The sequence below is a fragment of the Anaerofustis sp. NSJ-163 genome (genome assembly GCF_024135845.1).
Taxonomy (GTDB): Bacteria; Bacillota; Clostridia; order Eubacteriales; family Anaerofustaceae; genus Anaerofustis; species Anaerofustis butyriciformans.
The window spans coordinates 57,672-115,342 of record NZ_JAMYJV010000004.1 but is presented as its reverse complement, the minus strand read 5'-3'; the positions used below and the strand labels follow the sequence as shown (position 1 = coordinate 115,342).

General features: G+C 28.6%; 64 protein-coding genes, 1 tRNA gene, 1 riboswitch and 1 other annotated feature (2 of these 67 cut by a window edge). Of the genes, 53 read left to right on the top strand and 12 right to left on the bottom strand.

Annotated features, from left to right (window positions below):
- The 14 genes from purN to M6G78_RS06780 form a co-directional block, all read left to right on the top strand.
- Positions 1-75: the 3' portion of a phosphoribosylglycinamide formyltransferase gene (gene purN, locus M6G78_RS06845; RefSeq protein ID WP_138269129.1), read on the top strand. 546 nt of this gene lie to the left of the window's left edge; the window shows 75 of its 621 coding nt (coding positions 547-621); its start codon lies off the left edge, out of view; it ends in the stop codon at positions 73-75.
- A gap of 14 nt (positions 76-89) precedes the next feature.
- Positions 90-1,631 carry a bifunctional phosphoribosylaminoimidazolecarboxamide formyltransferase/IMP cyclohydrolase gene (gene purH / locus M6G78_RS06840; protein WP_138269128.1) on the top strand — a complete coding sequence of 514 codons (1,542 nt, stop codon included), beginning with the start codon at positions 90-92 and terminating at the stop codon, positions 1,629-1,631.
- Positions 1,632-1,645: 14 nt separating this feature from the next.
- Positions 1,646-2,896, top strand: a complete 1,251-nt coding sequence (gene purD, locus M6G78_RS06835) for a phosphoribosylamine--glycine ligase (protein WP_138269127.1) — start codon at positions 1,646-1,648, stop codon at positions 2,894-2,896.
- Positions 2,897-2,901: 5 nt separating this feature from the next.
- Positions 2,902-3,792 (top strand): ComEC/Rec2 family competence protein, encoded by an 891-nt coding sequence (locus M6G78_RS06830; RefSeq protein WP_138269126.1) that lies wholly within the window; start codon positions 2,902-2,904, stop codon positions 3,790-3,792.
- 2 nt (positions 3,793-3,794) lie between these two features.
- Positions 3,795-3,977: a DUF3006 family protein gene (locus tag M6G78_RS06825; protein ID WP_138269125.1), complete on the top strand. Its 183-nt coding sequence runs from the start codon at positions 3,795-3,797 to the stop codon at positions 3,975-3,977.
- A gap of 17 nt (positions 3,978-3,994) precedes the next feature.
- Entirely contained in the window at positions 3,995-4,795 is an 801-nt protein-coding gene (locus M6G78_RS06820; protein WP_253229980.1) for a hypothetical protein, read from the top strand.
- A gap of 14 nt (positions 4,796-4,809) precedes the next feature.
- Complete coding sequence (locus M6G78_RS06815; RefSeq protein ID WP_171020628.1) at positions 4,810-5,886, top strand: DNA repair exonuclease; 1,077 nt, start codon at positions 4,810-4,812, stop codon at positions 5,884-5,886.
- On the top strand, positions 5,887-8,337 hold the full coding sequence (locus tag M6G78_RS06810) for an ATP-binding protein (RefSeq protein WP_253229979.1): 2,451 nt from the start codon (positions 5,887-5,889) through the stop codon (positions 8,335-8,337).
- 14 nt (positions 8,338-8,351) lie between these two features.
- Positions 8,352-9,437 (top strand): tRNA 2-thiouridine(34) synthase MnmA, encoded by a 1,086-nt coding sequence (mnmA, locus tag M6G78_RS06805; protein WP_279222120.1) that lies wholly within the window; start codon positions 8,352-8,354, stop codon positions 9,435-9,437.
- 69 nt (positions 9,438-9,506) lie between these two features.
- Entirely contained in the window at positions 9,507-10,007 is a 501-nt protein-coding gene (locus M6G78_RS06800) for a hypothetical protein (protein WP_253229978.1), read from the top strand.
- A gap of 20 nt (positions 10,008-10,027) precedes the next feature.
- Positions 10,028-11,176, top strand: coding sequence for a M20 family metallopeptidase (locus tag M6G78_RS06795; protein ID WP_253229977.1), 1,149 nt, complete (start codon positions 10,028-10,030; stop codon positions 11,174-11,176).
- 96 nt (positions 11,177-11,272) lie between these two features.
- On the top strand, positions 11,273-12,766 hold the full coding sequence (locus tag M6G78_RS06790; RefSeq protein ID WP_253229976.1) for a ComEC/Rec2 family competence protein: 1,494 nt from the start codon (positions 11,273-11,275) through the stop codon (positions 12,764-12,766).
- A 35-nt stretch (positions 12,767-12,801) separates the two neighbouring features.
- Positions 12,802-13,812: a DNA polymerase III subunit delta gene (gene holA / locus M6G78_RS06785; protein ID WP_253229975.1), complete on the top strand. Its 1,011-nt coding sequence runs from the start codon at positions 12,802-12,804 to the stop codon at positions 13,810-13,812.
- Positions 13,813-13,824: 12 nt separating this feature from the next.
- Complete coding sequence (locus tag M6G78_RS06780; protein WP_253229974.1) at positions 13,825-14,670, top strand: histidinol-phosphatase HisJ family protein; 846 nt, start codon at positions 13,825-13,827, stop codon at positions 14,668-14,670.
- 24 nt (positions 14,671-14,694) lie between these two features.
- Here the strand turns inward: M6G78_RS06780 and M6G78_RS06775 are convergent, their stop codons facing one another.
- The gene (locus tag M6G78_RS06775) at positions 14,695-15,324 is read right to left on the bottom strand and encodes an N-acetyltransferase (RefSeq protein ID WP_253229973.1); all 630 of its coding nucleotides are present in this window, start codon (positions 15,322-15,324) and stop codon (positions 14,695-14,697) included.
- A gap of 114 nt (positions 15,325-15,438) precedes the next feature.
- Here M6G78_RS06775 and M6G78_RS06770 point away from each other — a divergent pair, with 114 nt between their 5' ends.
- The 10 genes from M6G78_RS06770 to M6G78_RS06725 all read left to right on the top strand — a co-directional run bounded on the left by M6G78_RS06770 (position 15,439) and on the right by M6G78_RS06725 (position 24,060).
- Entirely contained in the window at positions 15,439-15,627 is a 189-nt protein-coding gene (locus tag M6G78_RS06770) for a TetR/AcrR family transcriptional regulator (RefSeq protein WP_253229972.1), read from the top strand.
- A 77-nt stretch (positions 15,628-15,704) separates the two neighbouring features.
- On the top strand, positions 15,705-16,022 hold the full coding sequence (locus tag M6G78_RS06765; RefSeq protein ID WP_253229971.1) for a hypothetical protein: 318 nt from the start codon (positions 15,705-15,707) through the stop codon (positions 16,020-16,022).
- A 47-nt stretch (positions 16,023-16,069) separates the two neighbouring features.
- Positions 16,070-16,957 (top strand): ABC transporter ATP-binding protein, encoded by an 888-nt coding sequence (locus tag M6G78_RS06760; protein ID WP_253229970.1) that lies wholly within the window; start codon positions 16,070-16,072, stop codon positions 16,955-16,957.
- A complete protein-coding gene (locus M6G78_RS06755) occupies positions 16,950-17,750 on the top strand; it encodes an ABC transporter permease subunit (protein WP_253229969.1) in 801 nt (266 codons plus the stop codon). Before M6G78_RS06760 ends, M6G78_RS06755 begins: the two co-directional genes overlap by 8 nt.
- Before the next feature lie 104 nt (positions 17,751-17,854).
- A complete protein-coding gene (locus M6G78_RS06750) occupies positions 17,855-18,184 on the top strand; it encodes a hypothetical protein (RefSeq protein ID WP_138269730.1) in 330 nt (109 codons plus the stop codon).
- On the top strand, positions 18,159-20,219 hold the full coding sequence (locus M6G78_RS06745) for a hypothetical protein (RefSeq protein WP_253229968.1): 2,061 nt from the start codon (positions 18,159-18,161) through the stop codon (positions 20,217-20,219). The genes M6G78_RS06750 and M6G78_RS06745 overlap by 26 nt, the downstream gene beginning before the upstream one ends.
- Before the next feature lie 165 nt (positions 20,220-20,384).
- Positions 20,385-20,753, top strand: coding sequence for a hypothetical protein (locus M6G78_RS06740; protein WP_253229967.1), 369 nt, complete (start codon positions 20,385-20,387; stop codon positions 20,751-20,753).
- Positions 20,754-20,891: 138 nt separating this feature from the next.
- On the top strand, positions 20,892-22,256 hold the full coding sequence (locus M6G78_RS06735; protein WP_253229966.1) for an MATE family efflux transporter: 1,365 nt from the start codon (positions 20,892-20,894) through the stop codon (positions 22,254-22,256).
- 84 nt (positions 22,257-22,340) lie between these two features.
- A complete protein-coding gene (locus M6G78_RS06730; RefSeq protein WP_253229965.1) occupies positions 22,341-23,102 on the top strand; it encodes a hypothetical protein in 762 nt (253 codons plus the stop codon).
- A 64-nt stretch (positions 23,103-23,166) separates the two neighbouring features.
- Positions 23,167-24,060 carry a YihY/virulence factor BrkB family protein gene (locus M6G78_RS06725; protein WP_253229964.1) on the top strand — a complete coding sequence of 298 codons (894 nt, stop codon included), beginning with the start codon at positions 23,167-23,169 and terminating at the stop codon, positions 24,058-24,060.
- Positions 24,061-24,070: 10 nt separating this feature from the next.
- Here M6G78_RS06725 and M6G78_RS06720 read toward each other — a convergent pair whose 3' ends face one another.
- The gene (locus M6G78_RS06720) at positions 24,071-24,598 is read right to left on the bottom strand and encodes an SGNH/GDSL hydrolase family protein (RefSeq protein ID WP_253229963.1); all 528 of its coding nucleotides are present in this window, start codon (positions 24,596-24,598) and stop codon (positions 24,071-24,073) included.
- Positions 24,599-24,779: 181 nt separating this feature from the next.
- Positions 24,780-24,855: transfer RNA gene (locus M6G78_RS06715), tRNA-Thr, on the bottom strand.
- Between the two features lie 102 nt (positions 24,856-24,957).
- Between M6G78_RS06715 and M6G78_RS06710 the strand changes: the two genes are divergently transcribed.
- A complete protein-coding gene (locus M6G78_RS06710) occupies positions 24,958-25,803 on the top strand; it encodes a patatin-like phospholipase family protein (RefSeq protein ID WP_138269558.1) in 846 nt (281 codons plus the stop codon).
- Positions 25,804-25,826: 23 nt separating this feature from the next.
- On the opposite strand, the gene M6G78_RS06705 is transcribed toward M6G78_RS06710, so the two are convergent.
- Positions 25,827-26,798: a sugar-binding transcriptional regulator gene (locus tag M6G78_RS06705; RefSeq protein ID WP_138269557.1), complete on the bottom strand. Its 972-nt coding sequence runs from the start codon at positions 26,796-26,798 to the stop codon at positions 25,827-25,829.
- Between the two features lie 187 nt (positions 26,799-26,985).
- Between M6G78_RS06705 and M6G78_RS06700 the strand changes: the two genes are divergently transcribed.
- Positions 26,986-28,317, top strand: a complete 1,332-nt coding sequence (locus tag M6G78_RS06700; protein ID WP_138269556.1) for a RuBisCO large subunit C-terminal-like domain-containing protein — start codon at positions 26,986-26,988, stop codon at positions 28,315-28,317.
- 179 nt (positions 28,318-28,496) lie between these two features.
- On the opposite strand, the gene deoC is transcribed toward M6G78_RS06700, so the two are convergent.
- Positions 28,497-29,189, bottom strand: a complete 693-nt coding sequence (gene deoC, locus M6G78_RS06695; RefSeq protein ID WP_138269555.1) for a deoxyribose-phosphate aldolase — start codon at positions 29,187-29,189, stop codon at positions 28,497-28,499.
- Positions 29,190-29,341: 152 nt separating this feature from the next.
- On the opposite strand from deoC, the gene M6G78_RS06690 reads away from it, so the two are divergent.
- Positions 29,342-29,677: a hypothetical protein gene (locus M6G78_RS06690; protein WP_138269554.1), complete on the top strand. Its 336-nt coding sequence runs from the start codon at positions 29,342-29,344 to the stop codon at positions 29,675-29,677.
- Between the two features lie 26 nt (positions 29,678-29,703).
- Here M6G78_RS06690 and M6G78_RS06685 read toward each other — a convergent pair whose 3' ends face one another.
- Complete coding sequence (locus M6G78_RS06685) at positions 29,704-30,192, bottom strand: prolyl-tRNA synthetase associated domain-containing protein (RefSeq protein WP_138269553.1); 489 nt, start codon at positions 30,190-30,192, stop codon at positions 29,704-29,706.
- Between the two features lie 242 nt (positions 30,193-30,434).
- Here M6G78_RS06685 and hydE point away from each other — a divergent pair, with 242 nt between their 5' ends.
- From hydE to gatB, 10 genes are all read left to right on the top strand, one after another.
- Positions 30,435-31,481, top strand: a complete 1,047-nt coding sequence (gene hydE / locus M6G78_RS06680; protein WP_138269552.1) for a [FeFe] hydrogenase H-cluster radical SAM maturase HydE — start codon at positions 30,435-30,437, stop codon at positions 31,479-31,481.
- 73 nt (positions 31,482-31,554) lie between these two features.
- A complete protein-coding gene (hydG, locus tag M6G78_RS06675) occupies positions 31,555-32,982 on the top strand; it encodes a [FeFe] hydrogenase H-cluster radical SAM maturase HydG (protein ID WP_138269551.1) in 1,428 nt (475 codons plus the stop codon).
- Between the two features lie 8 nt (positions 32,983-32,990).
- A complete protein-coding gene (hydF, locus tag M6G78_RS06670) occupies positions 32,991-34,175 on the top strand; it encodes a [FeFe] hydrogenase H-cluster maturation GTPase HydF (protein WP_138269550.1) in 1,185 nt (394 codons plus the stop codon).
- Positions 34,176-34,323: 148 nt separating this feature from the next.
- Positions 34,324-35,514 (top strand): Xaa-Pro peptidase family protein, encoded by a 1,191-nt coding sequence (locus tag M6G78_RS06665; protein WP_253229962.1) that lies wholly within the window; start codon positions 34,324-34,326, stop codon positions 35,512-35,514.
- Between the two features lie 214 nt (positions 35,515-35,728).
- Positions 35,729-36,976 carry a serine hydroxymethyltransferase gene (gene glyA / locus M6G78_RS06660; protein WP_253229961.1) on the top strand — a complete coding sequence of 416 codons (1,248 nt, stop codon included), beginning with the start codon at positions 35,729-35,731 and terminating at the stop codon, positions 36,974-36,976.
- A gap of 18 nt (positions 36,977-36,994) precedes the next feature.
- Positions 36,995-37,474 (top strand): hypothetical protein, encoded by a 480-nt coding sequence (locus M6G78_RS06655; RefSeq protein WP_138269547.1) that lies wholly within the window; start codon positions 36,995-36,997, stop codon positions 37,472-37,474.
- A 70-nt stretch (positions 37,475-37,544) separates the two neighbouring features.
- Entirely contained in the window at positions 37,545-37,964 is a 420-nt protein-coding gene (locus tag M6G78_RS06650) for a hypothetical protein (RefSeq protein WP_253229960.1), read from the top strand.
- A 174-nt stretch (positions 37,965-38,138) separates the two neighbouring features.
- A complete protein-coding gene (locus M6G78_RS06645) occupies positions 38,139-38,741 on the top strand; it encodes a hypothetical protein (protein WP_138269414.1) in 603 nt (200 codons plus the stop codon).
- A 171-nt stretch (positions 38,742-38,912) separates the two neighbouring features.
- Positions 38,913-40,373, top strand: a complete 1,461-nt coding sequence (gatA, locus tag M6G78_RS06640; protein WP_138269415.1) for an Asp-tRNA(Asn)/Glu-tRNA(Gln) amidotransferase subunit GatA — start codon at positions 38,913-38,915, stop codon at positions 40,371-40,373.
- A gap of 10 nt (positions 40,374-40,383) precedes the next feature.
- Positions 40,384-41,814, top strand: a complete 1,431-nt coding sequence (gatB, locus tag M6G78_RS06635; RefSeq protein ID WP_253229959.1) for an Asp-tRNA(Asn)/Glu-tRNA(Gln) amidotransferase subunit GatB — start codon at positions 40,384-40,386, stop codon at positions 41,812-41,814.
- A 24-nt stretch (positions 41,815-41,838) separates the two neighbouring features.
- Here gatB and M6G78_RS06630 read toward each other — a convergent pair whose 3' ends face one another.
- Complete coding sequence (locus tag M6G78_RS06630; protein WP_253229958.1) at positions 41,839-42,432, bottom strand: SIS domain-containing protein; 594 nt, start codon at positions 42,430-42,432, stop codon at positions 41,839-41,841.
- A 168-nt stretch (positions 42,433-42,600) separates the two neighbouring features.
- Between M6G78_RS06630 and M6G78_RS06625 the strand changes: the two genes are divergently transcribed.
- The 9 genes from M6G78_RS06625 (at position 42,601) to rplL (ending at position 48,333) form a co-directional block, all read left to right on the top strand.
- Positions 42,601-43,647 carry an alcohol dehydrogenase catalytic domain-containing protein gene (locus tag M6G78_RS06625; RefSeq protein WP_253229957.1) on the top strand — a complete coding sequence of 349 codons (1,047 nt, stop codon included), beginning with the start codon at positions 42,601-42,603 and terminating at the stop codon, positions 43,645-43,647.
- 202 nt (positions 43,648-43,849) lie between these two features.
- Complete coding sequence (locus M6G78_RS06620) at positions 43,850-44,734, top strand: cation diffusion facilitator family transporter (RefSeq protein ID WP_253229956.1); 885 nt, start codon at positions 43,850-43,852, stop codon at positions 44,732-44,734.
- Positions 44,735-45,003: 269 nt separating this feature from the next.
- On the top strand, positions 45,004-45,153 hold the full coding sequence (rpmG, locus tag M6G78_RS06615; protein ID WP_007049596.1) for a 50S ribosomal protein L33: 150 nt from the start codon (positions 45,004-45,006) through the stop codon (positions 45,151-45,153).
- 11 nt (positions 45,154-45,164) lie between these two features.
- Positions 45,165-45,404, top strand: a complete 240-nt coding sequence (gene secE / locus M6G78_RS06610) for a preprotein translocase subunit SecE (RefSeq protein WP_253229955.1) — start codon at positions 45,165-45,167, stop codon at positions 45,402-45,404.
- 12 nt (positions 45,405-45,416) lie between these two features.
- A complete protein-coding gene (nusG, locus tag M6G78_RS06605) occupies positions 45,417-45,968 on the top strand; it encodes a transcription termination/antitermination protein NusG (RefSeq protein WP_138269421.1) in 552 nt (183 codons plus the stop codon).
- 26 nt (positions 45,969-45,994) lie between these two features.
- The gene (rplK, locus tag M6G78_RS06600) at positions 45,995-46,420 is read left to right on the top strand and encodes a 50S ribosomal protein L11 (protein WP_138269422.1); all 426 of its coding nucleotides are present in this window, start codon (positions 45,995-45,997) and stop codon (positions 46,418-46,420) included.
- A gap of 80 nt (positions 46,421-46,500) precedes the next feature.
- Positions 46,501-47,190, top strand: coding sequence for a 50S ribosomal protein L1 (gene rplA / locus M6G78_RS06595; RefSeq protein ID WP_138269423.1), 690 nt, complete (start codon positions 46,501-46,503; stop codon positions 47,188-47,190).
- A 63-nt stretch (positions 47,191-47,253) separates the two neighbouring features.
- Positions 47,254-47,378, top strand: a sequence feature (ribosomal protein L10 leader region).
- A gap of 11 nt (positions 47,379-47,389) precedes the next feature.
- Entirely contained in the window at positions 47,390-47,911 is a 522-nt protein-coding gene (gene rplJ / locus M6G78_RS06590) for a 50S ribosomal protein L10 (protein ID WP_253229954.1), read from the top strand.
- 47 nt (positions 47,912-47,958) lie between these two features.
- Positions 47,959-48,333: a 50S ribosomal protein L7/L12 gene (gene rplL / locus M6G78_RS06585; protein WP_138269425.1), complete on the top strand. Its 375-nt coding sequence runs from the start codon at positions 47,959-47,961 to the stop codon at positions 48,331-48,333.
- Positions 48,334-48,439: 106 nt separating this feature from the next.
- Here the strand turns inward: rplL and dapD are convergent, their stop codons facing one another.
- Genes dapD through M6G78_RS06565 form a run of 4 tightly spaced genes read right to left on the bottom strand, consistent with a single transcriptional unit; the run spans position 48,440 to position 51,837 of the window.
- Positions 48,440-49,171 (bottom strand): 2,3,4,5-tetrahydropyridine-2,6-dicarboxylate N-acetyltransferase, encoded by a 732-nt coding sequence (gene dapD, locus M6G78_RS06580; RefSeq protein WP_138269426.1) that lies wholly within the window; start codon positions 49,169-49,171, stop codon positions 48,440-48,442.
- Positions 49,172-49,181: 10 nt separating this feature from the next.
- Complete coding sequence (dapB, locus tag M6G78_RS06575) at positions 49,182-49,931, bottom strand: 4-hydroxy-tetrahydrodipicolinate reductase (protein WP_253229953.1); 750 nt, start codon at positions 49,929-49,931, stop codon at positions 49,182-49,184.
- Between the two features lie 9 nt (positions 49,932-49,940).
- Positions 49,941-50,822, bottom strand: coding sequence for a 4-hydroxy-tetrahydrodipicolinate synthase (gene dapA / locus M6G78_RS06570; protein ID WP_253229952.1), 882 nt, complete (start codon positions 50,820-50,822; stop codon positions 49,941-49,943).
- A 1-nt stretch (position 50,823) separates the two neighbouring features.
- Positions 50,824-51,837: an aspartate-semialdehyde dehydrogenase gene (locus M6G78_RS06565; protein WP_253229951.1), complete on the bottom strand. Its 1,014-nt coding sequence runs from the start codon at positions 51,835-51,837 to the stop codon at positions 50,824-50,826.
- Between the two features lie 82 nt (positions 51,838-51,919).
- Positions 51,920-52,094, bottom strand: a riboswitch (Lysine riboswitch).
- A gap of 280 nt (positions 52,095-52,374) precedes the next feature.
- Here M6G78_RS06565 and minD point away from each other — a divergent pair.
- From minD to M6G78_RS06535, 6 genes are all read left to right on the top strand, one after another.
- Complete coding sequence (gene minD / locus M6G78_RS06560) at positions 52,375-53,166, top strand: septum site-determining protein MinD (RefSeq protein ID WP_138269430.1); 792 nt, start codon at positions 52,375-52,377, stop codon at positions 53,164-53,166.
- Positions 53,167-53,174: 8 nt separating this feature from the next.
- Complete coding sequence (locus M6G78_RS06555) at positions 53,175-53,438, top strand: cell division topological specificity factor MinE (protein ID WP_138269431.1); 264 nt, start codon at positions 53,175-53,177, stop codon at positions 53,436-53,438.
- Between the two features lie 95 nt (positions 53,439-53,533).
- Positions 53,534-55,048 carry a 4Fe-4S dicluster domain-containing protein gene (locus tag M6G78_RS06550; protein ID WP_253229950.1) on the top strand — a complete coding sequence of 505 codons (1,515 nt, stop codon included), beginning with the start codon at positions 53,534-53,536 and terminating at the stop codon, positions 55,046-55,048.
- A complete protein-coding gene (locus M6G78_RS06545) occupies positions 55,029-55,547 on the top strand; it encodes an O-acetyl-ADP-ribose deacetylase (protein ID WP_253229949.1) in 519 nt (172 codons plus the stop codon). The genes M6G78_RS06550 and M6G78_RS06545 overlap by 20 nt, the downstream gene beginning before the upstream one ends.
- Positions 55,547-55,921 carry a fluoride efflux transporter CrcB gene (gene crcB, locus M6G78_RS06540; RefSeq protein WP_138269434.1) on the top strand — a complete coding sequence of 125 codons (375 nt, stop codon included), beginning with the start codon at positions 55,547-55,549 and terminating at the stop codon, positions 55,919-55,921. The genes M6G78_RS06545 and crcB overlap by 1 nt, the downstream gene beginning before the upstream one ends.
- A gap of 102 nt (positions 55,922-56,023) precedes the next feature.
- Positions 56,024-56,839, top strand: coding sequence for a DUF1002 domain-containing protein (locus M6G78_RS06535; RefSeq protein ID WP_253229948.1), 816 nt, complete (start codon positions 56,024-56,026; stop codon positions 56,837-56,839).
- A gap of 61 nt (positions 56,840-56,900) precedes the next feature.
- On the opposite strand, the gene M6G78_RS06530 is transcribed toward M6G78_RS06535, so the two are convergent.
- Complete coding sequence (locus M6G78_RS06530; protein WP_138269436.1) at positions 56,901-57,404, bottom strand: ECF transporter S component; 504 nt, start codon at positions 57,402-57,404, stop codon at positions 56,901-56,903.
- 146 nt (positions 57,405-57,550) lie between these two features.
- Here M6G78_RS06530 and M6G78_RS06525 point away from each other — a divergent pair, with 146 nt between their 5' ends.
- Positions 57,551-57,671: the start of a DUF6512 family protein gene (locus M6G78_RS06525; RefSeq protein WP_253229947.1), read on the top strand. It continues 380 nt past the right edge of the window; 121 of the gene's 501 nt are visible here — the first part of the coding sequence; it begins with the start codon at positions 57,551-57,553; its stop codon lies beyond the right edge, outside the window.

The following is a 57,671-nucleotide window of genomic DNA, read 5'->3' as shown; positions in this document are numbered from 1 at the left end:
TTACCTAAAGCTGTAAGTTTATTTTGCTTAGATAAACTTGAAGTTAGAGGCAGAATAGTTTATATTAAAGAGTAATACGGAGGAATATAATGATAAAAAGAGCACTTATAAGCGTTTCTGATAAAACAGGTATTGTAGAAGTTGCCAGAAAATTAGAAGAAATGGGTGTAGAAATTATATCTACAGGCGGTACAAAAAAAGCACTTGAAGATGAAGGTGTAAAAGTTATTTCTGTTGAAGAAGTTACAGGTTTCCCTGAATGTTTAAACGGAAGAGTTAAAACTCTTCATCCTGGAATCATGGCTGGTCTTCTTGCAAAAAGAGATAATGAAGAACATATGCAGCATCTTTTCGATTTATCAATACAACCAATTGATATGATTATCGTAAATTTATATCCTTTCAAAAATACAATTTTAAAAGAAGGATGTACTTTTGAAGATGCTATTGAAAATATAGATATCGGCGGACCAACAATGCTTAGAGCTGCTGCAAAGAATTTCCAAGACGTTGCGGTTGTTATTGACCCTAAAGATTATGATGTTGTATTAAAGGAACTTGAAGAAAATGGAGAAGTTTCTTATGATACAAAATTAAATTTAGCTAAAAAAGTCTTTATGTCTACAAGTTATTATGATACATTAATAGCAAACTATTTAAGAGAAAAAGTTGGAGATGATTCATATCCTGAAACTCTTACTCTTTGTTATGATAAAGCACAGGATTTAAGATATGGTGAAAACCCTCATCAAGATGCTGTATTCTATAAAGAAGTACAACCTATGAAAGGTTCTCTTCCATTAGCAAAACAACTTCATGGTAAAGAACTTTCATATAACAACATAAATGATACAAACGGTGCTTTGGAAATCTTAAAAGAATACAATGACGAACCAACAGTAGTTGCCGTTAAACATTCTAATCCTTGCGGAATAGCAAGTGATGCTTCTATTTCTAATGCATTTAAAAAATGTTATGAAGCAGATCCTCAATCTATCTTTGGTGGAATTATTGCTGCAAACGAAGAAATTGATAAAGAAACTGCAACACAAATCAGTAATATATTTATTGAAGTTGTTGTTGCTCCAAGTTTCAGCGACGATGCAATTGAAATTTTAACAAAGAAGAAAAATATCAGATTATTGGAACTTGCAGATATTAAGTTCAATCAAGATGGTAAAGATATTAAGAAAGTAATGGGTGGACTTTTGATGCAATCAAGAGATACAAAACTTCTTAGTGATGAACTTAAAGTTGTAACAAACAGAAAACCAACGGATAAAGAAATGCAAGATTTAATATTTGCATGGAAAGCCGTAAAACATACAAAATCAAATGCTATTTCTTTAGCAAAAGATAAAATATTAGTAGCAAACGGCCCTGGACAAGTAAGCAGAATTTGGGCACTTGAAAACGCAATAAAACAAGGCGGAGAAAGTGTAAAGGGTTCTGTTTTGGCGTCTGATGCATTCTTCCCATTTGATGATTGTGTAAAAGCGGCTCATGAAGCGGGAATAACTGCAATTATTCAACCCGGTGGTTCAATAAGAGATGAAGATTCAATAAAAGCTTGTAATGAATATGGCATTGCCATGGTATTTACAGGTATGAGACATTTTAAACATTCGTAAAAGGAGAATTAAGAATGAAAGTATTAGTAGTAGGTTCCGGTGGTAGGGAACACGCATTAGTTTACAAATTAAAGGAGAGTCCTCTTGTAACAGAAGTGTTCTGTGCTCCTGGCAATGCCGGTATTGAAAGCATTGCTGAGTGTGTAGATATAAAAGTTGATGATATTGAAGGACTTAAAGAATTTGCAAAAACAAATGAAATTGGACTTACTGTTGTAGGTCCGGAACTACCATTAGTCATGGGTATCGTTGATGAATTTGAAAAGGAAGGTCTAAAAGTGTTTGGACCTAACAAACAATGTGCTGCTTTTGAAGGAAGCAAAGGTTTAACAAAGAGATTCCTTGAAAAATATAAGATACCGACAGCTAAATATTTAGAAGTAACAACATATGAAGAGGGTGTTAAAAATCTTGAAAAATTCGGATATCCGGTTGTTGTAAAAGCAGATGGTCTTGCTGCTGGAAAAGGTGTAATTATTTGCGAAAATAAAGAAATGGCAATTAATGCACTAAAAGAAATTATGATAGATAAGGTTTTCGGTGAATCAGGAAACAGTGTTGTTATTGAAGAATTCTTGACAGGTACGGAACTTTCTACTTTATGCTTTGTTGACGGGAATAAAATTATTCCTATGGAAAGTGCCAGAGACTATAAACCTGCATACGATAATGATGAAGGTTTAAATACAGGTGGAATGGGTAACTATTCACCAAATAAAATTTTTGATGATAAACTTAACACAAAAATAAGAACTAAGATTTTAGATCCTATTATTAATGGATTTAAGAAAGAAGAACTTGATTATAAAGGTGTTTTGTTTATTGGTTTAATGGTTGATAACGGAGAACCAAAAGTTCTTGAATTTAATGTACGTTTTGGAGACCCTGAAACACAAGCAGTTATGCTTAGACTTGAAAGCGACCTTGCAAATATCATGTTAAATACTGCAGATGGTATTTTGGAAGAAGAAGACATTGTATGGTCAGAAAATCCTTCTGTTTGTGTTGTTATGGTATCAGGAGGATATCCTGAAAGTTATGAAAACGGAAAAGTTATAAAAGGACTTGAAAATGTAAGTAATGATGTTATTGTTTTCCATGCAGGAACAAAAAAAGACGGTGATGACATTGTTACAAACGGAGGAAGAGTTCTAAATATCTGTGCCGTTGGAGAAACTTTAGACGAAGCAAGAGAAAAAGTATATAACGAAGTAAATAAAATTACTTTTGACGGTGCTTATTTCAGAAACGATATAGCAAGGTAATAGAAGTGTCAAAAATAAAAAAACTTTTAAGTGTAGTTGTGCTGCTTATAGTGATATTTGTATCATTTCTTACGGGTGGATTTGAACATCTATCAAACTTTATGGGAAATGATTATATAACAGATATTGAACCTGGCAGTACTTTGGTTGAAGCTATTGATGTTGGACAAGGGGATGCTTTTTTAATAAGTAACGAAGAATATGGAAATATCTTAGTAGATACAGGTGAGACAGATCATGCACAAGATTTGGTTTCCCATTTGAAAGAAAGAGATATTGAAAAGATAGATTATATTATCATTACTCATCCACATGCTGATCATATTGGAGGGATGTGTGATGTTTTGGATAATTTTGAAGTAGGAAAAGTTTATATGCCAAAAATGTCTCATACTACTACTTCATTTAAAAATATGGTATCTAAAATGGAAGAAAAAAATCTTTATTTTGCTGAAGCAAAAAGTGGAGTGGAGATAAAATTAAGTGATACTGATAATATAAAATTTATTTCTCCTACAAAAGATATGGATCTTGATGATTTAGATAACTCCGATGCCGTTTGTGTATTAAATACAAACGGAAGAAAAGTTTTATTTACGGGAGATATTTTTGAAGAAGCAGAACTAAAAATAATGAATAAGATCGGTAAAGTTGATATCTTAAAAGTTGCTCATCATGGCAGTTATAAATCTACCAGTGATGAATTTTTAGAAAAGATACAACCTACATATGCAATGATAGGAGTGGGAGAAGATAATAAATATTCTCATCCTTCAACTGAAACATTAAATAGGCTTGAACAGCATGGTGTTAAAGTATATAGAACCGATTTAAACGGTAATATTGCATTTATTATAGATAAAAACGGAAGTATTGAAGTTTATTCGAGTAAGTGATTATGATAAAGGGAATAATTGATAGATTTGAAAATGATAAAGTTGTAATAGAATTTGAAAATTTACAAATAGGTGTTTTGCCTATAAGTCTTTTTCATGAAAAAGTGAAAGAAGGCGACGAAGTGCTTTTAAATATTGATATAAAGCATTGTAAGAAAATTGATATAGATAAACTATTTAAATAGTTTTAAGAGGAGAATTTATGAGCGAATATTATATGAAAATGAAAGAGCTTATCCAAAGATTAAAAACTGACGGATACAGCATAACAGGAAGAATGATAAAGCATTATATTGATATAGGAATTTTGCAAAAACCTTATTATATTTGTGCAAACCAAGCTTTGTATGCCGATTTTCATTATATTAGATTAAAAAGAATTTTATCAAATAAAAAATCAGGTAAGAGTATTGCCAAAATAAAAGAAGAAATTTTTAAAGAAAATGAAGAACTACTTTTAAAAGCTTCCGAACAAAATATGGATACTTCCGATATGAATGAGATTTGTAAGAGGTTTGGTGCAGTTGAACAAGAAGAAGCCATGCTTACAAAATCAGAAAGAAAACTTGGAAAAACTTTTTCAAAGGTTGATATACTTGAAAAATTAGACAGTGATGGAAGTATATTGGATCTTGCAGTTGATACGGGAGTTTTACAAGATAAAGATTTTTATGATAGTTATGAGTTATATATTTTAACTTGTGTAAAAAATTTAATTAAGGTAAAAAAACAAAACAAACGTGTCAGTGGTCAGCTTATTGAAAGAATAAGCGAAATTTCAAAGATAAATACAATTGCAAATGATTTAGCATATTTAATAAATTCAGATAAAGATAATTCATGGCTTTACACATATCTTATGGAAGCTATTCTTTTAAGTAAAACAGAAAAAGAAACACAAAAGGAAAACAAGATAAAATCTTTAAAAGAAGAGAATGATTATAAGTACAAAGAAGCATTGGCTGCTTTGGAAAGCATGGAATATGATAAAAATTTTGAATGATAGGACTATATAATATGAAATTTATACACACAGCAGATTTGCATATCGGAACCTCTTTTCTTTCATCTTCTTTTGATAAAAGCATTGCAAGAGAAAGAAGAGAGGATCTGTTTAAAGCATTTAATAAAGTTATTAAAGCCTGCAAAAAAAGAGAAGCTGACATTCTCTTGATTGCAGGTGATTTGTTTGAAGATGAACTTGTAAGAGCAAGTGATGTAAATAGAATAATAGATGGATTTAAAATGATTCCAGAAGTAAGAGTTTTTATTGTTGCGGGTAATCATGATTTTATGCATGAAAAATCTTTTTATAATTTACTTCCTTTCCCAAATAACGTTACTATTTTTAATAGTGATAAATTGGAAAAAGTTGAATTAGAAGACTTAAATACTTGTATTTATGGGTTAAGTTTTTTAAAGAAATATTATAATAAAGATATTTTAGAAATACCTAAACTTGATAAAACAAAAACTAATATATTACTACTTCATTGTGACTTACTAAATCCAAATGGGAATTATTTACCTGTAAGTAAATCAAAATTAGAAAAATCAGGTTTTGATTATTGCGCTCTTGGACATATTCATAAATCTGTTAAATTATCAAATAATTCTGTTTATCCTGGTAGCCTTGAACCTCATGATTTTTCAGAAAAAGGGTATCATGGATATATTTTTGGCCAAATAGAGGATAAAAAAGTTTCTGTAAAATTAATAAAGAACAATGTTAAACAATTTGAAGTTTTAAATGTTGATATAACAGGAATTGACTCTTTAGAAGAAATCGTAAATTTAGTTAAAGAAAAAGCAAATGGAAACATTGATAATTTCTTATATAGAATAAATTTAAAGGGAACATTAAGTGAACTTGTAACCATAGATGACATTAAAACCAGATTAAATGAAGAATTGTATTATGCAGAAATAATAGACAATACTTCAGCAGATTATTTCTTACCTAAAATTTATACCGAAAATAAGGATAATATTATAGGTTTATATATTGACGCATTAAAAGGAAGAGAAAATGAAATAGATATTGAAGCTTTGTATCTTGGTCTAGATGCACTTCTGAATGAGGGGTCCAAATAGATGAAAATAAGAAAATTAGGCATTAAAAGTTTTGGTAAATTTAAAGATAAAGAAATAAAATTTGAAGATGGTTTAAATGTAATATATGGTAACAATGAAGCAGGTAAATCAACTGCGCATAAATTTATTCAAGGGGTATTTTTCGGTTTCTTTAAGCCTTACAGTAAAAATAAAATTTATTCTTATGAATATAAAAAATATAAACCATGGAATAGTGATTTATATAAAGGCAGCTTAGAGTTTAATATTGGTAAAAGAGAATATAGGATTGAAAGAAATTTTGATAAACAAAATGAAGAATTTAAGTTATTTGATAATATAACAGGTGAAGATTTAACAGATAAACTTCCTTATGACGCATCTACAAAACAAAGAATTATTTCTCCTGTTATAAAATTAAACAGCGTATTATATAATAATACAATCTCAATTTCTCAACTTGGTAACAAAACAGAAAAAGATTTTAAAAGAGAAATAAGCGAAGCATTGGCGAATTATGAAAAAGGAAATAATAATAAAATTTCTGTTAATAAAGCCATTGATTATTTAGAAAAACAAAAAGCTTTAATAGGAACAAGAAAGCAATCTAAATCAGAATATGGAAGCAGTGTCATTAAACTTGAACAACTAAAAAAATCAAGAGAAGACGCCATTAAGGCAATGGAAGAAAACAGAGAATATTATTTAGAAGCAAATAAACTTGAAAAAAGATTAAATGAACTTTTAAATAAGAAAAAAGATATTCTAAGAAACATAAATGATATTGCAAGAAATAAAGAAAAAATAACATATTTTAAATATAAATCTGTTGAAGCTGATAATGAAAAGATAAGACAAAAAATTGAGGAATTAAAAAAATATAAAGATATAAATAATGATTTATATACAAAGTTTTTGAATTTATATAGTGAAAACAAATCTTTACAAGAACAAATTGACGATTTAAGAAAAAAACAAGAATATGTGAATAATGCTTTAAAAAGTTTAGATGATGAAAATAAAGAAGTAAATAAAGAAACAAAAGGTAAAGATTACAATAAAATTATTTCAGATATAGAAATATTAAAAGACAGGCTTGGTAATATTGAAAGACTTCAAGGCAGACTTTCAGAAAAAAAAGATGTTAAAGTTGAAAAAGATTATTCTGCTAAATCTACTACAAATAAAGTTATAAATATAGTTTGTGTAGTTATGGCAATAATATCTGCATTTATGCTTGCATTTAGCTTTACAATAAGCAAATCTTTATTACTTTATTTCTATATAGCACTTGGTGCAACCGTAATATGCTTAATTATGAAGCTTGTAATACTTAGTGTATATAAAGAAACATCAAAGAAATTTGAAAAATATGATACATCTTTAATTAGAACTCAAAATATGATTGAGTTAAATGAAGTTGAAATTAACAAAATTCTTAATGATTACGGTGAAGAAGATCCTCATAAATTAATTAAAATATTGGAAGAAAAAAGTGTTATTGCTAAAGAATTTTCTTTTAATCAAAATAAGCTTGAAAAATATAAAATGGACTTAGAAGATTTTGACGGAACAAATAAAATATTAGAAGAAAAAATAAGCAACAATACTTATAAGATGAATGAAATATTAATAGAAAATAATATTTCAAATGTTGAAGAGTTTAAAGAAGCTTTAGAAAAAAGAGAAGAATATGACAGACTAATAGATAGATATGAAAGTAACAACAAATTACTTTTAAATATCATTGACGGAAATGATATCGATGCTTTAGCTAAAAAATTTGAAGGTGAAGATATTGATGAAAATACTCTAAACTTAGTTAAATCTAATAATGGAAACATTATAGATGATGATGTTGATGTGATCAATGATGAAATAACAAATGTATCTGCAAAACTATCTAGAATAAACGGAATACTTGAAGAATCAAATTCTTTCAATGAAATTTTATGTGTAATTAATGAAGACATAAATAAATATGAAAAAAGAATTAAAGAATTTGAATTTAAACTTCTTGCAATTGAAAAGGCTATTGATACAATTAATAGTATTTCAAAAGATATCCATACAAATGTTGCACCTAAAATTAACGAAACATTAGGACAGATTATGTCTAAAATCACAAATGGTAAATATTCTACTGTAAAAGTTGATGATAATATGGACGTTATGGTGCTTGATGAAGAAAGCGGGCAGATGGTTGATGCTGAAACATTAAGTTATGGAACAATTGACCAAATATATCTTGCTCTTCGTTTTAGTATCATAGATAATTTACTTATTAATAGTACAATGCCTATTATATTGGATGACTGCTTTATTCAATATGATGATTACAGGTTAAAAGAAGTATTGTCATACTTGGCATCAGTATCAGATGAAAAACAAATTATTATGTTTACATGTCATACAAGAGAAGAAAGAGCTTTAAAAGAATTAGGTATAAACTATAATAGAATAGTTTTATAAAAGGAGAAGTATAAGTGGAAAAAGTTGTAATTGGTATGAGCGGGGGAGTTGACAGTGCCGTAAGTGCATATCTTTTAAAAAGACAAGGATATGATGTAATTGGTTTATTCATGAAAAATTGGGATGAAACTGATGAAAATGGTGAATGTAGTGCTGAAGAAGATTATGATGACGCAAGAGCCGTATGTTTAAATATTGGCATACCTTGTTATACCGTTAACTTTACAAAAGAATATTGGGATAATGTATTTACTTACTTTTTAGATGAATATAAAAAAGGCAGAACACCTAATCCCGATGTATTATGTAATAAAGAAATTAAATTTAAGTGTTTTTTAGATTATGCAATGAATGTTCTTGATGCAGATTATATTGCAACGGGACATTATGCTAAGGTTGAACATACAGAAAACGGAACAAAACTTTTAAAAGCAAAAGACCTACATAAAGACCAAACGTATTTCCTTTCTTTATTAAGTTCAAAACAGCTTGAAAGAGTTATTTTCCCAATAGGAGATTTGGAAAAATCACAAGTAAGAAAAATAGCTGAAAGAGAAGGATTTAGAAACGCAAAGAAAAAAGATTCTACCGGAATATGTTTTATAGGAGAGAGAAATTTTACAAATTTCCTACAAAATTATTTGCCTAACCAAAAAGGTGATATGATTGATATGGACACCGGAGAAAAGAAGGGTGAACATATAGGTTTGATGTATTATACTTTAGGACAAAGAAGAGGTCTTGGGGTAGGCGGATGTGGAAGCGGAGAAAGATGGTATGTTGCTGATAAGGATTTAGAAAATAATATATTATATATTGTTCAAGGAGATAAAAATCCTAAATTGTATAAAAATGGTTTTATTGCCACAGATGTAAATATGGTTTCCGGAGAGTTTCCTGCTAAGAAATTTAGATGCGATTTAAGATTTAGACATTTACAGCCTTTAAAAAAAGTAACGGTTGAAGTTTTGGATGAAAAAACAGTAAAAGTTATTTTTGATGAGGAACAAAGTGGTGTTACTCCTGGACAAATCGGTGTGTTTTATGATGGCGATGTATGTTTAGGTGGAGGAACAATAGATAAGTTAATTAAATTTTAATAAAAATGTTTTAAAATATTCTTATCTTTATGATACAATATATCACAAACAAATATGAGGTACGATTATATGAAAACAACAAAAAAAATATTAAGCATTTTAATTACTACTTTATTATTTTTTTCTCTGTTCGGCTGCGGTACAGAGCCTAAAGAACATTCGACTGATTTTTCAGATATCGAAAATAAATGGACTCTTGATAGTATTTATCAAGATTCTCATGCGAAAAAGATTTCAGATGAAACAAAAACAGATATGGTTCTTGACGAATCTTCAATGGTTGTTACCGTTACTAAAAAGGAAGGTTCACCTACAACTACTACATATACAATAAGCGGAGTAGCTGATGGAAAATTTACTGCAACAAGCGGGGATGGGAGTATAGAATATACTTTTAATTATGATCCTGGGGCTAATTTATTACATTTGTATAATACTGATTCAAAAGGCAGAACTGTTCATACTGTTTATAGAGAATATTCAGAAACTCTTCCATGGGCAAATGAAGAAAAAACAGATGAAACAAAAACTAATACAAAATCAAATACTGATGAAACAAAGACAGAATAATTTATATCTTGGAGAAAAAAATGTTTGAACAGATTAAAGAAAAATATTTTGAAGAAATAACAAAAATAAGAAGAGATTTACATCAAATTCCAGAAGAAGGATTAAAGGAATTTGAAACAAGCAAATATATAAAAACTTATCTTTTAAACTTAGGTTTTAAATATGAAGAAACAGCTAGTACAGGTGTTTTATGTTTTATAAATGCAGGCAGCGAAGAAACTTACGCATTTCGTAGCGATATGGACGGGCTAAGTATGGAAGAAAATAATGATATTGATTTTAAAAGTAAACATTGTAATATGATGCATGCTTGTGGTCATGATGGGCATATGGCTATACTTCTTGTATTTGCAAAATATTTATCAGAAAATAAAGATAAACTTAAAAAAAATATATTGTTGATTTTTCAACCGGCAGAAGAAGGTCCCGGGGGAGCAAAACTTATTATTAAAGAAGGAAAATTAAAAAAATATAATGTTAAAAATGTTTTTGCTCTTCATTTAAGTCCAAACATCCCAAAAGGGAAATATTCATCAAAACCTTATGGCTTCTATGCTGCTTCGACAGAATTTACTGTATTTATAGACGGTAAAGCTTCACATGGAGCTGCTCCTCATAACGGTGTTGACTCTATTGTTATTGCAGCACAATATATAAATGGAATTCAAAGTATTGTAAGTAGAAATATTAATCCAATTAAAGAAGGACTTATTACAATAGGTACTATTAAAGGTGGAGATAGAATTAATATTATTGCCGAACACGTTGAAGTGGAAGGTACAATAAGAACTCTTGATAAAAATACTTATAATATTATAGATAAGAGAATGCATACATTAGCAGATGGATTAAGCGAAGCTTATGGATGTAAAATCACATATGATTGGAGACCTTTTTATGGTATAACTTATAACGATAAAGAACTTTACGATAAAGTTGTGCCTGCATTTGGTGATGATTATATTTTGGGAGATGCTATTTTAAGTGCTGAAGATTTCTCTTTTTACAGTGAAGAAGTTCCTTCATTCTTTTATGAACTTGGAATAAGAGAAGAAGATAAAGGATATGTAAATCCTCTTCATAGTGTTAACTTTAATTTTGATGAAGAAAGCTTGCTTTATGGAGTAATGGGTAATATCAATATAATAAAAACTTTAGGCATAATATAAAAAGGGTATTTATATACCCTTTTTTATTTTTTTAAGAAATTTATTAATATTTATGTTAAAATTATTAATAACGAATTTAAAAAAAGGTAGATATTTATGGATATTAAAAGACCGGCAATAGTTCTTTTTTTATATGTTTTATGTTCTATTTTATCAGCGTATTTGAAATGCCCTGTTTTAATTTATATTTTAGGGCTGGCTTTGTCGTGTCTTGTTTTATTTAAACTTTTTCCTAATAATTCTTTGAGAGCTATTTTTGTTATTTGTGTAATATTTGGACTTATTACTTTTATTCATGCAAATTATAAGCTTAATTATAACAGTGAATTAAATAAGTATGCTGAGAAAAATATAACATTCACGGCAAAAATTGTTAAAGCACCTGTCTATAAAGAAGATAAAACACAGCTTTATGTCAAAGATATAAATATTTTTGATGAAGGAAAAACTGTACATATAAAAGATAAAGTATTAATAAACGTTTATTATGACTATCATACATATAATGTTGGAGATTATTATAAATTTACAGGTAAGGTAAAAACTCCAAAAGCTTTTGATGATTTTGATTATAATTTATATTTAAAAACCATAGGCATTTATAATTATATAAATGTAAATACAAATAAAGTTGAATTTAATAAAAGCGGGCATCTGATTTTCTATTTAGATAAAATTTTTGAAATAAGAGATAGTTTTAAATTAAATTTACTTAAAAATATTGATGATGAAGAAAATGTAAATTTAATTATGGGCATAATGTTCTCTGATAAAAGTTTAAGTGAAGAGACTACTGAAGACTTTAATGCTGTTGGATTAAGTCATGTGCTTGCAGTATCTGGATTGCATGTAGGACTTATTTATGGTGTTATTTTATTTATAATTTCCATGTTTAACATAAATAAAAAATATAGAGCATTAATTGTTGCTCCAATATTATTTATGTATGTTATGCTTGCGGGTATGTCTGTTTCAGCTCTTAGAGCAATGTTTTTGTGTATTTTAAATGAGTTATTATCCCTAAAACATGAAAAAGATAATGATGCTTTTAATAATATATTTATTATAGCAATAATATTGCTTATGATTAATCCTCTAAATTTATTTAATGTAAGTTTTTTATTATCTTTTAGTGCTGTAATAGGTATTATATTACTTGCACCTGTAATACAATTTAAAATTCTTGAAATGTTTTATGAAGAAAGCAGGTTTAAGAAAAATGTTGTAGGATTATTTTCTGTAAGTATATCTGCATATTTGTTTACTATACCTATTATACTTAATTCATTTGGTACGGTTTCTATCATAAGTATTATAGGTAATTTATTAATAGTACCTTTAATGGCACCTATAATGATAATGGGTATTGTTGGAGGAATATTTGGTAATTTCTTGTTTGGAATGTTCCTTCTTCATTTTTTAAATATAATTTTAAGCATTATTAGATATATTATTTCTATACTTGCAAGTTTTCCTTTCGCGATGGTTAGTATAGAAAATATGAGTGTTGTTTTTATAATTTTATATTATTTTGTTCTTCTGTTGTTAAGCGGATATATAAAAATCCCAATTAAACATAAAACAGGGTAATGATGACATAATAAAAAAGATGATAGGAGAAAATTATGGATTATATAAAATTAAATGAAAATATAAGAAAGAAAAATTTTAAGAATATATATTTATTTAATGTTAAAGAAGATTATATTGCAAAAAAAATGCTTGAAAGTTTAAAAAATAATTTACTTTCAAAGGAATATGAAGCATTTAATTATTCTGTATTTGATGATAAAAAAATTGATATAAATAAGGCTATTGAACTTTGTGAAACTTTACCTATGCTGGATAATTACAGAATGGTTTTTATTAAAAGTGAGAGCATAACAAGTAAAGATATATCAAAAAAATTTAGCGACTATATAAAAGATATTCCTAAAACTACAGTAGTTGTAATATGGATGAAGGGGTCTTTAGATAAAAGAACAGCTTTATATAAAACCATAAAAAAATATGGAGATATAGTTGACTTTGATAAATTTAAAGCTTATGCACTTGAATCATGGGTTAGAAAAAAATTAAAGGAAAATAATATTATTCTTACAAATGATGCTGTTGGATATTTTATAGAATCAAGCGGATATTTGGTTGATGAAAGTAAAGTTGATTTAGGTTATTTTGAAGGTGAAATAAAAAAATTATCAAGTATAAATAAAGAAAAAATAGATATTGATGAAATAAAAAAAATTATAAGTGTAAATATACAAGATGAAATTTTCAAATTGACTGATGCACTAAGAGATAAAAATTCAGATTATGCTTTTAAACTTTTGCATAATTTAAAATATAATGATGTGAAATTTATGCAGATACTTGGTGTTGTTGTAAGAAATTTTGAAAATATGTATATATGTAAACAGTATATAAAAAAAGGTAAAACGGAAAATGATATAGTAAAAGATTATTCTCTCCATCCATATGCAGTTAAAATGGCAAACATTTCTTCAAAGAAATATTCTTTGAATGAAATTCACGTTTTTCTTGACTTATGTTTAGACTTAGATTATAAAATAAAAATAGGAGAGATAAGTGAAAAAGATGCCGGAATTATATTGGTAGAAAAGATATCTAATAGATAGGAGGTATAAAAGATGTATAAAGTATCACTTCATAATCATACGAATTTAAGTGACGGTAAAGATGAAATGGAAACATTAATTATTGAAGCAATAAACAGGGGTTTTACTCATTTTGGTATTACCGACCATGTTTGTACTTATAATTATGAAAATCATTCTTTAAAACCTGAAAAATACAATGAATATGTTGATAAAATCAATGAATATAAAGAAAAATATAAAGATAAAATCGAAATATTTGCCGGAATCGAAAGTGAAAGATATGGTGAAAGCGGATATTTAATGAGTGATATTTCTAGTATTAGAGATAGACTAGATTATGTTGTAGGTTCTGTTCATTTAACGAATGCAAACGGGATTATGGAACCTGTTGATGAGTTATGTTCTACTTTTAGAAAATCATTAAAGAGAAGTTACGATAATGATGCAAGAAAATTTGTAATGGATTATTATGAGAATTATTATAACAATTTATGTGAATTAAAACCTGAAGTTGCAGGGCATATTGATTTAATAAAGAAGAATAATATAGACGGAATATTCTTTGATGAAGAAAGTAAATGGTATAAAGATTTAGTGTCAGATGTTCTTGATAAAATAAAAGAAATAGATGCTATACTTGAACTTAATACCGGAGGTGGATATAAGCATGGGGTAAGAAGTTTGTATCCATCAAATGAAATTATCAAAATGGCAAATGATAAAGGAATTAAATTTACTATGTCATCTGATACTCATAATTTGGAAATGCTTGATCTTCTTTATAATCTTGGAATAAGCAGATTAAAAGCTGCCGGCGTAAAAAAATTATATACTTTTTCTAATAAAGAGAAAGGATTTATTTCTTTTGAAATATAAAAAGGACTTTTTAAAAGTCCTTTTTTAAGTTAATTTTTTTGTGTATATAAAATATGTTTGAGGTTCTTTTTTGAAATAAATATTTTTTGAACTTTCTCTTTTAAATCCATTATGTTCATAAAACCCATAATCACATGTTGTGTCAGTAAAAAGATAAAATTTATCTGCATTATTTTCTTTCATATAATTATAAAAAGAATTTAATAATTTAGAACCTAAACCTCTTCCTTTTATGTTCCTGTTTAAAGCAAAAAGAATAAGTTCTCCATCTGTGTCTGTACTTAAACTATTTAAAAGTTCATTGTTTACTTTTGCTGTTTCTTTTTCTGATTTTAAAGCTTTTATGCCATCTTTAAGAAGTATAGTTTTTAAACAGTGTAGTATTAATTTTATTATGTATATGATGTTGTTTTTTAATTTATAATGTTTGTTTATTCTTCCAAGAATTATTCCTACGACTTTCTCTTTATAGACTGCAACGTTTGAAAATGATTGGCGATAAAGAAGTTCATACATAAAAATTGAACTAATTTCATTTGCCACTCTTTCATTTTCTCCATAGTCTTTTTTTATCCATGTATCGTAAAGTAAGTTTTTTATCTGAGGTAAATCTTCATCTTTTAGATTTCTGATTGTAATTTCTTTTTGTTCCATATATCCTCCTGTTATCATTATAGCATAAAAAAATATTATAAAAAAGATATCTCAAGGCTTTACAAAAAAAGTCAATAATATATACTTTTATTAGATATGTATTAGGAGTAATAAATGATTAATGAAAAATTTTATGAGCTTGAAAAAGAAAAACAAGATAAAATAATAAATGCTGCTATTGAAGTATTTGCAAAAAATGATTATAAAAATGTCGTTACAGAAGAAATTACTTATAAGGCAGAAATATCAAAAGGTTTGCTTTTTTATTATTTTAAAAATAAAAAAATCTGTATTTATTTTTAATAGATAATATAATAAAAATAATTGAAAATAGAATATCAAAAGATAAAATAACTCAAATAAAAGATTCTTTTGATTTAATGAATTATGCCGTAAAAATAAAGTTAGATTTAGTAAAAGAAAATCCATATATACTTGATTTTTGCATTAGAAGTTATTATTGCAGTGATAAAAATATCATCAGTGAAATAAAAAAACTTATAGTAGAACAATTTAATGAATCATATGAGAAATATTTTTATAATATAGATGTATCAAAATTTAAAGATAAAAATGATTTGTTTATGATATATAAAATTTTTATTTGGATTATGGATGGATATTTGCATGAAAAATTAATGAGGGATGAAGAAATTACATCTTCTGATATCATTTTAGAATTTGATGAGATTATGTAATTATTAAAAAAGTATTTTTATAAATAAATTTTATTATGGAGAGTGAAATGAATATTATCGAAGTAAATAACATTACTAAAGATTATGGAGACAATAAAGGCGTTTTTGATTTAAGTTTTAACGTTCAAAAAGGTGAAATAATGGGATTTTTAGGCCCAAACGGAGCAGGAAAAACGACAACGATAAGAACATTACTTGGATTTATTAAACCGGATAAAGGTAGTGTAGAAGTTAATGGGTTAGATCCTTTTTTAAATAGTAAAAAAATTAATACCAATTTAGGATATTTACCCGGAGAAAATACTTTAATGGATGACATGAAAGGTGATGAGTTTATTAATTTTATTGCAAAAATGAAAGGTGTAGAAGATTTTGCAAGAATTAATCAGCTTAAAGAAATGTTTGAATTAAATGCTTCAGGGCGTATTAAAAAAATGTCAAAAGGTATGAAACAAAAAATTGCAATTATATGTGCCTTTATGAATTATCCTGATATTTTAATTTTAGATGAACCTACAAGCGGATTAGATCCATTAATGCAAAATAAGTTTATCGATTTAATTTTAGAAGAAAAAAAACGAGGAGCTACAATTTTAATGTCTTCCCATATATTTGAAGAAATTGAAAAAACCTGTGATAGAAGCGTTATCATAAAAGAAGGAAGACTTGTATTAAATGAAAAAATAAGTTCTTTAACTAAACAAAAAAGCAAACATTTTATTATTAAATTTGCAGATGAAAAAGAAGCTATGAGATTTACTGCATTATTTAAGAATATTCACCCTAAAGGAGATACTGTTAAAATTAACGTAAAACAAAATTTAGATAAACTAATAAAATTATTATCTAAGTTTAACGTCGTTGATATGGATATAAAACCTTTAAGTCTTGAAGAACTATTTATGCATTATTATGAAGGAGAAAAAAATGATTAATTTAGTACTTTTAAAGAAAGAAATAAAATCTAATTATAAAATATTATTTATATTTATGGCTATTTTGACTCTATATTCTTCGATGATAGTAAGTATGTTTGATCCAAAACTTGGGGAAAGTTTAAAAATGATGTCAGAAAGTATGTCAGGTATTTTTTCTGCTTTTAATATGTCTAATCCGGGAACCTCATTAATTGAATTTATTTGTAATTATTTATATGGGTTCTTGTTTATTGCTTTCCCTCTTGTTTTTATAGGAATATTAACCAATAGGCTTATTGTAAAATATACCGATAAAGGATCTTTATCTTATATTTTATCTACACCAAACAGTAGATTTAAGATAATTTTTTCTTGGTTATTTGTTATGATTTTTATGTTACTTATTTTGGTTATATACATATCTTCATTAATTATTATTTTAAGTCAGGTTATGTTTAATGGAGAACTTGATATACCTAAATTTCTCTTGGTCAATTGTGGTGTATTTGGACTTTGGATATTTATTTTAGGCATATGCTTCTTAACAAGTTGTATATTTAATGATTCCAGATATGCTTTGTCTGTTGGAATAGGGTTAAATGTTTTGTTTTTATTAATACAAATGATTTCCGGTGTTGGAGAAAAATTTTCATACTTAAAATACCTTACTCCACTTACATTATTTGATACAACAAAGATTATAGAAGGTAATATTTTAGGAGTTTTATTTGCCATAATACTTTATGTTATCGGTATATTATTATTTTGTATAGGGATAAAAGTATTCTGTAAAAAAGATCTATCAATATAAAACAGCTTTTAGCTGTTTTTTTATAAATTACTTGCTTTTTAATATTATATATAGTAGAATATCCGAAATAAGTTAGAATGAATATAATTTACAAGGGGATTATTATGAAGTTTAAAAGAATATTAACTTTTTTAATGATATTATTTGTAAGTTTATCTTTATTTGTACCAAACATTAATGCAGCAAATAAAGAAATGGGGAATCTCGTCTTTATTGTTAAATTTAAAGATGATACGAAAGAAACATATAATGAAGATTATACATATAATGCAAAATATTCGAAATTTACTTATTTTGAAAACCAAGTTAATGATAACTCAGATAGCTATATACCAAATTCATTTGAAAAATATTTAAATATTTTATCAAACGGACAATTAAATGTAAGATCTTATTTTCCTCAAAAAAATGAAGATAACATATATTACTCTTGATAAAAACAAATCAGAATATAACAGTTCTCAGGCTTTATTAAATGAATGTCTATTAAAAATGGAAGAATTTGAAAATAGTATTAATTCAAGCGAAGTAGACAAAAACAGTGATGGTTATATTGATAATTTAACCATTGTCGTACAAATAGATAAAGAAAATGCACCTAAGGATAATACTGATATTATTTGGCCTCATAAGGCAGATAATAATAATTATAATTTTACCATAGCAGGTAAAAAAATATCTAACTATAATATTTTGAATAATCAAACAAGTAACTTTATTCCTACAATGGTACATGAGTTTTTACATTCTCTTGGAGTGCTTGATTTATATAGCAAAGACAGCAGTAAAACACCTGTTGGACCATATGATGTAATGTCCAAAGTCGGTAGTGCTCCTGCTTATCCTCTTGCACAAACAAGAAAAATGTTAGGTTTTGATACAATAAAGGATATTTCGGGAAGCGGAACAAAAAGTGTTACACTTTATACTCCTTACTCAGAAAAGGGAGATAATGCTGTAATGGTCAAAACTCCTCTAAAAGATAATGAATATTTTGTTTTTGAATACAGAAAAAAAACAAAAATAAGTGATTCAAATAATGTGGATAGTCAAATTCCTTATTCGGGTCTTGTATGTTACAGGGTAAACGATGCTTTAAGCGATAGTGAAAAAAGTAATTTTAACAATAAAAATTATATTTATGTATTTAGACCTAATGATACAGGTATAAATGATTTTGCTGGAGATATAAATAATGCTGTATTATCACTGAGTGACGGAAAAAGAAGTGAGATAGGTAGCAGTGATGAAAATGCAACTATAAAAGATAATGCACTTGTTTATACAAATGATGTTAATAGTAGAATTCAACTTAAAGTTACATCACAGGGCGATGATTATATTACATTTGATATAACAATTCCTGATTATTCAAGTGAAAATCTATGGTCGGATTTGACTGATACATCTTTAAATACAAATTATTTTGCAGATAGCGATAATGCAAAATCAATTGGACAAATAGGGAATACTTTATATTTTTTAAATAAAAATAAAGTATATCAATATAAAGATGGTTCATATTCATCATTAGGTGTAGTTGACAGTGATGTAAACAATGGTAATCTTGTTATTTTAAATAATGAAGTTTATATTTTTTATGCTGATTATTCATCAAAAAAAGAGAGTGTTGTATTAAAAAAATATGAAAATGGTAATTGGATAGAAAAAAGCAGAATAAGTACAAATGGAAGTTATGCAAATGTTCCATATGCCATAAATTTAAACGGAGAGTTATACTGTTTATACGACTTGGATAATACCAATGTTACTGTTATGAAATGGAATGGAAGTGAGTTTTTAACAGTTGGTAAAATAACTGATTGTAAATATTTAATGGCACCAAGTATGGCTCTGTATAAAAATGAACTTTATGTAATGTTATCTGACTTCCAAAATAAAAATGAAGGCGGAATCCTTTATAAACAAACAAATAACGGATTTGAAAAAGTTTATAATGTGAATTCTTCTGCAAATCATTTCCAGAAGCTTGTTGTTTCAGAAGATAATATATATGCATTTACTTATAATACATCATTAAATAAGACGAATATTGCAGTAAGTTCAGACGGTAAATCTTGGAGTACTGATAAAGTAGCAACTTTTGAAGAAAAGGTAAATAGTATTTCATTTGATATAAAAGATGGTGATTTATATTTAGGTGTTGTTGATTCAAATGGTGTTGCTAAAATGTATAGTTATAAAGATTCTTCATGGAATAAAGTTGGCAGCAACATTTATTCAAATGCAAGTTCTATGTCTTTTATACTAGGAAGTGATAAGATATATGCTTATTTGGGAGATAGTGTAAAATATAAAACGTTGGTTAAATATAACGAGTATTTGAATAAAGATGATAATACAAATACGGGAAATGGAGAAGGTGGCTCTTCAGAAGGCGGAAATACGACAGTTGACCCTCCAAAAGATGATACGACCGTTGAAAAGCCAAAAGTAGTTTTATCATAAGTAAAAGCAAAAGGTGTAAGTTATAATTATAATGCTGTTAAACTTACATGGAATAAGGTAAGCAATGCACAGGGATATTATATTTATAGATATGATGCAAAGACCAAAAACTATAAACTTATAAAGACTGTAAGCAGTAAATATAATTATTATATAAATTCTTCTTTGACATGTAACAGTTATTACTATTATAGAGTTGTTGCATATAATAATTCCAATGGACTTGTTAAGAGCAAATATAATACTGTAAAAGTCAAACCTGTTTTAAAAAGTACAAGTATTAAAGTTTCTGCAGGGAAGAAGAAAGCATATATAAAATGGAATAAAGTATCCGATGCAAGCGGATATCAAATATATACGAAAAACAGTAAAGGTAAATATGTTCTTACAAAAACAACAAAAAGTACAAGTTATACAAAAACAAAATTAACATCTAAAAAGACATATTATTATAAAGTTAGAGCATATAAAGTTGTAGGAGGAAAGAAAGTTTATTCTTCATTCTCTTCTGTAAAAAAGGTAAAGGTTAAATAACCTTTACCTTTTTTTATAAAAAATATAAAAAGGGTTTATTATTTTGTATTATAGTTGTATAATAGGTTACAAAATTTTACAAATATTTTATAAATTTTTTCATTAATATTTTCATTATATTTGCATAGGGGTTTTAATATGATATTTAGCACAAAAAAGATTGACACAAAGGATTTTTTATTTTCAAATAAAGCATTGATGATTTTAATTGTTCCTCTTATTGTAGAGCAATTTTTGGCTATTTTGGTAGGTATGGCAGACTCGATTATGATAGCCAGTGTAGGAGAAGCCGCCGTATCAGGAGTTTCTTTAGTTGACAGTGTAATGATTCTTTTGATAAATATTTTTGCTGCTCTTGCAACTGGAGGAGCTGTTGTATGCGGACAGTATTTGGGTAAAAGAGATAGAGAAAACGCATGTGAATCATCAACACAGCTTGTCTGGTTTATAACTATATTGGCTGTATTTATTATGATTTTTATGTATATATTGAAACAGTTTATTTTAACTAAAGTATTTGGCAGTATTGATGCAGAAGTTATGGGACATGCAAATACATATTTGCTTATCGTAAGTGCTTCAATTCCTTTTATTGCATTATATAATGCAGGAGCGGCTATATTTCGTTCAATGGGTAATTCCAAAGTTTCTATGAAAGTTTCTATGTTAATGAATTTGATTAATGTATGCGGTAATGCAATACTTATTTATATTTTTCATTTTGGTACTGCCGGTGTCGCAATACCAACTTTGGTTTCAAGAATTGTTGCAGCTGTGGTTATTGTTGTTCTTCTTTTAAATAAAAATAATACTTTATATATAAAAAGAAGTTTTAAATATAAACCACGATTTGATATGATAAAAAGTATTTTATACATAGGTGTTCCAAACGGGCTTGAAAACAGTATGTTTCAACTTGGTAAAATAATAGTTTTAAGTTTGGTATCTACATTTGGCACATATGCAATAGCAGCCAATGCCGTTGCAAATGTAGTTGCTTCATTCCAAATTTTATCAGGAATGGCTGTTTCTCTTGCTATTACTACCGTTATTTCAAGGTGTGTTGGCGCAGGGGAATATAAACAGGCAAGATATTATACAAGAAAATTATTAAAGATAACTTATGTTTGTGTAGCTATATTGGTATTATTTATTTTTTTAATTTTACCTTTGATACTTAAAGCATATAATTTATCTGATATAACTGCATTGGAAGCAAGCAAAATTTTAATTTTACATGGATGTTGTGCGATTATAATTTGGCCTACTGCTTTTAATATCCCATCTGCATTAAGAGCTGCCGGTGATGTCAAATATTGTATGATTGTTTCTATTGTATCAATGTGGGTATGCAGAATTATATTCAGTTATATTTTGGGTAAGTATATGGGATTTGGTGTTTTTGGCGTTTGGATTGCAATGATACTTGATTGGGTAGTAAGATCTATTTTCTTTATAATAAGATACAGAGGTTCAAAATGGGAAAATAAACAAGTTGTATAAAACTCCATAGAGGAGTTTTTTTATTGAAGAATTTTTATATTTATAATACAATATTTTTATAGATATAAAATGAGGTGTATTGATATGTTAGATATTATGTATATGTTTTTTATTGCATTTTATTGTTTTATTTTCACAGTTGTGCCTTCGTTAATTATTGTATATCTTTTTATTTCAACAAGAAATATGGATATGTTCATAAATACGTATACTGAAATTGTAAAAAAATGTGATGATTTGCTTGTCTTTAATTTGAAAAAAGAAAATTCTTTTGTAAAACATAAATCATACAGAAAATTAGCTGGAAGGTTAGTAAAAAAGAATATACCTAAAAAAGCTACATATGATGTATTAAAACCATTTAATATTATTCCTTCTTTAACGAATATACAGGTATGTAATTTCGATAATGATAGAGAAAAATATATATTTAATTCCATGCTTTGGTATTATTCTGTAATGAGGGAACAGCCTATATTTAATAGATTTAATATAAATTATTATAATTTAGATATGCCAAGAAAGGCATATGTTGATAGAAGAATAGAAATAATAGGTTATATTTTATTAAGAGAGCTTATCAGAAGTGATAAAATGTATGATTACAAGGAAATAAAAGATATTATTTTAAATTATTATGATAATATATTTACTTGTTCAGAAAATATAAATGAAATAATAAACAAAATAAAAAAAGAAATAAAGAATGTACCTGAATATTTAATTGAAAATATGGAAAAAGAAATCAAAACAAATGAAGATATGTTTTTTGAATTATATTCAAAAGATAATATGTCTAAAAGACAAAAACAAGGTAAAAAAGGTTTACTATATCCAAAATTATAAAAATAAATTTATTTGATGTTTATAGATATCCTTTTATGGTATAAAATATGAGTAGGAGGATAAGATGAATCTTTATCAGGTAATAAAAGACATTAAAGGCTTTATACAAAAATTAAGTGATGATCTTATTTATACTTTTGCTGCGCAGACAGCCTTTTTTATGATGTTTTCTTTTGTTCCTTTGATAATGATTATTGTTTTATTGGTTCAATATTTGCCTTTCTCTCAATCAGAACTTATAAGTATATCTGTTCATATATTTCCTCAAGCTCTATCAAGTTTTATAACAAACTTATTTAAAGGTCTTTATATAAATTATTCCGGAACGGTTTTATTTATAACATTTATAACTCTTCTTTGGTCTGCATCAAAGGGGATTTATGCAATATCAAAAGGGCTTAATATGATATATAAGACTGATGATGACAGAAATTATATTCATATAAGAGGAGTATCTTTAATTTATACTATATGTTTTGGTTTAATTATTTTGTCAATAATTATTTTATTGATATTTGGAATAAATATAGTTAAATTTCTTGAAAGTAAATTATTTTTTATTAGCTCAATTCATATTAATTACAGTTATTTTGGAGGTCTTTTATTATTAAGTATTATATTTTTAATAATGTTTTGCTTTTTACCAAAGAGAAAATTTAAAATAAGAAATGAAATTCCAGGAGCTGTATTTTCTGCTGCGGGGTGGATTGTTTTTTCGTTATTATATTCTTTATATATAACAAGAGTAGGCGTAAATTCTCTTATATATGGTTCTCTTAGTGCTGTTATTTTATTTATGCTTTGGTTGTATTTTTGTATGTATATTATATTTCTTGGCGGTGAAATAAATGTTATACTTCAAAAATATAATGTAAAAAAAATATTAAAAAGATGGTTTACTAAACCAAGTAGAAAAAAAACTTTTAAAGATTATGTTAAATTAATATTAAATAAATAAAAGACCTATATTATAGGTCTTTTATTATTTTATTTAATTCTTTAGCTAATAGTTTTGCAGAATATTCATTAAAATGAACTCCGTCTATTGTCAATTTTTTTTCTTTTTTAAATTCGTTATATTGTATATCAAAAATATTTATAAATAAAAAATTATATTTTTTACATAAAGCATTTATGATTTTATTTCTGCTAATTATGGATTTAGTATCAAAATTATAAAATTCTACAAATGGAAGTGAAATAAATATAACTTTTTTATTATTTTCTTTTAGTAATTTAACTATTTTTTCGTATATTGATGTAAATTGTTGTTCATTACTGAAAGAAAATAAAACGTCATTTATTCCTATAAAAATTATGTAGTATTCATATATATTATCTTTTTGTAAGAAATTTTTTAATCTTAAATACATTCCTTCTGTTGTATCACCATCAATACCTTTATTGATTGTTTTGTGATTTTTATCTAAATAACTCCTATATGAACAACCTATTTCACCATTTGTTAAACTGTCTCCAAAACAAATTAAATCCATTTTTTTCTCCTGAATTTTGAGTATGATTAAAAATTTTTATGTTATAAATGTTTTATAATATAAATAGTATAATATATAAAAGATTGAAATGTAAAGAAAAGAAAATTAATATTGATTATATAGAAATTTATAGACTTTATTAGTTAATAAAAAATTTTGAGTAATATAAGACCAAAAAAAATGGAGCTATTAGTCGGACTCGAACCGACGACCTACTCATTACGAATGAGTTACTCTACCAACTGAGTTATAATAGCCCATTTATAATATTATATTTTAATTAAATTATTATTAAGTGTCAAGGGATTTATTTACTAATAAAAATAATTTAGTATAATATAGTTAGAGGTGAATTGGTCATGTTTAGCTTTATAAAAAAGAAAAAAAAAGGAATATGTTTTAGCGGCGGAGGAGTAAAAGGTTTTGCTCATATAGGTGTAATTAAGGCATTGGAAGAAAACGGAATAAAGTTTGATATGGCAAGCGGAAACAGTGCTGGAAGCATAGTAGGAGCTTTGTATTCTCTTGGGGTAAGTGCTGATGAGATGCTTGACTACTCTTTGAGCATGGAAGTAAGAGATATAATTAATTATAAAAGTTTAAAAAGTAAATTAAGTTTTGCGTCTCCAAAAGAATTCTTAAATTCATTTAAAGGTTTAAATTTTTCCCCTGCCATTGATTCTGAAAATATAGAGAAATTTTTTATGGGGATTGCAGGGGATAAATTATTTAATGAAACAAAAATTCCTTTTTATGCTGTAAGTGTTGATTTAAAAAGTGGAAAGCTTATTATTATGGATAAAGGAAGACTTGCAACAGCCATAAGGGCAAGCAGTGCAATTCCGGGAGTTTTTACTCCAGTAATTACAAACAAATATCATTTAGTTGATGGACTTGTATTAAATAATATGCCGGCTGATATTTTAAAAGATAAAGGTGCAGATAAAGTTTTAAGTATTAATTTAAAGGCATATTCCAAAATAGGGACAGACAGCACAAAATATTTTGATATGATTTTTTCAACTATTGATATTATGGCAGATAGAAGTCTTATCCCTGGTATCCAAGCATCTGATTTGATTCTAAATCCCTATTTGGAAGATACAAAATTAAAAATGGATGAAAATTATATAAAACAAGTTTATGAACTTGGATATAAGGAAGCAAACGCACATATGAATGAAATAGTAAAAATGTTTAAATAAAAAAGACTGTTTTACAGTCTTTTTTAAATATTAATTAAACTTTTTGCTAAATCATAATCAATTATTAATACATCGGCAAGTCCACCTTTAACGGCGGCCTTAACACTATATTTTTTATGTTCTCCGCTTACAATAATAATTTTTGTTGGAATATTTTTAAAATCTTCATAAGATATTCCTATTGTTCTGTTTTTTAGAGATGTATTGCATTCTTCACCTTGTTCGTTTATAAGGCGAAGACCAACATCAGCATAAACTTTTTGTTCTTTTAATTCTTCAAGTTGTTTTTGTGAAAAATAGTTTTCATTACATAAATACGATGTCATGTCAGGGTAAAAAGAACCTACCCCAGATACAACAATATTTACATTTTTAAATTTCTCAAATACTTCATGATTATCCATTCTATTTATAAGCATTTTTGCTTCGTATTCTGTGTTAGCGTGTCCCGGTGCTTTTATTGTGTAGTTTTTACCTCCAAAAGACATTGCCATTCTTTCTGTTAGGGTATCAACGTTAAAATCTCTATGTATTTTATCTAAACTTCCGTGTAATGTAACAAATTGAGTGTCAGTTTTTTTACATGGATTAAAAGAGTTTATCATATGGTACATTGTTCTTCCAAATGTGATACCTAAAATATCATTATCTTTTATTATTCTTTGAATGTATTGAGCACCTTCAAAAGCAACAAGTTTTTTTATATCATCTTTTTCAGGTTCATATCTTTTTTCCATCCATCTTGCAATGATTACGTCTTTTAGATTAAACTTTTCTCTTATAATTTCTTCCAAATCAGCGACTTCTAAAACTTTTTCATCTACAACAAAAGAAACCATTTTTTCCTTTTTTGCATTATTTAAAAGTCTGGATACTGTGGAAATTGATATATTAAGTTTTTTTGATATTTTACTTTGTGAAAGTCCTTTTTCATAATATAAAAATGTAGTTTTCATCATTAGAGATGTAGATTGTCTGTAAATTTGTGGATCCATATATTCTCCTTATTTTATGTTCTAATATAATTATAAATATTAAATAAGATAATTCAAGAATGATAAACATAAAATGATTATTGTTAGTGCAAAAATTTTCATTCTAACGCAAAAATTTTCTGTATTGAAAGATTTAAAAAGCAATAATATACTATAGACATAGAAAGATTTAGGAGGATAAAAAATTATGTCAAAAGTAAAAATGACTTACGATCCAACAATGTTCGAATTATCAGATAACATAGATAGAGATAACTTTATTATCGCTACATATGCTTATCAAGGAAAGACTACAACAAATGCTTTAAAACAATCCTTTGCTTTAGCAGTGGAACAATCAACAGGAACATGGTTACCTGTACCGGAAGAAACACCTGAAGTAAGAAGAGAACACGTTGCCAGAGTATGTGGTATTTATGAAGTTCCAAATCATGCTTGGTGTATTCCTGATGATGTTAAAGAAAGAGCATGGGTTATTCAAATAGGTTTCCCAATTGCAAACTTCTCAGTTCAATTCGCAATGTTACTTACAGCTGCAGTTGGTAATATCTCAGGTGGTGGTAAACTTAAACTTTTAGATTTATCATTCCCAAAATGCTGGTTAGAATCATTTGAAGGACCAAAATATGGTGTAGAAGGTGTTAGAGAATTACTTGGAGTAAAAGAAAGACCACTTGTAAATAATATGATTAAACCTTGCTGTGGACTTACTCCTGAAACAACAGCAAAAATCGCTTATGAAGTTGCTCTTGGCGGTGTTGACTTAATCAAAGATGATGAACTTATTGCAAATGCAGGATACTCAAAAATCGAAGACAGAGTTAGTGCTGTAATGGATGCTTTAAAGAGAGCTGATGATGAAAAAGGTGAAAAAACAATCTTTACATTTAATATTACAGATACACCTGATCAAGCTAAGAGAAATGCTGAAAAAGCTATTAAAGCAGGCGCTAACGGTTTAATGCTTAACTGTTGGACTTTAGGTCTTGATGCTTGTAGAGATATTATTAAGGAATTTGATGTTCCATTCTTATTCCATCCTGACCTAACAGGTTCATTATATGTATCTCATGATTATGGTTTATCAGCTGAATTAATTCAAGCTAAACTTCCAAGACTTGCTGGTTTTGATATGGGTATCGTACTTAGTCCTTATGGTAAATTCCCAATGATAGAAGATAAATTCCAACAAATTTGTATGACTCATTTGGCACCACTTCATAACATTAAACGTTCATTCCCAATGCCTGGCGGTGGAACAACTCAAGGTCACATTGAAGAAGTTATGACAAAATTCGGTACAGATGTAGTAATCGCAGCCGGTGGAGCTGTTATCGGACATCCAGACGGATCAGTTGCCGGTGGTAAAGCATTCAGACAAGGTATTGATATCGTAATGAATGGTGGTCACTTAGATGATGAAGAAACTGTAAAACAATATCCAGAACTTAAAAAAGCTCTTGATGCATTTGGTTTATATGTTGAAGAAAAACATGGTATCTTTGACTTAAAGGGTTAATGAAAATATTTATATAAAATATTCATTATTAAATAAATAAAAAAACACGAGAATTTTATTCTCGTGTTTTTGTTTGTTTAATATTTGACATAATAATGTTTGTATTAAATATTTTAATGATGATTAAAAAAAGACACTCATATAGAATGCCCTTTTTTATTAAGAAGGAATATTATAATTTATTTACTAAATCTTTTTTTAGCATCTTCTAAAATTGTTCCTGCTGTTCTAACACCAAGACCAAATCTGTTACAGCCTGCTTCAATCATTTCTATTACTGTATCTAAATCTTTTACTCCGCCTGCAGCTTTGATTAATGCATCATCACCGATTGTTTCTTTAATGATTTTTATTGTATCAACTGTTGTTGGTTTTGGTCCCCAACCAGTTCCTGTTTTAACATATGTAACTCCGGCTTTTACTGCAAGTTCACTTGCTTTCTTTATTTCGTCATCTGTTAAGTAACAAATTTCGATGATTGCTTTTACCGGAACACCGTCAGCAGCTTCAACAACAGCTTTAATATCATCAACAAAGTAATCATATTTACCTGATTTTAAAGCACTTACGTTACTTACCATGTCTAATTCTTGACATCCCATTTTAATATTTTCTTTTGCTTCTATTATTTTATTTGCAGTTGTTGCAGCACCGCTTGGGAAACTTACAACCCCTGTTGTAACGATATCAGGATAATCTTTTAATTTATCAATAGTATATTTTGTAACCCATGGCATTGGAGATGCACATATACAATTGTATTTTATAACAGTATCGATCATTTCATCAACTTCGTCCATTACTATATCTGTTCTAACCGTACTTACATCCACCATTCTGTTAATGTTTGTGAAATCAAAATCTTTTTTCATTTTAAACCTCCGAGAAATAAACATCATTATCTTTTGTAATTTTATAATAACAGGTAATTACCTTTTTGTAAAGTATTTTTTTTATTTTTTTGTATAAAATATATGTATTGTCATTTTTTATGATATAATGTCATTTATATAAGGAGGAGAGTATGATAAGCTTAATTCTTGGAATTGGATTTTCATTTGAAGCGGCAGGTATATTTATTTCAATAATTTTTGCTTTAAAAAATATAATATTTAATGATACGCATCCTATTTTATTGTTTATTTTAATTTTTTATGCTCTCATATGTTTTTTTGTTGGTCAATTGTTTTTTTATTTGGCAAGAAAAAAATATGATGTTGAAAGTATTATGGAAATTCCTCTTTTAAATATTAATATTAAAGAAGATAAAAGGTTGGAACATATAATTGAAGGTAGAGATATAGCTGAAATAAAAGATGGAAAAATAACATTTATAGAAAAAGATGAAAGTGAAGAATAAAAAAGAAGTACTTTTGTACTTCTTTTTTATTCTTCAATATTACATATTATAATTCTATTTTGATATTTTTCTATTGCTTTTATTATATCTTCAAAAGATAGAAAAATACTTGCAGAATTTTCCATTGGATGAATACCTATAGTTTCATTTTTTAAATCTTTGCTAAAAACAGATATTACTTTATTTTCTTTATCATTTATAACAGCAAGAGGCGTAACACTTCCTTTAGATACGTTAAGAATTTCTTCTACATCATTACCCATTGCAAAACTAAGTCTTCTGCTTCCTATTTCCTTTCTTAATTTTTTTAAGTCAGCTTTTTGATTTGGAGGAAGTGTAACTAAATAATAATTAAGCTTTTTATCATCTCTTAAGAAAAGATTTTTTGCAATTTTTTCTTTATTTGGGATTGAAAGTTCGTTTATTTCATCTATTGTATAAGCTCTTTTGTGTTCGTATTTTTCATATTTAATGTTTAACTTATCCAAATATTCGTATATTTCTTGTTTATTCATTTTCTATTCCTTATTATTTTTTTCTTATTTTACCATATTTATGGTTAGATTTTAAGTTGTAATCAAAAATATAAAATGGTATAATCACTATGCAAGTCAAAAGAATAAATCTGATGATAAGCTTTATATAATATCTAAACCTAAAGTGTTTTTCTAAGGGTAAAGAAAATAAATATTTTTATATGTTTTATTTTGTATTTAATCCCATGCTTTAGGTATGGGATTTTTTATTGGAGGTATTATTGAAAGATATAATAAATAAGTTATATAATGACAAAATTTTATCAAGAGATGAATTTATATTCTTGATTGATAATATGAACGATGAAAACAGTAAATATCTTTTTGAACTTTCAAGAAAAAGAAGAGAAGAATATTATAAAAAGGATATATACATAAGAGGTCTTATAGAATTTACAAATTATTGTAAAAATGATTGCTATTATTGTGGAATAAGATGTTCAAATAAGAATGCAATGCGTTACAGGCTTTCAAAAGAGGATATTCTTCTTTGCGCAAAAGAGGGCTATAAATTAGGATTTAGGACATTTGTTTTGCAAGGTGGGGAAGACCCATATTTTACAGATGAAAGAATGGTTGAAATTATTTCTGCACTGAGAGAAAAATATAATGATTGCGCCATAACTTTATCAATTGGTGAAAAAAGTTATGAAAGTTATAAAAAGTATTTTGATGCGGGAGCAGACAGATATTTGTTAAGACATGAAACTGCAAATAAAGAACATTATATGAAACTACATCCAAGTGGCTTGTCGTTAAAAAACAGAAAAAAATGTTTGTTTGATTTAAAAGAAATAGGCTATCAAGTTGGAAGCGGAATTATGGTTGGTTCTCCATATCAAACCAGTGAAAATTTGGCAGATGATTTATTGTTTTTAAAAGAGCTTAATCCTCATATGGTTGGTATAGGTCCTTTTATTGCTCATAAAGATACACCGTTTAAAGATAAGAATAACGGAAGTTTCAAAATGACTTTATATTTACTTGGGATAATAAGGCTTATGTTACCTCATGTTTTACTTCCTGCTACAACGGCTCTTGCAACAATAGATAAAAAAGGAAGAGAAAAAGGGGTTTTAGCGGGAGCAAATGTTGTAATGCCAAATTTATCTCCAAAAGAAGTAAGAAATAAATATATGCTTTATGATGGGAAGGCAAATACAGGTGATGAGGCTGCGGAAAGTTTGGAACATTTAAGAAAAAGCATGAATAAAATAGGATACACAGTTGTAGTTGACAGAGGAGATAGTATCTTATTAGATAATTAATTTTAGTTATTAAAATAATTTATGTAGTTAAATTATTATTGATATAAAACATTTTATGAAAAGGAGAAATGTTATGGGTATAAAATATGATGTTATGTCACCAAAAGCAGAAGAATTCATAAATGATAATGAAATTATGGAAACTTTAAAATATGCTGATGAAAATAAACATAACGAAAAGTTAATCGATGAAATTTTAGAAAAAGCAAGAAAGAAAAAAGGACTTAGTCATAGAGAAGCTACTGTTTTGCTTGATTGCGATATTGAAGAAAAAAATGAAGAAATATTTAAACTTGCAAAGGAAATAAAAGAAGAATTTTATGGTAACAGAATTGTTACTTTTGCACCTTTATATTTGTCAAATTACTGTGTAAATGGATGTACATATTGTCCTTATCATTATAAGAATAAACATATATGCAGAAAAAAACTAACACAAGAAGAAATAAAAAGAGAAGTTATAGCTCTTCAAGATTTAGGACATAAAAGACTTGCTATAGAATCAGGTGAAGACCCTGTAAATAATCCTATCGAATACATACTTGAAAGTATAAAAACAATATATTCAATAAAACATAAAAACGGTTCAATAAGAAGAGTTAACGTAAATATTGCTGCAACAACCGTTGAAAACTATAGGAAATTAAAAGAAGCAGGAATAGGAACATATATATTGTTCCAAGAAACATATAACAAAGAAGCATATGAACAACTTCATCCTACAGGTCCAAAGCATAATTATGCTTATCATACGGAAGCAATGGATAGGGCAATGGATGGAGGAATTGATGATGTAGGTATTGGTGTTTTATTCGGACTTAACTTATACAGATATGATTTTGCGGGTATACTTATGCATGCAGAACATCTTGAAGCATATAAAGGGGTAGGACCTCATACTATTTCTGTTCCAAGACTTAGAAGAGCAGATGATATTGACCCTGATGATTTTGATAATGGAATTGATGATGATGTATTTGCTAAAATTGTAGCTTGTCTTAGAATTGCTGTTCCTTATACAGGAATGATTATTTCAACAAGAGAAAGTAAAGAATGTAGGGAAAAAGTATTGAATCTTGGTATTTCTCAAATAAGTGGTGGAAGTAAAACAAGTGTAGGCGGTTATGCAGATGATGAACCTGAAGAAGAAAATTCAGCACAATTTGAACTTAGTGATAATAGACCTCTTGATGAAGTTGTAGATTGGCTTATAGGAATGGATTATATCCCAAGTTTCTGTACTGCTTGTTACAGAGAAGGAAGAACAGGGGATAGATTTATGCAACTTGTAAAAAGCAAACAAATTGCAAATTGCTGTCAACCTAATGCAATTATGACACTTGCTGAATATTTAGAAGATTATGCAAGTGAAAAGACAAGAGAAGATGGTTATAAATTGATTGAAAAAGAAATTAAAAAAATTCCAAGTGACAAAATGAGAGAAGTTGTTGAGAGAAACTTGGAAAATATTAAAAAAGGACAAAGAGACTTTAGAGTATAGGAGAGAAAATGGGACTTAACGAAACTCCAAAGGCAAATAGAATTCATATAGGCATATTTGGAAGAAGGAATGCGGGTAAATCCAGTATAATAAATGCAATTACAGGTCAAGAACTTGCAATAGTTTCTGATGTTAAAGGAACAACAACGGATCCTGTCAGTAAATCAATGGAACTTTTGCCATTAGGTCCGGTAACAATAATTGATACACCTGGACTTGACGATGAAGGGATGCTAGGAAAGAAGCGTATTGAAAAGGCATATCAAGTGCTAAACAAAACAGATATAGCACTTCTTATTGTAGATAGTTCTTTAGGACTAAGCAGTGAAGATGAAGAAATTCTTTCTTTGATAAAAGATAAAAATATTCCATATTTGGTTGTAATGAATAAATCTGATTTGATTGAAACTAAAATAGAAGATGAAAATTATATTTATGTAAGCACTGTAACCAAAGAAAATATTAATGAGTTAAAAGAATTAATAGGTAAAATTGCTCCTAAAGAGAGTGAAAAAGTTATTGTGTCTGATTTAATCAATCCGTCAGATAAAGTAATTTTAGTTATTCCTATTGATAAAGCAGCCCCAAAAGGAAGGTTAATTCTTCCTCAACAACAAACAATAAGAGATATTTTGGATAAAGGTGCTGTTGCTATAATGTGTAAAGAAGATGAGTTAAAGGATACTATTTCTTTAATGAAAGAAAAACCTAAACTTGTTATTACAGATTCACAAGCATTTAAAAGAGTAGATTTAGATACTCCGAAAGATATTCCTCTTACTTCTTTTTCTATATTATTTGCAAGATATAAAGGCGAAATTGATATATTATTAAAGGGAGTAAGAAAAGTAAAAGAGCTTAAAGACGGCGATATTGTTTTAATAAGTGAAGGTTGCACTCATCATAGACAATGTGGAGATATCGGAAGTGAGAAGATACCTAAATTGTTAAAGAAATTTACAAATAAAGATTTAAAATTTGAATTTTCAAGCGGAACAGAATTTCCAAAAAATCTTGATAAGTATGCTTTGGTAGTTCATTGTGGTGGATGTATGTTAAATGAAAAAGAAATGAAACATAGAATTAGCTATACAAATAATCAAGGTTTGGAAATCGTAAATTATGGAATTCTTCTTGCATACTTAAATGGTATTTTACAAAGGGCGGTAGAACCTCTTTCAATAAAATTATAAAAAGGACTTTTAAGTCCTTTTTTGTTAACTGTTTTATACTATGTTAATAGAAATATTTATATTAATTTTATTGTTTGCATTAAATAAATATTAAAGTTATAATATAGAAAAATTTGGGTAATAAAAAATATAGAAAGATAGGTATATTATGTATAATTTACTTCCAAAAGAAGAAAGCAAAAATAGAATAGAAAAATTTTTAAATATGATGGATGAAAATGGTAAATGGGATAATGTTATTATTATAAATAGAATCCATCAATATTACTTTACCGGTACAATGCAGGATGCTCTTTTAATTTTTAATAACAAAACAAGAAAGCCATATTTGTTTGTTAGAAGAGACTATGATAGAGCAAAAGCAGAAGCAACTATTGATGACGTATATAAAATTAGATCTTACAAGGATATTGTAAAATATATTGGTAATGAATTATCAGATGTATATATAGAAATGTCACAAATGACAATGCTTGTATTAAACAGAATAAAAAAATATTTAAATATGAATAATATTTTTGATGTGGATAGAGTTCTTGATAAATTATTAAGCGTAAAAAGTGAATATGAACTTAATCTTATTAGAAAATGTGGACAAATTCATTCTAAAGCATTTAACGAAGTTGTTCCTAATATTTTAAAAGAAGGTCTAAAGGAAAAAGAATTTCAAGGAATATTATATAATGAAAAAATTAAACTTGGTTCACAAGGTGTTGTAAGATTTAAAGATCCTTATAATGAGGTTGCTTTGGGACAGTTTAGTTTTGGTAAAAATGCCCTTGTTAATACAAATCATGATGGACCGGGAGGAATGAGGGGATTAAATGCAGCTGTTCCTATTGTAGGCGGTGAATATGAGTTGAAAAAAGGAGATTTGGTTTTTGTAGATACTTCTCCTATGTTTGAGGGGTATCAAACTGATAAGACTCAAGTGTATAATTTTAAAGGTAAAGTAACAAATAAAGAAAGAGAACTTCATCATGAATGTATGGAAATTTTAAATAAAGTTTCTTCTCTTTTAAAACCGGGAAATAAGCCAAGTGATATTTATACTGAGATAATGAGTAATATTTCAAGTGAGTTAAAAGAAAACTTTATGGGATATAAAGATAGAAAAGTATCTTTTTTAGGACATGGTGTTGGAATGTTTTTAGACGGATATCCTGTTATTGCAAATGGATTTAATGAACCTTTAAAAGAAAATATGGTTTTGGCTGTTGAACCAAAATGTGGTGTTGATAATAGAGGTATTGTTGGTGTTGAAGAAACTTTTATTGTCTCTAAAGAAGGCGGAGAATGCATTACGGGTGGTGCAAGAGATATAATAGATATAATTTAAAACACTTTTAAAAAAGTGTTTTTTATGTATATAAAAATAAACTTATATATAAATAAAATTTTAATATATAAACTTTATTAAACGAATAATAATTATAAATATAGATTTATAAAACAAAAGGAAACGTTTGTATATTATTATTAATTAAAAAGTGTTTGCAAAATTCAATAAATTTAGTAAAATTAAAATGACATACTTTAGGAGGATGGATTTAATGAATGTAGAAAAAAACATAAAAAATTTAATGGAATATGATAAGGAATTAGGCAGAAGTATTCTTGAAGAATATCAAAGACAATGCAGAAATATAGAACTTATTGCTTCTGAAAATGTAGTTTCTCCTGCAGTTATGGCTGCAATGGGAACCGTTCTTACAAATAAGTACGCAGAAGGATATCCCGGTAAAAGATATTATGGAGGATGTGAATGTGTAGATAAAACAGAAGAAATTGCAATAGAAAGAGTATGTAAACTTTTTGGGGCAAAATATGCAAATGTTCAACCTCATTCAGGAGCGCAAGCCAACATGGCAGTTTATCAAGCTTTATGTAATGTTGGTGATACAGTTATGGGTATGAGTCTTGATAATGGTGGGCATTTAACTCATGGTTCACCTGTTAATCAATCAGGTCTTCTTTATAATATGGTGTCATATGGAGTAAATGATAAAACTCATATGATTGATTATGATGAAGTAAGGGATACTGCAAAAAAAGTAAAACCTAAAATGATTATTGCAGGTGCAAGTGCTTACCCAAGAGAAATTAGATTTGATTTGTTTAGAGAAATAGCTGATGAAGTAGGAGCTTATTTATTTGTGGATATGGCTCATATTGCAGGACTTGTTGCAGGGGGATGCCATATGAATCCTGTAGAATATGCGCATGTTGTAACAACAACTACACATAAAACATTAAGAGGTCCAAGAGGCGGTGTTATTTTAACAAATGATGATGAGCTTATTAAAAAACTAAATAAGGCAATTTTCCCAGGTACTCAAGGTGGTCCATTGATGCATGTAATAGCTTCAAAAGCTATCTGTTTTGGAGAGGCTTTGAAACCTGAATTTAAAGAATATGCAAAACAAGTTGTAAAAAATGCATCTGTTTTAGCTGATGAACTTATTAAAAGAGGTATTGATTTGGTTTCAGGAGGAACAGATAACCATTTAATGCTTGCTGATTTAAGAAAAGTAGGAGTAACAGGTAAAGAGCTTCAAAATAGACTTGATGATGTTTATATAACTGTTAATAAGAATACAATTCCTAATGATCCAGAGAGTCCTTTTGTTACGAGTGGTGTTAGAATAGGTACTCCTGCCGTTACTTCAAGAGGATTTAAAGAAGAGGAAATGAAAGAAATTGCAGAATTTATTTATTTAGCAGCTACTGATTTTGACAATAAAGCTGATTATATCAGAGAAGGAGTAAAAAACTTAACTGACAGATTTCCACTTTATTAATTATAAGGAGAGGGTAGAATGAAAAAAAGGGGGTTATTGGTTTTAGTAATAACTGTTTCTTTAGCATTATTTGTAGGATGTAGTATAAATATAAATTTAGGTGATGGGCAAAATCCAGATTCACAAAGTATAACATCTAATTCTACAACAGATAATCAAACAACAGAAAATACGAAATCAAGTGCAGATTTAGATGAAATAAATAAAGTTATTTCTTCTTATGAAAAAGAAGTTAATGAATTGGAAGATGTTGTTAATAATGCAAAAGCAGGAGACAGCAGACAAGATGATATTGAAAAGTTTTCAAGTATTTCGTCTAAAATAAAGGAAGTTGAAAATAAAATTGATATTTATGATGATGATTTGGAAATGATGTATGAAAATGGTTCATTAAGTCAAAGTGATTACAGGAATTTTGAAAAGAAACTTGATAGGCTGGATGATACACTTGATAATTACGAAGATAGAATTGAACTGATTTTTGGAATAGATGATTAAGAGAGGGAAACCTCTCTTTTTTTTGAATAAAAAATTATATTAGGTTAAAAATATTTAACGAGGTGAAAATATGTTAAAAAAATTACTTTATTCAATTTTTATTTGTTTTCTCATTAGTTCATTTGTTGGTTGTTCATCATCTGTATCAAATAGCAATAATGACGTAAATAATAATGATACTTTAATAAGAAGTGATAATGACATAGAAAGAATGGAAAATATAAATCAGATTGATACTTTGAAGAATGAAATAAAAAAGTTAAAAAATAAATTGGATGTAATTGATAAAAAAGAATATTCTGCATTAGAAAATGATGTAAAAGATTTAGAAGATAGACTTGATTTAATCGATGATGATTTGGAAATTTTATATGATAAAGATGCGATAACAAGAGATGTTTATTCAAAAAAAGAAAAGCAAATTTCTTATATGGAAGATACTTTAGAAAATATAAAAGACAAAATAGAAAAATATATAGATATTGATTGATATAGATATTTAAAAATAAAATGTTTTTTATATATAAAAAATTTAATAATTTTAATAATATGCGGTGAATAATTTATGAAAGTTTTGTGTTTTTTATATTTACTCTTTTTTTCTACATGAAATATTGGTACAATATTGATGTTCATGAAATTATTATAGAAAGAGAGTTTATTTATGAAGGAAAGACAAAACAAAAATAGTATTTTTAAAATTTTCTCTGTTATATTTATCATAGTTGCAATTTTTGATGCAATTATGGGATTATATTCTTTTATATCAACATTATCATCATATACTTCACAAGGATTTGAAATGGGTGAAGTATTAAAATATTTATTTAGTGCATTGTTCCTTCCATCTGTAATTGAACCATTATGCATTATAGGTGGTATAGGTCTTATTCTTTTGGGCATATATAGAATTTTAGAAAATAATATTGTTGAAGTTGTTTTTGATGAAGATGAAAATAATGAAAGCAGTGAAGAAAATATAGTTTATGAATCAGTTGTTGAAGAAGAAAATGTTGAAGAAACTGAAACAAGTGAAGAAAAAGAAAATGACGAAGTTTCAGAAGATATGGAAGAACAAGAAGAATCTACACAAGAACAAGAAGAGCCAAAAGAAGATGTTGTAGAGGAAGAAGAAACTGTAGATGAAGTTGTAGAAGAAAAAGAAGATGTTGTAGAAAATAATGAAGAATCAACTGAAGACAGCGAATCTACAGATGAAGAAGCTACCGAAGAAAAAGAAGAAGAATCTAAAGAAGATAATGAATAAATAAAATAACAGAGGTTAAAAGAGGCATATGTATGCCTCTTTTTTTATTTTATATGGCTATTTGTAAGGGATTTACATTGCAAAAATCATGAAAAAAATGTATAATAAAACAATTAATGGAATTGTTAAAAAATTAAGAAAAATGTATAAATAAAACATGGAGGAATAAACATGGCTTTATATGAAAAAACCGTATATCAATTAAGAGATATGCTAGATAAAAAAGAAGTCAGTGTAAAGGAAGTTCTTGATAGTTATATACAAAGAATAGAAGATACTGATGATAAATTAAATGCTTTTTTGACAAAAACTTTTGAAGTTGCTAGAAAAGATGCAGAAAAAAGCGAAGAAAGAATTTTAAAGGGAGAACCTTTAAGTTTTCTTGATGGTATACCTTATGCCCTTAAAGATAATATGTGTACAAAAGATGTAAGAACAACTTGTTCATCTAAGTTGCTTGAAAATTTTGTACCTCCTTATAGTGCTACTGTATACAAAAAACTTCAAAACAGCGGTGCATTACTTCTTGGTAAAGTTGATATGGATGAATTTGCAATGGGTTCATCAAATGAAAACTCAGCTTACCATACAGTAAAAAATCCTTGGGATACATCAAGAGTTCCGGGGGGATCTTCTGGCGCAAGTGCTGTTAGCGTAAGTGCATCACAAGCTGCTTTTTCTCTTGGTTCAGATACAGGAGGGTCAATAAGAACGCCTGCTGCTTTTTGTGGGGTAACAGGTTTAAAACCTACTTATGGTAGAGTTTCAAGATATGGACTTGTTGCTTTTGCTTCTTCTCTTGATCAAATAGGACCTTTTGGTAAAGATATGAAAGATGTAGCAAGTGTGCTTAATGTAATTGCGGGATATGATGAAAATGATTCTACAAGCATGAAAGTTGATGTTCCTGATTATACTTCTTTCTTAAGTGATGGTATAAAAGGTATGAAAGTTGGCGTTGATTATAGCCTTTTAGATGAAAACAAAATTGATAAAGATGTTTGTGATAATATAAAAAATGCAATTGAAACATTTAAAGAAATGGGTGCAGAAATAGTGGATATTTCTTTCGACTGTTTTGATTATGCAATACCTGTATATTATTTAATTTCTTCTTCTGAAGCATCGTCAAATCTTTCTAGATTTGACGGAATAAGATACGGAGTTAGAGAAGAAGGAGAGACTCTTGAAGATATTATAATAAATTCAAGAACAAAAGGCTTTGGCGAAGAAGTTAAAAAGAGAATTCTTCTTGGAACATATGCTCTTTCTGCCGGATATTATGATATGTATTATAATAAGGCTTTAAAAGTAAGAAGAATTATTAAAGAACAATATGATGAAATGTTTAAACAATGTGATATAGTTCTTACTCCTACAACAACAAGCGAAGCATTTAAAATAGGTGAAAAAAGTACTGACCAAACAAAGATGTATCTTGATGATATATTTACGGTTACTGCTAATCTTGCAGGAATACCTGCTGCTAGTATTCCATGTGGATTTTCGAAAAATGGTATGCCAATAGGTCTTCAAATTGCATCAAGAGCATTTGGAGAAGGTAATATTATAAAAGCCGGATATAATTATCAACAAGTAACTGATTTTCATAAAAATAAACCAAGTTTATAGGAGGTAAGAAATGAAAAATTATACTATGGTAATAGGGCTTGAAATTCATTGTGAATTAGGTACAAAAAGTAAAATTTTCTGTTCTTGCCCAACAGAATTTGGTGCCGAAGAAAATGCTCATGTATGTGAAAGATGTATGGGGATGCCTGGAACTCTTCCCGTACTTAATAAAAAGGTTGTTGAATATGCTGTAAAAGCAGGTTTATCTTTAAACTGTAATATTCAAAACTTTTCAAAATTAGATAGAAAAAATTACTTTTATCCTGACCTTCCAAAAGCATATCAAATATCTCAATATGATGAACCGATTTGTCTTGGTGGATATCTTGATATAACTAAGGAAAGCGGAGAAAAGAAAAGAATAAATATAACAAGAATTCATATTGAAGAAGATGCCGGAAAACTTATTCATGAAGATTATCAGACATTGCTTGATAATAATAGATGTGGGGTTCCTTTAATTGAAATTGTAACAGAACCTGATATCAGAACGGCGGAAGAAGCGTTATTATTTGCTGAAACAGTAAGAAACAATCTTTTAACTGTAGGAGTTTCTGACTGTAAAATGCAAGAAGGTTCTCTTCGTTTTGATGTAAACTTATCTGTTATGCCGGAAGGTTCAAGTGAATTTGGTACAAGAACAGAAATGAAAAATCTTAACTCTTTTAGATCATTAAAAAGAGCTATAGAATATGAATATAAAAGACAAGTTAGAGCCGTTGAAAAAGGTGAAGAAATAGTGCAAGAAACAAGAAAATGGGATGATGAAAAAGGGAAATCATTCTCTATGAGAAGCAAAGAAGATGCTCATGATTATCGTTATTTCCCTGACCCTGACTTAGTTCCTATTATCTTAACAGATGAAGAAATTGCAGAATATAAAGCTCAAATGCCTGAACTTCCTCAAGCAAAGAAAGAAAGATTTATGGAAGAATATTCTTTAAGTGAATATGATGCAAACTTCTTAGCAGGTTCAAGTGAAATAAGTAATTTCTTTGAAGAAGCAATAAAAGATACTAAAAACATCAAGTCTGTTGCCAACTTCTTAATGGGAGATATTTCAGCATACTTAAATAGCAATGAACTAGAATTTTCTGATATTAAATTTACTCCGGCAAATCTTGCTAAACTTATAAACCTTGTTGATAAAGGAGATATAAACTTATCTACTGCTAAAAAAGTTTTAAATGAAATGTTTGAAAGCGGTAAAGATGCTGAAGTAATAGTTGAAGAAAAAGGATTGAAACAAATGAACGATACAGGAGAAATCAAAGTTATCGTAGAAAAAATTCTAAATGATAATCCTCAAGTTGTTGAAGACTTGAAAGGTGGAAAGAAAAAAGCTGCAGGTTTTGTGGTTGGTCAAGTTATGAGACAAACAAAAGGAAAAGCTAATCCTGGTATTGTAAATCAATTAATTAATGAAATTTTAGGATTATAAAAAAGAGAGCTTTGCTCTCTTTTTTTATTTGTCTTTTAGCATTTCTCCAACGGCTCCGTAAGGATGGATTAGTTTAAAATCTTTATCTGTTATATTATTTATTTTCATAACGGTTGCACCAATTATATCAAGAACTATGCTTGTGCAGGTAGTTGACGATGTTGCAACCATATCTTTGTCATCCAGTTCTTTTAAGGAATCAAACATTATACAAATATCTGAATTCTTAGCTAAATAAGAATCCTTGTTTTCCGTTATTGCTATTATGTAGGCACCAAGTTTTTTAGCTATTGGAATGGAATGCATAAGTTCTTTTGTATTGCCGCTTTTGGAAATAGGTACAAATATATCATTCTCTCTTATTACTCCATATTCTCCGTGAAGTCCATTCATTACGTTTATTGCGATGGAGGGAATATATAGAAAATTATATATATTTGCTGCTCTAAAAGCTGCGGTGCTTGAAGATCCACATCCTGCAAATATTATATTTCCTTTGCAATTTGCAATTTTATTACTTGCTTTTTCAACTATTTCAAAATTTAAACTTTTTTCTAAATTGTTAACTGCATCGACTTCTCTTTTTAATAATTCTTTTATTGTATTTATATTATTCATAAAGATAACCTCCTTATGTTTTATTTTATCATTATCTTTATTTATTTAAAAGGTTTTTTATGCTTTATTTAGTAAAAATATTCAAATATATTATTGAAAAAAAGATAATAATGTTTTATAATATAATTGTAAATACATCATTACGAATTTTTAAAGGAGATTTTAATTATGAAAGCAGTTGTATTTAGAGGTCCGGAAGATTTTGGACTTGAAGAAGTTGAAACACCGAAATGTCCAAAAGGAGGAGTTTTAATAAAAGTTGAAGCAGTAGGACTTTGTGGTTCTGATGTTAGAACTTTTAGTTCAGGACACTTTGCGGTTACACCTCCTTATATTTTAGGACATGAGGCAGCAGGTGTTATTTGTGAAAGTGATAATGAAAATTATCCTGTTGGTGAAAAAATTGTTATAAATCCACTTGTTGGATTATGTGGTACTTGTTATTTCTGTACACATGGACTAAAAAATCATTGTGAAAATAAAATAACACTTGGTACAAATTTACCTGGAGGATATGCACAATATACAGCTTTACCAGAAGAATGTTGTACTGATGATACAATAGTTAAAATACCTAGTGATTTTAATGTTGATTTAATTCCTCTTGCAGAAACAACATCAAGTGTTTATTCTGTACAAGAATTTGCAAGAGTAAAAGAAGGGGACGATGTTGTAATTATGGGTGCCGGTCCTCTTGGAAATCTACATAGTGCTATTGCAAAAGCAAGAGGAGCAAGAAAAGTAATTATTTCTGAACCAAATGAATCAAGACTTGAAATGGCTCATAGATTTAAAACTACGGATGTATTTAATAATCCAAATAAAGAAACTTTGGAAGATTGCGTAATGAGAGAAACAGACGGTCACGGAGCTGATGTTGTTATCGTTGCATGCCCTGTTGGATCTGCTCAAGAACAAGCAACTCATCTTGTTAAACCAAGAGGTACTGTAGTTCTATTTGGAGGTCTTCCAAAAGATAATTGTAAAGTTCTTTTCGACAGTAACTTAATTCATTATAAAGAACTTAATGTAGTAGGCGGATTTGCTTATGCTCCAGAAGTATTTGCAAAAGCTGTTGAATTAATCGTTAATAAGAAAATTGATGCTACACAATTTGTAACTCATATTATGCCTTTAAAAGATATTAAAGAAGGTATTAAAGCAATTAAAACAGGGGAAGCAATAAAAGTAGTTTTGAAACCTTTTAATGAATAAAATTAATTAAAAATAAAAAAGATTGTTTTCGGACAATCTTTTTTTATTACAAAAAAAGTAATATTGACATATAATAAAATATGTAGTAAAATTCGACTAATAAATTAATATCCAATTTAACAGGTTTAGTGCCGGGCTTTATGCAACAGTTTGATATATCTGTGGGTTTCATGGATATATTTTTTATTTGGAGGTTATCATCATGAAAAACAATTTAACGGATAAGCAACTTGCAATGAAGGTATCTCTTTGGAGTATGATAGTAAATATATTTTTATCTATAATCAAGGTTGCAGTTGGATTCTTTGGGAAATCATCTGCCCTTATTTCTGACGGTATACACTCTCTTTCTGATGTGTTTAGTACTGTTGCTGTTATGATTGGGATAAATGCCTCAAGTAAAGAATCAGACACTGAACATAGATATGGACACGAAAGAATAGAATGTGTGGTTGGGATGTATTTATCGGCATTTCTAGCAGTCATAGGTTTTGGTATTGGGTATGACGGAATAATAAAAATTATTAATCACAGTACAATAGCCGTTCCTTCAAGCATAGCTTTATATATAGCAGTTTTATCTGTGGTTGTAAAAGAAATGATGTTTAGAGTTACAATGCGAGCAGGAGAAAAAACAGGCTCTACTGCACTTAAAGCAGATGCTTGGCATCATAGGTCTGATGCTTTATCCTCAATAGGTAGTTTTGTCGGTATTTTGGGAGCAAGGTTAGGGTTTACAATACTTGACCCTATTGCATGTATTTTAATTTGTTTAATGATTTTTCAAGCTGCTTATGAAATAGGTAAGGATTGTGTAGATAAAGTGGTAGATAAGTCTTGTGATGAAGATACTGTTAAGGATATGGTTGAAGTTATAAAAAATATTGATGGGGTTTATTCAATAAAGGATATAAAAACGAGACTTTTCGGAAGTAAAAAATATGTTGATATTATAATTTATGTAGACGGAAAGTTATCAGTATATGACGGGCATGCAATAGCAATGAATGTTCATGAAGCAATTGAAAAAGAATTTGAGGGAGTAAAGCATTGTATGGTGCATGTTGATCCTATTTTTATAAATTAAAATTTTTAACTTTTGTAATTTTTTAATTACAAAAGTTTTTTGTTCATTTATGTATAAAAAAAGTAAAAAAAACCTTTATTTCTCTTGATTTTTCTTCTTATTATGGTATACTTATGATTGCTAAAGGCAAAAAAGCCTTTTTTTAATGTTGCAAATTTGTTCTTAATAATGATGTGGACTCCATTATAGAGAGTGATTTGCATCGAAGTTTTATATTTAGTCCTGTAGATATAATTCTTCACCAAGTAATACAGCGGAGGTTGTAAATAATGAGAGTAAAAGTAACACTTGCATGCGAAGAGTGTAAACAAAGAAACTATAATACAATGAAAAATAAAGACAATCCAAAAGAAAGATTAGAACTTAAAAAGTATTGTAGATTTTGCAAGAAACATACTAATCATAAGGAAACAAAATAAGGAGTATGGTTATGGCAAAAAGTAAAAAAAATGCTAAAGCCACAAAGAAAAAAGAATTTTTTCTTTTAAGATGGATAAAAGGTATCTCTGAATTTTTTAGAGGGGTTAGTGTAGAACTAAAAAAAGTTACATGGCCAACTAAAGATGAACTTATAAAGCAAACAATTGTTGTAATTGTTATTTGCGGAATACTTACAATATTTATTTGGGGTTTAGATACTGTTTTAGGATTATTAAGAGGTCTTTTGTAGTAGGTAAAAATTATGAGTGAAAATGTTAAACAAATTGAAAGTGATAGCACTAAAGCACTTTGGTATGTAGCACATACTTATTCAGGATACGAAAACAAGGTTAAAGAAAATATTGAAGCTGCAGTTATTCGTAGGAATATGTCTGATGTTATTGAAGAAGTTGTAGTGCCTATGCATAAAGTTGAAGAAACAAAAAACGGAGAAAGAAAAGTTGTTGAAAAGAAAGTATTTCCCGGATATGTTTTGGTAAAAATGTACATGACTGATGATGCTTGGTATATCGTAAGAAATACCAGAGGTGTAACAGGATTTGTTGGGCCAGCGTCAAAACCAGTACCTTTAACGGAAGAAGAACTTAGAAATCTTGGCATAATTGAAAAAGAAACAGTGACGACAGACCTTAAGGTTGGAGATGAAATTGAAGTTTTATCCGGACCTTTTGAAAATTATACCGGTATTATCGAAGAAGTAAATATCGATAAAGCAAAATTAAAAGTTAATATATCTATGTTTGGCAGAGAAACACCTGTTGAATTGGATTTTGAACAAGTAAGAAAATTTTAATTGAAAGAAAAGTAGGAGAATAAAAAATGGCAAAGAAAATTGTTGGAATGATAAAATTACAAATTCCTGCTGGAAAAGCTACACCAGCACCACCAGTTGGTCCTGCACTTGGTCAACATGGTGTAAATATCATGGACTTTTGTAAAGCATTTAACGCAAAAACAGAATCACAAGCCGGTCTTATAATTCCGGTTGTAATCAGTGTATATCAAGACCGTTCATATACATTTATTACAAAAACTCCACCAGCTCCAGTATTAATTAAAAGAGCTATCAACCTACAAAAAGGTAGTGGAGAACCTAACAAAAACAAAGTAGGTAAAATTACTAAAGATCAAATTAAAGAAATTGCTGAAATGAAAATGCCTGACTTAAATGCTGCTAATATCGATACTGCTATGAGCATGATCGAAGGTACAGCAAGAAGTATGGGTATTACTGTAGAAGAATAATAACTGGTTATTTATCTCGTATATATGTGGGAGAGGTAAATAAGTATTTAAATTGTAACCACACAGGAGGATATATATTAATGAAAAAAGGTAAAAATTATCTTGCAAAAAAAGAAATGATTGAACAAGGTAAATTATATGATGTAAATGAAGCTGTAGCATTAGTTAAAAAAATGGCAACAGCTAAATTTGATGAAACAATTGAACTTCATGTTAAACTTGGTGTTGACTCAAGACATGCTGACCAACAAGTTCGTGGTGCTATTGTTCTTCCTCACGGAACAGGAAAAACAGTTAGAGTTTTAGTATTTGCTAAAGGTGAAAAAGCTGAAGCTGCTAAAGCTGCTGGTGCTGATTATGTTGGAGCAGAAGAATATTTGGACAAAATTCAAAAAGAAGGCTGGTTCGAATTTGATGCAGTTGTAGCTACACCTGATATGATGGGTGTTGTTGGTAGATTAGGTAGAGTTCTTGGACCTAAAGGTTTAATGCCTAACCCAAAATCTGGAACTGTTACATTTGATGTTGATAAAGCTGTAAATGAAATCAAAGCAGGTAAAGTTGAATACAGACTTGATAAATCAAACATTATTCACGTTGCTATTGGTAAAGCAAGCTTTGGTGAAGAACAAATCGAAGAAAACTTCAATGTTTTAATCGATGCTATCAAGAAAGCAAAACCTGCTGCAGCAAAAGGACAATATTTCAGAAGTGTTACTTTATCAAGCACAATGTCTCCTGGAGTAAAACTTTCTGTTGCAAAATTCTAATTAATATAGTATAATATATTAGCTAAAAATTGAATATTAATTATTCACGATAATTAAAGGGTTTTAACCTTTTAATATATACCGCAGACAGCAGGGGGATATAATCCGTAACAATCCTGCCGAGGTTAAGAAGTGGAGTTATCTAATACTCTTTCTTAACTTGCGGAAAGAGTATTTTTTATGAATAGGAGGAAATGTCGTGTCATCAGAAGCTATTTTAGAAAGCAAAAAAGCCATTGTTGCCGAAATAGTTGAAAAAATGAAAAATGCAGAAGCTTTCGTTTTAGTAGATTATAAAGGTATTAATGTTGAACAAGATACTGCATTTAGAGCAAAAGCAAGAGAATTAAACGTAGATTACAAAATTTACAAAAATACATTCATTAGATTTGCTGCAAAAGAATGTGGATATGATGAACTTGTTGACGTATTAAAAGGAAGTACAGCAGTTGCTTTTTGTGACGAAGATGTTGTTGCACCAGCAAAAGTTGTTAGCGAATTTGCTAAAGACAATGCTTTAGAATGCTTAACAATTAAAGGCGGTGTAATCGAAGGTAGTGTAGCTAAATTAGAAGAATTACAAAAAATCGCAACATTACCATCAAGAGAAGCATTACTTGCAAAAATGCTTGGAAGCTTACAAGCTCCAATTTCAAACTTTGCATGTGTTATCAATGCTATCAAAGAAAAAATGGAAGAAGACGAACAAGCAAGCGCTTAGTTTTGTCTAGCTAAAGAAATAAGAAAAATAAATAGGAGAAAATTAAAATGAGTGAAAAATTTGATAAAATTATTGAAGAAGTAAAATCTATGTCAGTTTTAGAACTATCTGAATTAGTTAGTGCTTTAGAAGAAGAATTTGGTGTAAGTGCTGCTGCTGCACAAGTAGTAGTTGCTGGTGATGCTGGTGCTGCTGGTGGTGCTGCAGAACAAACAGAATTTGATGTAATCTTAACAGCTGCTGGTGATTCTAAACTTAAAGTTGTTAAAGCTGTTAGAGAAGTAACAGGTTTAGGACTTAAAGAAGCTAAAGAAATCGTTGATAACGCTCCAAAAGCTATCAAAGAAGGCGCTAGCAAAGAAGAAGCTGAAGAAATCAAAGCTAAAATCGAAGAAGTTGGCGGACAAATCGAACTTAAATAGTTTAGATTATAATTTTAAAAGACCACATAATTGTGGTCTTTTTTTATTATACTGCATAAAGGTAATAAAAAAGACGGAATTAAATCCGTCTTATATTTTTAAGTTATTAACCTCTAAGGTCATCAAGAAGTTCTGTTTTTTCTTCTGTTTTATCGTCTTTTTGTTTTACGATTTTAGCAGGTGCACCTGCGACTACAACTCCTTCAGGAACATCTTCTGTTACAACACTTCCTGCTGCAACAACACTGCCGTTTCCTATTTTTACACCTTCTAAAACTACAACGTTTCCGCCTATCATACAATCATCTCCAACGATAACAGGTGTTGCTGATGGTGGTTCTAAAACTCCTGCTAGAACTGCTCCAGCACCAATGTGGCTTCTTTTACCTACTGTTGCTCTTGCACCAAGAACTGCATTCATATCAATCATAGATTCTTCGCCGATAACAGCTCCGATGTTTATTGTAGCACCCATCATTATAACGGCATTTTTACCAATTTGTACACCTTCTCTGATGTTTGCACCTGGTTCAATTCTTGCTTCAACTTCATTTGTATCCATCATAGGAATAGCTGAATTTCTTCTATCATATTCCATTCTATAGCTTGTTATTCTATCTTTGTTGCTGTCAATAAAGTCAAATACTTCTTCTTTTTCTCCAAATACAATATAAGAACCTTGTGTCCCGTAATATTCAAGTCCTTCAAGCATGTTTTCTACTAAATCACCTTTAACATAAAGTTTGATAGGTGTACTTTTTTGTGCAGCCTTAATGTATTTAGCGATTTCATAAGGGTTTGTTAAGTCAAATTGTTCTTTTAATTTAGCGTTATCCATTATTTTCTCCTTAAATTATATCATTCATTTGGAAATATCCATTTCCTTTATCATATATGTATCTGCCTGCTTTAACTGCTCCCACTGCAAATACTTTTCTTGATAATGCTGTATGTTTTACTTCTATTATTTCATCTTCTCCGGCGAAGATTACTTCATGTTCTCCTACAATAGTACCGCCTCTTACAGCGTGTATTGTAAGATCGCTTTTTTCTCTTTTAACATCTTTACCATATCTTGAAAATTTGTATTCAAGTTCTTTATTTGAATTTTCTTTTATTACATCTGCAAGCATATAAGCTGTTCCACTTGGAGCATCTACTTTTCTGTTGTGATGTTTTTCTATTATTTCGGTATCAAAATCTTCACAAAGAAGTTTAGCGCCAAGTTCAAGCATTTTGCTTACAACGCTTATGCCATAAGAGAAGTTTCCTGTTTTAAATACAGGTATAGTTTTGCTTGCTTCATCTAAATGTTTGTTTGTATCTTCATCAAGACCTGTTGTAGCACATACAAGTGCAATATTGTTTTTAACACAAAAGTCTATTAAACTGTCAACAAGACTAAAATGAGAGAAATCTATTACAACATCTATATCTTCTTTTATTTTATCAAAGGAATCATATATAGGATATTCTTCATTTCCTTTTATGTTTTTATCAAATCCGCATACGATTTGCATATCTTCATATCCTTCGACTATGTTTTTTACATTTTGTCCCATGGCTCCGTTAAAGCCGCTAATCATAACTTTTATCATATTTGCCTCTTAGATTAAAGAATATTCTTTCAATGTTTTTTCTAAAAACTCTCTTTTGCTTCCTGTAAGCTCTGTTAAAGGAAGTCTCATATCACCTGTATTAAGTCCCATTATTTTCATGGCAGTTTTTACAGGGATTGGATTACATTCACAGAATAGTGCATCGCACATTGGTAAGATATCAAGTTGTTTTTGAATTGCCGTTTTGATATCGCCATTAAAGAATGCATCTGTTAATGCAACACATTCTTTAGGAATAATGTTTGAACATGTTGAAATTACACCATCTCCTCCAAGAGATAAAACAGGCATAATTTGATCGTCATTACCTGAATATAATTCTACATCTTCAGGTAAATCTTTCATTATTCTTGCAACTTGAGATAAATCTCCACTTGCTTCTTTAAAACCTTTTACGTTTTTTATTTTAGTAAGTTCAATAGCAAGTGATGCAGATATATTTTTACCTGTTCTTGACGGAACGTTATAAACAATAATAGGTACATCTACTCTGTCACTTATATATTCATAACTTTTATAAATTCCTTCATCACTTGATTTATTGTAATAAGGATTATTGATTAAAACAGCGTCCGCACCTCTTTTTGCGGCTATTTCTGTCAATTGAAGAACATGTTCTGTATTATTTGTTCCCGTTCCCGCAATAAAAGGAACTCTGCCGTTTATTACCTCATTTGAAACTTTGAAAATTTGGTCTTTTTCTTCATCTGTAACAGTTGGAGATTCTCCTGTTGTTCCACAAATTACAAGACCGTTAATACCATTTTCTATTTGTGAGTTAATAAGTTCTTCAAGTACACTATAGTTTACTTTATTATTTTCATCAAATGGGGTAACTAAAGCAGTACTTACACCTTTAAAAATAGACATATTAATTATTTTCCTTTCCAAAGAAATTTTCTTTAATTAAATATTCAGCGATTTGAACTGTATTAGATGCAGCACCTTTTCTGATGTTATCACCTACACACCATAAGTTCATTCCGCTTTCAACAGAAAAGTCTCTTCTTATTCTTCCAACGTAAACTTCATCTCCGCCTGCTGCATCAAGTACAGTAGGGTATTCTGGAACTGAAATATCGTCTTTTACTATTACGCCAGGAGCTTTTCTTAATAATTCTCTTGCTTCTTCAAGGTCAAAAGGTTTTTCAAATTCAAGGTTGATGCTTTCGCTATGACCTACAAAAACAGGTACTCTTACTGTTGTTGCAGTAACTTTTACATCGTAGTCACCAAGAATTTTATGTGTTTCATTGACCATTTTAAGTTCTTCTTTTGTATATCCGTTTTCTGTAAATTCATCAATATGAGGAAGACAGTTATATGCGATTTGAACAGGGTAAAATTCATTTTTACCGCCTTTAACTCCTTCTTCAAGATCTTTTATTCCTTTTAGTCCAGAACCTGCAACTGCTTGGTATGTAGAATAAATTACTCTTTTTATTTTATACGCATCATGAAGAGGTTTTAAAACTACCATTGCTTGGATAGTTGAGCAGTTTGGATTTGCGATTATCCCTTTGTTTTTTAAAGCGTCTTTTGGATTTACTTCAGGTACAACCAAAGGTACTTCATCATCCATTCTCCATGCTGAAGAGTTATCAATTACAACAACTCCGTTTTTTGCTGCGATAGGTGCATATTTTAAACTTGTTCCTCCGCCTGCTGAAAATAATGCAAAGTCGATATCTTTGTCAAAAGAATGTTCTGTTAATTCTTCTACAGTATATTCATTTCCGTTAAATTTAACTTTTTTTCCTGCTGATCTTATTGATGCCATAGGGTAAAAGTTATTAACATCAATTTTGCTTTCTTCAAGTACTTCAATCATTTTTTGTCCTACAACACCTGTTGCACCAACAACAGCTACATTGTATTTTCCCATAAAAATCCTCCTAAATATTTTTTATAGTGTTATAAAAAATAAAAGTCGACAATGCGACTCATAATACGTAAATAAATCAGTATTAGTGAATAGCACTCCATCAAAGTCGATGACAGTCTTAATGCTCTTAACATTAAGCCCGAAAAGACACCCGGTAAAAAGTGCCAATCCTCGGCAAATTTTCCTTTCATTTATTTTCACTTATATTTACCTATATCCAATAAATTACTGATAAAATTTGCACCTCTATTTTAACACTATGATATATAAATTCTATTGTTTTTATTATAGTAATAAATGCGTTTTATTGCAAGCCTTTTATTATAGTTTTAGTGTAGTTTTGTATGTAAAAATTAAATTCACAAATTCTTTTTTTTAAATAATATTTTAAATATAATTTATTTATTTTTTTTCATAATATTTTCATAATTATTTTTTCTTACATTGATTTTTTTATTTTAATAACAAATAAAGACAAAAAATTTTAAATAAGATTGATATTATTTATAAAAAAGCGAAAAGAGGAAGAACATAAAAATGGGAAAAACTTTGGTTATTACATCGGGAAAAGGAGGAGTCGGAAAGACTACATCTACTGCAAATATTGGTGTATCCTTAAGTAAGCTGGGGAAAAAGACTGTTGTTATAGATGCTGATATAGGACTTAGAAACTTAGATGTAATATTGGGGCTTGAAAACAGGATTGTTTATACTATTATTGATGTAATTGAAAACAGATGTAGATTAAAGCAAGCACTTATTAAAGATAAACGCTATGATGGATTATACTTGCTTCCGGCTTCGCAAACAAAGGATAAAACGGCAATAAGACCAACTCAAATGAGAAAAATTTGTAAAGAACTTGAAAATACTTTTGATTACATAATAGTTGATTCTCCTGCAGGAATAGAGCAAGGTTTTCAAAATGCGGTTGCCGGTGCAAAAGATGCAATAGTTGTAACCACTCCCGAAGTTTCTGCGGTTAGAGATGCTGATAGAATAATATCCCTTCTTGATGTAAATGGAATAGAAAATACAAAATTAATAATTAATAGAGCAAAAGAAGATATGATGAAAAAAGGTCAGATGATGGATACAAATGACATTTTGGATATTTTAGGTATAGAACTTATTGGAATTGTTCCTGATGAAAAAGAAATTGTTATTTCTTCAAATAGAGGAGAGCCGGTGGCGGGAAAAGAAGATTTAATAACAGGACAAGCGTATATGGACATAGCAAGAAGAATAACAGGGGAAGAAATACCAATAAGAAATATTGTAAAGAAAGAAAATTTGGTAAAAAGGCTTGTTCATAGTCTTGGATTTTAGGAGGAGATATGTTTGATTTTTTTAGGGATAAAACAGATGAAAATAAAAGTAAAGATATAGCAAAAGAAAGACTTCAAAACATTCTAATGAAAGAAAGAACGAATATAACAAATGATAAATTGGAAATGGTAAAAAAAGAAGTTCTTTGTGTTGTAAATGAATATTTTATGGTAGATGAAAGAAGAAGTAAAACTTATCTTACAAAAATGAAACTTGGTAAAGAAAAAAAAGAAGAAAATGTTCTGGTTTCGCTTATGGTTATTAAAAATTAAAAGAGATGTATTTCATCTCTTTTTTTATTTTTTTTCTATTAATTTTGTAATAAATGTTAAAAATAAATTATAATAAGAAAAAAAGGAGAAATGTAATGAAAGAAATATTTACACCTATCGTTGATATTAGAAGAAAAGTTTTTAAAGAAGTTGCAAAAGTAGCATATGAAAATTTAGATATTGATTTAGAAAATTTAGCAAAAAAAATTGTCATGGAAGAAGATAACAAAATAACTGATAAAAATAGAGAAACGTTATTAATCTTGGAAAGATTAAGACTTGCTTTTGGGCTTGATGCTACAACCGAAAGTAATCCATATAATAAAGAAAAAGATGTTGAGAATATAAAAAATGAAAAGAACGTATTAAATCTTCCTCTTGTAAATGTTGTAACTGATGCTTGTATGAAGTGTGAAGAAAATACAGTTTTTGTAACAAATAATTGTAGAGGCTGTTATGCTCATCCTTGCAGTGAAGTTTGTCCTGTTGAAGCAATATATTTTGAAAATGGTAAAAGTGTTATTAATAAAGATAAATGTATTAGATGTGGTAAATGTGTTTCTGCCTGCCCTTATAATGCCATTGTAAAATATGACAGACCTTGTAAAGCAGCTTGTGGAGTAAATGCTTATATAAGTGATGATGAAGGTCATGCAAAAATAGACTATGATAAATGTGTTTCTTGCGGGCAATGTATTGTTTCATGTCCTTTTGGTGTAGTAAGTGATAAATCAGAAATTTATCAAACAATAAAATCAATTCAAAACAATAAAAAAGTTATAGCAGAAATTGCTCCTGCTTTTGTTGGACAGTTTGGAAGTGATGCGAGTCCTGAAAAAATAAAAGAAGCACTAATTAAACTAGGATTTTATGATGTTGTTGAAGTAGCTCTTGGTGCTGATATGGGGGCTGTTGCGGAAGCAAAGCATTTTATTGAAAAAGTTAAAACAGGTAAAGAACCTTTCCTTGCAACTTCATGTTGTCCTTCATGGGCAGTTATGGCAAAAAGAGATTATCCTGATATTGCTCCTTATGTTTCACCTGCTCTTACACCTATGGTTGCATGTGCAAGAATAATAAAAGAAAAGCATCCAGATTCAAAGATTGTATTTATTGGACCTTGTAGTGCAAAGAAATTGGAAGCTAACAGAAGAAGTGTAAAGAGCGATGTAGATTATGTATTAACATTTGAAGAAGTGTATGGAATGTTTGAAGCAAAAGGAATAAGAGTAAGTGACTTAAAAGGTGAACATATGGAAGATGCAACAGCAGCAGGTAGGGGGTATGGATATTCAGGTGGTGTAAGCAAAGCTATTATAGGAGCAATTAAAAAATTCGATCCTGAACTTGAAGTGCCAAATGATAGAGCTGACGGACTTAACGGTTGTAAAAAGATTTTAACTCTTGCGAAAATGGGTAAGAGAGACGGATATTTACTTGAAGGAATGGGATGTCCTGGGGGTTGTGTCGGAGGAATGGGTACTTTGATATCTCAAACAAAAGCAGAAAAAGGAATAAAATCTTTTGAAAATGAAGCCAAATCCAAAGAAGCATATGAAAATGAATATATTAAAGAAATCGGAGAAGAAAATGTCAAAGTTGAACATTAAAATAGGGGATATTACAAAAGAAACAACGGACGCAATAGTAAATGCTGCCAACACCTCTCTTCTTGGAGGGGGAGGTGTTGACGGTGCAATTCATAGGGCTGCCGGAAGAGGACTTTTGGAAGAATGCAGGACTTTAAACGGATGTAAAACAGGAGAAGCTAAAATTACAAAAGGTTATCATCTTCCTTCAAAATATGTTATTCATACTGTTGGGCCAATTTATAGAGGAGGAAATAACAACGAAAGCGAACTTCTTAAAAATGCTTATGAAAATTCCCTTAAAGTTGCAGTCGAAAATAAAATAAAAACAATAGCTTTTCCTTCTATAAGTACTGGTGTTTATTCTTATCCATTAAAAGAAGCAAGCGAAATAGCAGTAAAAACTATATTGGATTTTCTAAATAAGGATAATTCAATTGAAGAAGTAATAATGGTTTGTTTTGATAATAATACTTATGATTATTATCAAAAAGCATTAAAGAAATTGGAGGGGAAATAATGTTTAGTGCTATATGTGTAGGTATTGGAGGGTTTATAGGTGCTTGTTTAAGATATTGTTTTACAATTATTTTTCCTTCAAATTGGGATTTTCCTTTAAATACTCTTCTTATTAATATAATTGGTTCGTTTATTATAGGCGTAATATTTGCAATGAGCGAAAATACAAGTTATATGAGTCCTAACAGTAAACTATTTTTACAAACAGGAATTTGTGGAGGTTTTACAACCTTTTCTACTTTTTCACTTGAAACATTTAATTTACTTGAAAAAGGTAATTATTTTTTAGGAGGACTATACATAATAACAAGTGTTCTGTTTTGTTTAATAGGTGTAATGATAGGAAAAAGCTTGATTTCACATTTTACAAGTTAAGGCTTTATTATTGTAATTATTATAATTTTATTAAAATCATGGCAATAAAATAAAAATTATGATATTATGTTGAAATCGAAATAAAATTTAATGGAGTAGAATATGAAAAAAATATTAAGTATTATTTTATCAATTATGATGATAATGGTACCATTATCAAATGTTTTTGCGATAGAATCTGGTAAACAAATGGTTGCTATCGGAGGAGATTTAAATGAGAGCCAAAGAAAGACAGTTTATGATTACTTTGGCGTTAGTGAAGGAAGTGTAGATGAAGTTACTGTAACTCATGATGATGAAAAACAATATTTACAAGATGTTGACCCATCAAGAATAGGTTCAAACAGTATATCTTCTATTTATATTGAAACACAAAATGAAGGTGCTGGTTTAGATATTGAACTTCATAATATAAACTGGCTAACAGAAGACATATATCAAAATGCACTTTTAACTGTTGGTATTAAAGATGCAAAAATTGTTATTGCAGCGCCATTTGAAGTTTCAGGTACTGCAGCATTAACAGGAGTTTATAAAGCATATGAACAAATGAGTGGCGAAACAGTTTCAGAAGAAGCAAAAGAAGCTGCTACTGAAGAACTTGTTACTACAGGGGAATTATCTGATGATATTGGAAGTGAAGATGCTTCTCAGCTTGTAAATGAATTAAAATTATCTATAGATGATTTTAAAAATATGGATGATGAGCAAGTAAAAGAAGAAATAAAAAATATTGCTGACGGAATGAACATTTCTCTTACAGATGAACAATTAGATCAACTTCTTGATTTAGTTAGAAGTTTAGAAAATGTTGATTTTAGCGGAGTAATGGATGAACTTAAAAATATTTCAAATCAATTTGCTGATCTTGGTATTTGGGATAAAATAGTAAATTTCTTTAAAGGATTATTTAACTAAAAATATAAAAGTTAATATTATATAATTATGTAAATAAAAAAAGCACATTATATGTGCTTTTTTATTTATAACTTATTTTATATTTCATTAATATTTTTGCTACAGGAACGCCAATTACAACGGCTACCATATCAGAAATAAATTCTCCTGGCATTGATGCCATTGGTGCAATCCAGTTGCCATAAATAAAAGCTTCAGCCATATAATATCCGACCATTCCTATTATGGTAAAAGCAATCATAGCAAATACTGTTTTAGAAATTCCACCTTTTAGTAATATTTTAGAAACAACAATTCCTTGAACAAGTCTTATTACGAAAGTAAATGGTGCCCATACAGCATAAGGACTTAATAAATCAAAAAGCCCCATACCTATTGCTCCCGCAAGTCCTGCTTCAACAGGCATAAGAAGAAAAGTTGCAATAACAAGAACTGCTCCTCCTAAATGTATAAGTCCGCCGTCTGTAAATGAAATTGGGAGTCTTATATTTATATATGTTGCAATATATATAAACGCTGCCATTACTCCCGTAAGAACAATATTTAATGTTTTTTTGTTGGTCATATTTTCCCTCCTGTCAGATCACAATTATTTTTTATTTTAATACTACATTATTAAATTTTCAATAATAAAGTTTCATTTCTATTTTAAAACGACATTATTTTTATACATCTTTTTATATATTATTTGTATAAAAGGGAGGTAATGTTATGAAGCTTATAAAAGTTGAACGATTTGGGATTATTTTTATTACTTTATTTGTTTTTTTATTATCAAATTTATATTTTCTTACTGAGTTTGATTTCTTTAAATTTATATGTGCAGGAAATA

Bases quoted from the DNA above. Each gene is read 5' to 3' on its own strand.
- purH (WP_138269128.1), top strand. From the start codon at position 90: ATGATAAAAAGAGCACTTATAAGCGTTTCTGATAAAACAGGTATTGTA.
- purD (WP_138269127.1), top strand. From the start codon at position 1,646: ATGAAAGTATTAGTAGTAGGTTCCGGTGGTAGGGAACACGCATTAGTT.
- M6G78_RS06825 (WP_138269125.1), top strand. From the start codon at position 3,795: ATGATAAAGGGAATAATTGATAGATTTGAAAATGATAAAGTTGTAATA.
- M6G78_RS06820 (WP_253229980.1), top strand. From the start codon at position 3,995: ATGAGCGAATATTATATGAAAATGAAAGAGCTTATCCAAAGATTAAAA.
- M6G78_RS06815 (WP_171020628.1), top strand. From the start codon at position 4,810: ATGAAATTTATACACACAGCAGATTTGCATATCGGAACCTCTTTTCTT.
- M6G78_RS06810 (WP_253229979.1), top strand. From the start codon at position 5,887: ATGAAAATAAGAAAATTAGGCATTAAAAGTTTTGGTAAATTTAAAGAT.
- M6G78_RS06800 (WP_253229978.1), top strand. From the start codon at position 9,507: ATGAAAACAACAAAAAAAATATTAAGCATTTTAATTACTACTTTATTA.
- M6G78_RS06795 (WP_253229977.1), top strand. From the start codon at position 10,028: ATGTTTGAACAGATTAAAGAAAAATATTTTGAAGAAATAACAAAAATA.
- M6G78_RS06790 (WP_253229976.1), top strand. From the start codon at position 11,273: ATGGATATTAAAAGACCGGCAATAGTTCTTTTTTTATATGTTTTATGT.
- holA (WP_253229975.1), top strand. From the start codon at position 12,802: ATGGATTATATAAAATTAAATGAAAATATAAGAAAGAAAAATTTTAAG.
- M6G78_RS06780 (WP_253229974.1), top strand. From the start codon at position 13,825: ATGTATAAAGTATCACTTCATAATCATACGAATTTAAGTGACGGTAAA.
- M6G78_RS06775 (WP_253229973.1), bottom strand. From the start codon at position 15,324: ATGGAACAAAAAGAAATTACAATCAGAAATCTAAAAGATGAAGATTTA.
- M6G78_RS06770 (WP_253229972.1), top strand. From the start codon at position 15,439: ATGATTAATGAAAAATTTTATGAGCTTGAAAAAGAAAAACAAGATAAA.
- M6G78_RS06765 (WP_253229971.1), top strand. From the start codon at position 15,705: ATGAATTATGCCGTAAAAATAAAGTTAGATTTAGTAAAAGAAAATCCA.
- M6G78_RS06760 (WP_253229970.1), top strand. From the start codon at position 16,070: ATGAATATTATCGAAGTAAATAACATTACTAAAGATTATGGAGACAAT.
- M6G78_RS06755 (WP_253229969.1), top strand. From the start codon at position 16,950: ATGATTAATTTAGTACTTTTAAAGAAAGAAATAAAATCTAATTATAAA.
- M6G78_RS06750 (WP_138269730.1), top strand. From the start codon at position 17,855: ATGAAGTTTAAAAGAATATTAACTTTTTTAATGATATTATTTGTAAGT.
- M6G78_RS06745 (WP_253229968.1), top strand. From the start codon at position 18,159: ATGAAGATAACATATATTACTCTTGATAAAAACAAATCAGAATATAAC.
- M6G78_RS06735 (WP_253229966.1), top strand. From the start codon at position 20,892: ATGATATTTAGCACAAAAAAGATTGACACAAAGGATTTTTTATTTTCA.
- M6G78_RS06730 (WP_253229965.1), top strand. From the start codon at position 22,341: ATGTTAGATATTATGTATATGTTTTTTATTGCATTTTATTGTTTTATT.
- M6G78_RS06725 (WP_253229964.1), top strand. From the start codon at position 23,167: ATGAATCTTTATCAGGTAATAAAAGACATTAAAGGCTTTATACAAAAA.
- M6G78_RS06720 (WP_253229963.1), bottom strand. From the start codon at position 24,598: ATGGATTTAATTTGTTTTGGAGACAGTTTAACAAATGGTGAAATAGGT.
- M6G78_RS06710 (WP_138269558.1), top strand. From the start codon at position 24,958: ATGTTTAGCTTTATAAAAAAGAAAAAAAAAGGAATATGTTTTAGCGGC.
- M6G78_RS06705 (WP_138269557.1), bottom strand. From the start codon at position 26,798: ATGGATCCACAAATTTACAGACAATCTACATCTCTAATGATGAAAACT.
- M6G78_RS06700 (WP_138269556.1), top strand. From the start codon at position 26,986: ATGTCAAAAGTAAAAATGACTTACGATCCAACAATGTTCGAATTATCA.
- deoC (WP_138269555.1), bottom strand. From the start codon at position 29,189: ATGAAAAAAGATTTTGATTTCACAAACATTAACAGAATGGTGGATGTA.
- M6G78_RS06690 (WP_138269554.1), top strand. From the start codon at position 29,342: ATGATAAGCTTAATTCTTGGAATTGGATTTTCATTTGAAGCGGCAGGT.
- M6G78_RS06685 (WP_138269553.1), bottom strand. From the start codon at position 30,192: ATGAATAAACAAGAAATATACGAATATTTGGATAAGTTAAACATTAAA.
- hydG (WP_138269551.1), top strand. From the start codon at position 31,555: ATGGGTATAAAATATGATGTTATGTCACCAAAAGCAGAAGAATTCATA.
- hydF (WP_138269550.1), top strand. From the start codon at position 32,991: ATGGGACTTAACGAAACTCCAAAGGCAAATAGAATTCATATAGGCATA.
- M6G78_RS06665 (WP_253229962.1), top strand. From the start codon at position 34,324: ATGTATAATTTACTTCCAAAAGAAGAAAGCAAAAATAGAATAGAAAAA.
- glyA (WP_253229961.1), top strand. From the start codon at position 35,729: ATGAATGTAGAAAAAAACATAAAAAATTTAATGGAATATGATAAGGAA.
- M6G78_RS06655 (WP_138269547.1), top strand. From the start codon at position 36,995: ATGAAAAAAAGGGGGTTATTGGTTTTAGTAATAACTGTTTCTTTAGCA.
- M6G78_RS06650 (WP_253229960.1), top strand. From the start codon at position 37,545: ATGTTAAAAAAATTACTTTATTCAATTTTTATTTGTTTTCTCATTAGT.
- M6G78_RS06645 (WP_138269414.1), top strand. From the start codon at position 38,139: ATGAAGGAAAGACAAAACAAAAATAGTATTTTTAAAATTTTCTCTGTT.
- gatA (WP_138269415.1), top strand. From the start codon at position 38,913: ATGGCTTTATATGAAAAAACCGTATATCAATTAAGAGATATGCTAGAT.
- gatB (WP_253229959.1), top strand. From the start codon at position 40,384: ATGAAAAATTATACTATGGTAATAGGGCTTGAAATTCATTGTGAATTA.
- M6G78_RS06630 (WP_253229958.1), bottom strand. From the start codon at position 42,432: ATGAATAATATAAATACAATAAAAGAATTATTAAAAAGAGAAGTCGAT.
- M6G78_RS06625 (WP_253229957.1), top strand. From the start codon at position 42,601: ATGAAAGCAGTTGTATTTAGAGGTCCGGAAGATTTTGGACTTGAAGAA.
- M6G78_RS06620 (WP_253229956.1), top strand. From the start codon at position 43,850: ATGAAAAACAATTTAACGGATAAGCAACTTGCAATGAAGGTATCTCTT.
- rpmG (WP_007049596.1), top strand. From the start codon at position 45,004: ATGAGAGTAAAAGTAACACTTGCATGCGAAGAGTGTAAACAAAGAAAC.
- secE (WP_253229955.1), top strand. From the start codon at position 45,165: ATGGCAAAAAGTAAAAAAAATGCTAAAGCCACAAAGAAAAAAGAATTT.
- nusG (WP_138269421.1), top strand. From the start codon at position 45,417: ATGAGTGAAAATGTTAAACAAATTGAAAGTGATAGCACTAAAGCACTT.
- rplK (WP_138269422.1), top strand. From the start codon at position 45,995: ATGGCAAAGAAAATTGTTGGAATGATAAAATTACAAATTCCTGCTGGA.
- rplA (WP_138269423.1), top strand. From the start codon at position 46,501: ATGAAAAAAGGTAAAAATTATCTTGCAAAAAAAGAAATGATTGAACAA.
- rplL (WP_138269425.1), top strand. From the start codon at position 47,959: ATGAGTGAAAAATTTGATAAAATTATTGAAGAAGTAAAATCTATGTCA.
- dapD (WP_138269426.1), bottom strand. From the start codon at position 49,171: ATGGATAACGCTAAATTAAAAGAACAATTTGACTTAACAAACCCTTAT.
- dapB (WP_253229953.1), bottom strand. From the start codon at position 49,931: ATGATAAAAGTTATGATTAGCGGCTTTAACGGAGCCATGGGACAAAAT.
- dapA (WP_253229952.1), bottom strand. From the start codon at position 50,822: ATGTCTATTTTTAAAGGTGTAAGTACTGCTTTAGTTACCCCATTTGAT.
- M6G78_RS06565 (WP_253229951.1), bottom strand. From the start codon at position 51,837: ATGGGAAAATACAATGTAGCTGTTGTTGGTGCAACAGGTGTTGTAGGA.
- minD (WP_138269430.1), top strand. From the start codon at position 52,375: ATGGGAAAAACTTTGGTTATTACATCGGGAAAAGGAGGAGTCGGAAAG.
- M6G78_RS06555 (WP_138269431.1), top strand. From the start codon at position 53,175: ATGTTTGATTTTTTTAGGGATAAAACAGATGAAAATAAAAGTAAAGAT.
- M6G78_RS06550 (WP_253229950.1), top strand. From the start codon at position 53,534: ATGAAAGAAATATTTACACCTATCGTTGATATTAGAAGAAAAGTTTTT.
- M6G78_RS06545 (WP_253229949.1), top strand. From the start codon at position 55,029: ATGTCAAAGTTGAACATTAAAATAGGGGATATTACAAAAGAAACAACG.
- crcB (WP_138269434.1), top strand. From the start codon at position 55,547: ATGTTTAGTGCTATATGTGTAGGTATTGGAGGGTTTATAGGTGCTTGT.
- M6G78_RS06535 (WP_253229948.1), top strand. From the start codon at position 56,024: ATGAAAAAAATATTAAGTATTATTTTATCAATTATGATGATAATGGTA.
- M6G78_RS06530 (WP_138269436.1), bottom strand. From the start codon at position 57,404: ATGACCAACAAAAAAACATTAAATATTGTTCTTACGGGAGTAATGGCA.